Annotated in this window: 56 protein-coding genes (2 of these 56 only partly in view); 28 read left to right on the top strand and 28 right to left on the bottom strand. The window is 60.5% G+C overall.

Annotation, left to right across the window (positions count from 1 at the left end; genetic code table 11):
- The 5 genes from QCE79_RS26500 to QCE79_RS26480 all read right to left on the bottom strand — a co-directional run.
- On the bottom strand, positions 1 to 176 hold the start of the coding sequence (locus QCE79_RS26500; RefSeq protein ID WP_309848931.1) for an FAD-dependent oxidoreductase. The gene continues 1,465 nt to the left of window position 1, outside the view; 176 of the gene's 1,641 nt are visible here — the first part of the coding sequence; the start codon lies at positions 174 to 176; its stop codon lies beyond the left edge, outside the window.
- Positions 177 to 357: 181 nt separating this feature from the next.
- Positions 358 to 702, bottom strand: a complete 345-nt coding sequence (locus QCE79_RS26495; RefSeq protein ID WP_244829475.1) for a response regulator — start codon at positions 700 to 702, stop codon at positions 358 to 360.
- Between the two features lie 98 nt (positions 703 to 800).
- Positions 801 to 1,655: an oxidoreductase gene (locus tag QCE79_RS26490; protein ID WP_309848928.1), complete on the bottom strand. Its 855-nt coding sequence runs from the start codon at positions 1,653 to 1,655 to the stop codon at positions 801 to 803.
- Between the two features lie 59 nt (positions 1,656 to 1,714).
- Complete coding sequence (locus QCE79_RS26485; protein ID WP_244829473.1) at positions 1,715 to 1,969, bottom strand: hypothetical protein; 255 nt, start codon at positions 1,967 to 1,969, stop codon at positions 1,715 to 1,717.
- Positions 1,970 to 2,053: 84 nt separating this feature from the next.
- Entirely contained in the window at positions 2,054 to 2,566 is a 513-nt protein-coding gene (locus QCE79_RS26480) for a cupin domain-containing protein (RefSeq protein WP_309848923.1), read from the bottom strand.
- A gap of 100 nt (positions 2,567 to 2,666) precedes the next feature.
- Here QCE79_RS26480 and QCE79_RS26475 point away from each other — a divergent pair, with 100 nt between their 5' ends.
- Both QCE79_RS26475 and QCE79_RS26470 read left to right on the top strand, forming a co-directional pair.
- The gene (locus QCE79_RS26475) at positions 2,667 to 3,407 is read left to right on the top strand and encodes an ABC transporter substrate-binding protein (protein ID WP_309848920.1); all 741 of its coding nucleotides are present in this window, start codon (positions 2,667 to 2,669) and stop codon (positions 3,405 to 3,407) included.
- On the top strand, positions 3,407 to 3,838 hold the full coding sequence (locus QCE79_RS26470; protein WP_309848917.1) for a GNAT family N-acetyltransferase: 432 nt from the start codon (positions 3,407 to 3,409) through the stop codon (positions 3,836 to 3,838). Before QCE79_RS26475 ends, QCE79_RS26470 begins: the two co-directional genes overlap by 1 nt.
- 45 nt (positions 3,839 to 3,883) lie before the next feature.
- Here the strand turns inward: QCE79_RS26470 and QCE79_RS26465 are convergent, their stop codons facing one another.
- Entirely contained in the window at positions 3,884 to 4,573 is a 690-nt protein-coding gene (locus tag QCE79_RS26465; RefSeq protein ID WP_309848914.1) for a DJ-1/PfpI family protein, read from the bottom strand.
- Positions 4,574 to 4,688: 115 nt separating this feature from the next.
- Here QCE79_RS26465 and QCE79_RS26460 point away from each other — a divergent pair, with 115 nt between their 5' ends.
- Both QCE79_RS26460 and QCE79_RS26455 read left to right on the top strand, forming a co-directional pair.
- Complete coding sequence (locus QCE79_RS26460) at positions 4,689 to 5,678, top strand: GlxA family transcriptional regulator (protein WP_309848911.1); 990 nt, start codon at positions 4,689 to 4,691, stop codon at positions 5,676 to 5,678.
- Positions 5,679 to 5,850: 172 nt separating this feature from the next.
- Positions 5,851 to 8,766, top strand: coding sequence for an EAL domain-containing protein (locus QCE79_RS26455; protein WP_309848908.1), 2,916 nt, complete (start codon positions 5,851 to 5,853; stop codon positions 8,764 to 8,766).
- Between the two features lie 15 nt (positions 8,767 to 8,781).
- On the opposite strand, the gene QCE79_RS26450 is transcribed toward QCE79_RS26455, so the two are convergent.
- Positions 8,782 to 9,018, bottom strand: a complete 237-nt coding sequence (locus QCE79_RS26450; protein WP_309848905.1) for a hypothetical protein — start codon at positions 9,016 to 9,018, stop codon at positions 8,782 to 8,784.
- 503 nt (positions 9,019 to 9,521) lie between these two features.
- Between QCE79_RS26450 and pqqA the strand changes: the two genes are divergently transcribed.
- Entirely contained in the window at positions 9,522 to 9,596 is a 75-nt protein-coding gene (pqqA, locus tag QCE79_RS26445) for a pyrroloquinoline quinone precursor peptide PqqA (RefSeq protein WP_008353049.1), read from the top strand.
- 63 nt (positions 9,597 to 9,659) lie between these two features.
- Here the strand turns inward: pqqA and QCE79_RS26440 are convergent, their stop codons facing one another.
- From QCE79_RS26440 to QCE79_RS26400, 9 genes are all read right to left on the bottom strand, one after another.
- Entirely contained in the window at positions 9,660 to 9,956 is a 297-nt protein-coding gene (locus QCE79_RS26440; RefSeq protein ID WP_250467282.1) for a hypothetical protein, read from the bottom strand.
- Positions 9,957 to 10,021: 65 nt separating this feature from the next.
- Entirely contained in the window at positions 10,022 to 11,431 is a 1,410-nt protein-coding gene (locus QCE79_RS26435; RefSeq protein ID WP_309848902.1) for an aspartate aminotransferase family protein, read from the bottom strand.
- Positions 11,432 to 11,476: 45 nt separating this feature from the next.
- On the bottom strand, positions 11,477 to 12,955 hold the full coding sequence (locus tag QCE79_RS26430; RefSeq protein WP_309848899.1) for an NAD-dependent succinate-semialdehyde dehydrogenase: 1,479 nt from the start codon (positions 12,953 to 12,955) through the stop codon (positions 11,477 to 11,479).
- Positions 12,956 to 13,085: 130 nt separating this feature from the next.
- The gene (locus QCE79_RS26425; RefSeq protein WP_250467287.1) at positions 13,086 to 13,562 is read right to left on the bottom strand and encodes an Lrp/AsnC family transcriptional regulator; all 477 of its coding nucleotides are present in this window, start codon (positions 13,560 to 13,562) and stop codon (positions 13,086 to 13,088) included.
- A 1-nt stretch (position 13,563) separates the two neighbouring features.
- Complete coding sequence (doeB, locus tag QCE79_RS26420; protein ID WP_250510142.1) at positions 13,564 to 14,586, bottom strand: N(2)-acetyl-L-2,4-diaminobutanoate deacetylase DoeB; 1,023 nt, start codon at positions 14,584 to 14,586, stop codon at positions 13,564 to 13,566.
- A gap of 4 nt (positions 14,587 to 14,590) precedes the next feature.
- Positions 14,591 to 15,808 carry an ectoine hydrolase DoeA gene (gene doeA / locus QCE79_RS26415; protein ID WP_309848895.1) on the bottom strand — a complete coding sequence of 406 codons (1,218 nt, stop codon included), beginning with the start codon at positions 15,806 to 15,808 and terminating at the stop codon, positions 14,591 to 14,593.
- 11 nt (positions 15,809 to 15,819) lie between these two features.
- A complete protein-coding gene (locus tag QCE79_RS26410) occupies positions 15,820 to 16,833 on the bottom strand; it encodes a cyclodeaminase (protein WP_309848893.1) in 1,014 nt (337 codons plus the stop codon).
- A complete protein-coding gene (gene eutB, locus QCE79_RS26405; protein ID WP_309848890.1) occupies positions 16,833 to 17,801 on the bottom strand; it encodes a hydroxyectoine utilization dehydratase EutB in 969 nt (322 codons plus the stop codon). Before eutB ends, QCE79_RS26410 begins: the two co-directional genes overlap by 1 nt.
- A 93-nt stretch (positions 17,802 to 17,894) precedes the next feature.
- Positions 17,895 to 19,319, bottom strand: a complete 1,425-nt coding sequence (locus QCE79_RS26400) for a PLP-dependent aminotransferase family protein (RefSeq protein WP_250467292.1) — start codon at positions 19,317 to 19,319, stop codon at positions 17,895 to 17,897.
- Positions 19,320 to 19,534: 215 nt separating this feature from the next.
- Here QCE79_RS26400 and ehuB point away from each other — a divergent pair, with 215 nt between their 5' ends.
- The 9 genes from ehuB (at position 19,535) to QCE79_RS26355 (ending at position 26,996) form a co-directional block, all read left to right on the top strand.
- Positions 19,535 to 20,389, top strand: coding sequence for an ectoine/hydroxyectoine ABC transporter substrate-binding protein EhuB (gene ehuB, locus QCE79_RS26395; RefSeq protein WP_309848885.1), 855 nt, complete (start codon positions 19,535 to 19,537; stop codon positions 20,387 to 20,389).
- Positions 20,390 to 20,446: 57 nt separating this feature from the next.
- Complete coding sequence (gene ehuC / locus QCE79_RS26390) at positions 20,447 to 21,130, top strand: ectoine/hydroxyectoine ABC transporter permease subunit EhuC (RefSeq protein WP_309848882.1); 684 nt, start codon at positions 20,447 to 20,449, stop codon at positions 21,128 to 21,130.
- A complete protein-coding gene (gene ehuD / locus QCE79_RS26385; protein ID WP_309848880.1) occupies positions 21,127 to 21,795 on the top strand; it encodes an ectoine/hydroxyectoine ABC transporter permease subunit EhuD in 669 nt (222 codons plus the stop codon). Before ehuC ends, ehuD begins: the two co-directional genes overlap by 4 nt.
- Positions 21,796 to 21,862: 67 nt before the next feature.
- Positions 21,863 to 22,687 (top strand): ectoine/hydroxyectoine ABC transporter ATP-binding protein EhuA, encoded by an 825-nt coding sequence (ehuA, locus tag QCE79_RS26380; protein ID WP_284503357.1) that lies wholly within the window; start codon positions 21,863 to 21,865, stop codon positions 22,685 to 22,687.
- A gap of 69 nt (positions 22,688 to 22,756) precedes the next feature.
- Positions 22,757 to 24,313, top strand: a complete 1,557-nt coding sequence (locus tag QCE79_RS26375; protein WP_309848877.1) for an FAD-dependent oxidoreductase — start codon at positions 22,757 to 22,759, stop codon at positions 24,311 to 24,313.
- Positions 24,314 to 24,382: 69 nt separating this feature from the next.
- A complete protein-coding gene (locus QCE79_RS26370; protein ID WP_309848875.1) occupies positions 24,383 to 24,775 on the top strand; it encodes a DUF3175 domain-containing protein in 393 nt (130 codons plus the stop codon).
- Positions 24,776 to 24,964: 189 nt separating this feature from the next.
- Positions 24,965 to 25,132 (top strand): hypothetical protein, encoded by a 168-nt coding sequence (locus tag QCE79_RS26365; RefSeq protein WP_250467298.1) that lies wholly within the window; start codon positions 24,965 to 24,967, stop codon positions 25,130 to 25,132.
- 115 nt (positions 25,133 to 25,247) lie between these two features.
- Positions 25,248 to 26,498: a sorbosone dehydrogenase family protein gene (locus tag QCE79_RS26360; protein ID WP_309850598.1), complete on the top strand. Its 1,251-nt coding sequence runs from the start codon at positions 25,248 to 25,250 to the stop codon at positions 26,496 to 26,498.
- The gene (locus tag QCE79_RS26355; RefSeq protein ID WP_309848873.1) at positions 26,499 to 26,996 is read left to right on the top strand and encodes a hypothetical protein; all 498 of its coding nucleotides are present in this window, start codon (positions 26,499 to 26,501) and stop codon (positions 26,994 to 26,996) included.
- Between the two features lie 18 nt (positions 26,997 to 27,014).
- Here the strand turns inward: QCE79_RS26355 and QCE79_RS26350 are convergent, their stop codons facing one another.
- Entirely contained in the window at positions 27,015 to 29,237 is a 2,223-nt protein-coding gene (locus QCE79_RS26350) for an ATP-binding protein (protein ID WP_309848870.1), read from the bottom strand.
- 72 nt (positions 29,238 to 29,309) lie between these two features.
- The gene (nadE, locus tag QCE79_RS26345) at positions 29,310 to 30,179 is read right to left on the bottom strand and encodes an ammonia-dependent NAD(+) synthetase (RefSeq protein WP_309848869.1); all 870 of its coding nucleotides are present in this window, start codon (positions 30,177 to 30,179) and stop codon (positions 29,310 to 29,312) included.
- 167 nt (positions 30,180 to 30,346) lie between these two features.
- Between nadE and QCE79_RS26340 the strand changes: the two genes are divergently transcribed.
- On the top strand, positions 30,347 to 31,003 hold the full coding sequence (locus tag QCE79_RS26340) for a phosphoribosyltransferase family protein (RefSeq protein ID WP_309848867.1): 657 nt from the start codon (positions 30,347 to 30,349) through the stop codon (positions 31,001 to 31,003).
- Here the strand turns inward: QCE79_RS26340 and mdeB are convergent.
- Positions 30,995 to 33,712: an alpha-ketoglutarate dehydrogenase gene (mdeB, locus tag QCE79_RS26335; protein ID WP_309848864.1), complete on the bottom strand. Its 2,718-nt coding sequence runs from the start codon at positions 33,710 to 33,712 to the stop codon at positions 30,995 to 30,997. The two genes, QCE79_RS26340 and mdeB, sit on opposite strands and share 9 nt — an antisense overlap.
- Before the next feature lie 150 nt (positions 33,713 to 33,862).
- Here mdeB and QCE79_RS26330 point away from each other — a divergent pair, with 150 nt between their 5' ends.
- Positions 33,863 to 34,393: an Lrp/AsnC family transcriptional regulator gene (locus QCE79_RS26330; RefSeq protein WP_244829445.1), complete on the top strand. Its 531-nt coding sequence runs from the start codon at positions 33,863 to 33,865 to the stop codon at positions 34,391 to 34,393.
- 2 nt (positions 34,394 to 34,395) lie between these two features.
- On the opposite strand, the gene QCE79_RS26325 is transcribed toward QCE79_RS26330, so the two are convergent.
- Positions 34,396 to 35,160: a ParA family protein gene (locus QCE79_RS26325; protein WP_250526920.1), complete on the bottom strand. Its 765-nt coding sequence runs from the start codon at positions 35,158 to 35,160 to the stop codon at positions 34,396 to 34,398.
- A gap of 276 nt (positions 35,161 to 35,436) precedes the next feature.
- Between QCE79_RS26325 and QCE79_RS26320 the strand changes: the two genes are divergently transcribed.
- The 4 genes from QCE79_RS26320 to QCE79_RS26305 all read left to right on the top strand — a co-directional run bounded on the left by QCE79_RS26320 (position 35,437) and on the right by QCE79_RS26305 (position 39,995).
- Positions 35,437 to 36,732 (top strand): L-fuconate dehydratase, encoded by a 1,296-nt coding sequence (locus QCE79_RS26320; RefSeq protein ID WP_250467303.1) that lies wholly within the window; start codon positions 35,437 to 35,439, stop codon positions 36,730 to 36,732.
- Between the two features lie 785 nt (positions 36,733 to 37,517).
- Entirely contained in the window at positions 37,518 to 38,414 is an 897-nt protein-coding gene (locus QCE79_RS26315) for a DUF4922 domain-containing protein (RefSeq protein ID WP_309848858.1), read from the top strand.
- Between the two features lie 70 nt (positions 38,415 to 38,484).
- Positions 38,485 to 39,519: a S1C family serine protease gene (locus tag QCE79_RS26310; RefSeq protein WP_244829442.1), complete on the top strand. Its 1,035-nt coding sequence runs from the start codon at positions 38,485 to 38,487 to the stop codon at positions 39,517 to 39,519.
- Positions 39,520 to 39,827: 308 nt separating this feature from the next.
- Positions 39,828 to 39,995 (top strand): hypothetical protein, encoded by a 168-nt coding sequence (locus QCE79_RS26305; RefSeq protein WP_244829441.1) that lies wholly within the window; start codon positions 39,828 to 39,830, stop codon positions 39,993 to 39,995.
- A gap of 6 nt (positions 39,996 to 40,001) precedes the next feature.
- Here QCE79_RS26305 and QCE79_RS26300 read toward each other — a convergent pair whose 3' ends face one another.
- Positions 40,002 to 40,388, bottom strand: a complete 387-nt coding sequence (locus tag QCE79_RS26300) for a hypothetical protein (RefSeq protein ID WP_250526808.1) — start codon at positions 40,386 to 40,388, stop codon at positions 40,002 to 40,004.
- A 262-nt stretch (positions 40,389 to 40,650) separates the two neighbouring features.
- Between QCE79_RS26300 and QCE79_RS26295 the strand changes: the two genes are divergently transcribed.
- Positions 40,651 to 41,097, top strand: a complete 447-nt coding sequence (locus tag QCE79_RS26295; RefSeq protein ID WP_250526809.1) for a hypothetical protein — start codon at positions 40,651 to 40,653, stop codon at positions 41,095 to 41,097.
- A gap of 387 nt (positions 41,098 to 41,484) precedes the next feature.
- Here the strand turns inward: QCE79_RS26295 and QCE79_RS26290 are convergent, their stop codons facing one another.
- From QCE79_RS26290 to QCE79_RS26280, 3 genes are all read right to left on the bottom strand, one after another.
- Complete coding sequence (locus tag QCE79_RS26290) at positions 41,485 to 43,989, bottom strand: fimbria/pilus outer membrane usher protein (protein ID WP_309848852.1); 2,505 nt, start codon at positions 43,987 to 43,989, stop codon at positions 41,485 to 41,487.
- Between the two features lie 309 nt (positions 43,990 to 44,298).
- The gene (locus tag QCE79_RS26285) at positions 44,299 to 45,012 is read right to left on the bottom strand and encodes a molecular chaperone (protein ID WP_250467309.1); all 714 of its coding nucleotides are present in this window, start codon (positions 45,010 to 45,012) and stop codon (positions 44,299 to 44,301) included.
- A 118-nt stretch (positions 45,013 to 45,130) separates the two neighbouring features.
- A complete protein-coding gene (locus tag QCE79_RS26280; RefSeq protein ID WP_250493527.1) occupies positions 45,131 to 45,697 on the bottom strand; it encodes a fimbrial protein in 567 nt (188 codons plus the stop codon).
- Between the two features lie 581 nt (positions 45,698 to 46,278).
- Here QCE79_RS26280 and QCE79_RS26275 point away from each other — a divergent pair.
- Complete coding sequence (locus QCE79_RS26275; protein ID WP_309848850.1) at positions 46,279 to 47,217, top strand: DMT family transporter; 939 nt, start codon at positions 46,279 to 46,281, stop codon at positions 47,215 to 47,217.
- Between the two features lie 4 nt (positions 47,218 to 47,221).
- Here QCE79_RS26275 and QCE79_RS26270 read toward each other — a convergent pair whose 3' ends face one another.
- Complete coding sequence (locus QCE79_RS26270) at positions 47,222 to 47,515, bottom strand: helix-turn-helix domain-containing protein (RefSeq protein ID WP_250493529.1); 294 nt, start codon at positions 47,513 to 47,515, stop codon at positions 47,222 to 47,224.
- A 494-nt stretch (positions 47,516 to 48,009) separates the two neighbouring features.
- Between QCE79_RS26270 and QCE79_RS26265 the strand changes: the two genes are divergently transcribed.
- Positions 48,010 to 48,579, top strand: a complete 570-nt coding sequence (locus QCE79_RS26265) for a phasin family protein (protein ID WP_309848846.1) — start codon at positions 48,010 to 48,012, stop codon at positions 48,577 to 48,579.
- A gap of 48 nt (positions 48,580 to 48,627) precedes the next feature.
- Here the strand turns inward: QCE79_RS26265 and QCE79_RS26260 are convergent, their stop codons facing one another.
- On the bottom strand, positions 48,628 to 48,993 hold the full coding sequence (locus QCE79_RS26260) for a DOPA 4,5-dioxygenase family protein (protein WP_309850595.1): 366 nt from the start codon (positions 48,991 to 48,993) through the stop codon (positions 48,628 to 48,630).
- Positions 48,994 to 49,124: 131 nt separating this feature from the next.
- Between QCE79_RS26260 and QCE79_RS26255 the strand changes: the two genes are divergently transcribed.
- The 3 genes from QCE79_RS26255 to QCE79_RS26245 all read left to right on the top strand — a co-directional run bounded on the left by QCE79_RS26255 (position 49,125) and on the right by QCE79_RS26245 (position 53,084).
- The gene (locus QCE79_RS26255) at positions 49,125 to 51,533 is read left to right on the top strand and encodes an ATP-dependent DNA helicase (protein WP_309848844.1); all 2,409 of its coding nucleotides are present in this window, start codon (positions 49,125 to 49,127) and stop codon (positions 51,531 to 51,533) included.
- 248 nt (positions 51,534 to 51,781) lie between these two features.
- A complete protein-coding gene (locus QCE79_RS26250; RefSeq protein ID WP_250493533.1) occupies positions 51,782 to 52,279 on the top strand; it encodes a hemerythrin domain-containing protein in 498 nt (165 codons plus the stop codon).
- Positions 52,280 to 52,361: 82 nt separating this feature from the next.
- A complete protein-coding gene (locus QCE79_RS26245; protein WP_309848841.1) occupies positions 52,362 to 53,084 on the top strand; it encodes a 2OG-Fe(II) oxygenase in 723 nt (240 codons plus the stop codon).
- 16 nt (positions 53,085 to 53,100) lie between these two features.
- Here QCE79_RS26245 and ribA read toward each other — a convergent pair whose 3' ends face one another.
- Positions 53,101 to 53,769: a GTP cyclohydrolase II gene (gene ribA / locus QCE79_RS26240; RefSeq protein WP_244829427.1), complete on the bottom strand. Its 669-nt coding sequence runs from the start codon at positions 53,767 to 53,769 to the stop codon at positions 53,101 to 53,103.
- 125 nt (positions 53,770 to 53,894) lie between these two features.
- Positions 53,895 to 54,590, bottom strand: coding sequence for an NAD(P)-binding domain-containing protein (locus QCE79_RS26235; RefSeq protein ID WP_309848838.1), 696 nt, complete (start codon positions 54,588 to 54,590; stop codon positions 53,895 to 53,897).
- A 178-nt stretch (positions 54,591 to 54,768) separates the two neighbouring features.
- On the opposite strand from QCE79_RS26235, the gene ahpC reads away from it, so the two are divergent.
- Together ahpC and ahpF are read left to right on the top strand one after the other, a co-directional pair.
- Entirely contained in the window at positions 54,769 to 55,332 is a 564-nt protein-coding gene (gene ahpC / locus QCE79_RS26230) for an alkyl hydroperoxide reductase subunit C (RefSeq protein WP_309848834.1), read from the top strand.
- 164 nt (positions 55,333 to 55,496) lie between these two features.
- Positions 55,497 to 56,349 carry the 5' portion of an alkyl hydroperoxide reductase subunit F gene (ahpF, locus tag QCE79_RS26225; protein ID WP_250510166.1) on the top strand. Its footprint extends 722 nt past the window's final position, so 853 of the gene's 1,575 nt are visible here — the first part of the coding sequence; its start codon is at positions 55,497 to 55,499; the stop codon falls past the right edge of the window.

Here is a 56,349-nt window from a genome sequence, read left to right as displayed (position 1 = left end):
CGCGAACCGGCCGATACGGTGTCGTCGCTATCGACGAGCACGGTATAAACGCCGTGTTGCGCGAGATCGATTGCAGTCGCAAGACCGACCGGCCCCGCGCCGGTCACGACCACCGGATAGACCGGGGACTCGGCGGTGTCGTGTTCCGGTGCTCGCTTGTAAGCAAAGCGGACCATGTCGTTTTTGGGTTGTCTCCTGCTTTTGCCTCTTTGGGCAGATCTCAAATCTCCGTTAAGGGCATTGTACAAACGGACTTTTCTGTGCGGCTACGTTTTTTCCTGTATTTCCCTTAAGCACAAAATAAAAACGTCCGTTCTAAATGAACGGACGTTTTTATTGCGTCTTTAATTGCTTTCTTTAGCAAGCCGCTAAGACCGCCATAAAGCCTTCTTCAGTGAAGGGCTTGAGGTAGTAGCCGTCGAATTGTTCCTGTTCGCTGTCACGGTGCCGATCGTCACCCGTTACCGCGACGACGCAAGCAAGCTGGCTCGGCCCGGCAGCGCGCAACCGTCTGCAAAGATCGCGACCATCGAAATCCGGCAGACCTATGTCGATAAATATCGTGTCGTAGCGATTTTCCGACGCGAGTTCAAGCGCCCGGTGTCCATCGTATGCGACATCTGCGATATGCCCGGAGGCGCGGGCAAGCGCGCTGAAAGCGTCGCAAAGACCAACGTCATCTTCAACGAAAAGCACGCGCATGATGGATTTTTCCCGAAGCGTAAATAGCACAAGCGTCGAAGATCGAGCGCAATAACCAATAGCGCAATAAGCGGGCCTGAGGTTCGAAGCTGATGCTTTTAATCGAGCGGGTTGTCGCTCCAGGCGCTGCGTTCTTGCCAGGTATCGATATCCGCGTTAAGCGCTGCAAGCTTGGCCCGCACGGCTTGAAGCCCAATGTTGCCAAGCACGAGATGCGCGGGCGGATTTTTAGCTTCCACGGCTTCGATGATGACCTGCACCGCGCGCACCGGATCGCCCGCTTGTCTGCCGCTAAGCTCGGCAATCCCCGCGCGACGGCGACCGGCGACCGAATCGTAGTCGTCGATCGAACGCTGGGTCTGCTTAAGCGAGCGGCCCGCCCAATCTGTGCGAAAAGGTCCTGGTTCGACGGCCGTGACCTTGATGCCAAGGCCCTCGGTCTCGCGCGCGAGCGCTTCGCCGAGGCCTTCGAGCGCAAACTTGGTCGCAGCGTAATACCCGCTGCCCGGATTACCAACCAGGCCGCCCACGGATGTGATGTTGACCACGTGCCCCGCGCGACGCTCCCGCATGCCTGGCAGTACCGCGCGAATCATTGCAGCCGCGCCGAAGAAATTGGTTTCGAACATCGCGCGCACCTCGTCGTCCTCGCCTTCCTCGACTGCGGCCAAATAGCCGAAGCCGGCATTATTGACCAATACGTCGATCTGACCGAACGCATCGTGCGCCGCTTTTACCGAAGCGGTGATGTCGTCCGGGCGCGTGACGTCGAGCCGAACCGCAATGGCTCTATCGCCTGCAGGCTCGACGATGTCGGCGACGCGGGCGGGATCGCGAGCGGCGACGACAGCACGCCAGCCGCGCGCAAGCACAGCGGATGCGAGTTCACGGCCAAAGCCGGTGGAACAGCCGGTGATGAACCAGACAGGCGTGTCTTGCTTCGATGCTGACATTGCGGGTCTCCGTGGTTAGCGTTGCGCTAACCATTTTGACCGCAAAGGCCGACGCTTGCTTAACGCAGACGCGGCATGCGTAACGCGCGATGTTCGCGCGGCTCGAACAAAACAGTCGTCTCCAATTTTGCGGCCATGCGCTTCCAGCCGCAAAGGTCTTGCTCCAATGCCGCGAGGGTAACGGGGCAGTAAGTTCGTTCGGGGGTGGCGTTGCCGCCAAGAACTGCGTAGTCGCGCATCGGTTGTAGGGTTGCTTCTCGCTCGGCGATTTGCCTTGCAATCTTCGCCCGCAGGCGGATAAGGGAATCGTCCATGGCGCTTTCGTTTGCTCGTTTGCTAAGTTGCTTTTCATTTCTTAGCCGTTTCACAGCAAACCGCGCGCCTGACTTTCATTTGGCTCACAGACGCTTAGGCTCCAGCCGCTCGATCAACTGGCGATGCCGTGGATAACGCGCCCCGAGCGCGCCGGGCGCGGCCAATTCGAACTCGCTGAACTCGAACCCTGGCGCCACCGTGCAGCCGACGAGCGCGGCACCGCCTGGTTCATGGCATTCGGCGGCAAACCAGTCACCCGCGTTGACGACCGCCTGAAACGCCGCCTGCGGATCTTCAAGCGCATTGCCGAGTCGATGCGTCGTCAGTTCTCCGTTCGAATGGAGCACATGGACATCGATCGAGTCACCCGCATAGAAATGCCAGACTTCATCCGACCGAATACGGTGCCAGGCGGAGTAAGCGCCATCGCAAAGGAGGAAATAGATGGCTGTCGATGCCGAACGGAGATCGTCCTCGCCCTTGCGCGTGACTCCTGAATTCGCGCGATAGGTCTCACGAAAGTAGCCGCCCTCGGGATGCGGTTCGAGCTTGAGGCGATCGATCAACTCGCGACTGTCTATGCGGGGTATCTGCATGCGTTCTCCTTTGCCAGATGGTTGGCGCATCGCGTATTCTGCATCGGATCGGTTTGCATGCAGAACGCAAGATGCCAACGTCTCTCATCGAAGGAAGACCATGACGCTAACCGCGACCACGAAAAACGCTCTTGCTCCAACCGGCACGCTTCGCGCGGCGCTCAACCTTGGAAACCCCGTGCTCGTGCATCGCGATTCGGCGAGCAGCGAACCCAGCGGCGTCTCCGTGGATATTGCCCGCGAACTGGCCGCGCGGCTCGGCGTCGAGATTGCATTCAATTCCTTTCCCAACGCCGCGCAATCGGTGGAGACGGTGACGGCGGAACAGGCCGATGTCGGCTTCTTCGCGATCGATCCGCTGCGTGGCGCGGGCATCGCGTTCACTGCACCGTATGTGCTGATCGAAGGGTGTTATCTGGTGCGCAACGACTCGCCGCTTTCAAGCATCGAGGATGTGGATCGCGAGGGCAATCGCATCATGGTGGGCAGAGGGAGCGCATACGACCTCTTCCTGACGCGCGAGTTGCAGCATGCTCAACTTGTGCGCACTGGACTGTCGGAGGCGGTGGTCGACACTTTTCTGCGCGACGGGATCGAGGTCGCCGCGGGCGTGAAGCAGCAACTCGAGGCCGACGCCGCTCGCACGCCCGGGGTACGGCTGATCGACGGGCGCTTCATGGTGATCAGGCAGGCAATGGGCTTGCCGAAGACTCGCGGCGATGCGGCCACGCAGTATCTTCGCGACTTCATCGAGGACATCAAACGGTCGGGCTTTATTCAGGATGCGTTCGCGCGACACGACATTACCGGCGTCTCGCTTGCGCCGCCGGAGCAGCTTTGATGCAGGGCGAGCGTATCCAAGTGACGGTATCCGTGACCGACTGGATCGACGCATCGTTCGAGGCTGATGTGGCAGGCGGTCTCGCCGCGTTCAATACCGGTCAACTCGGACCAAGCGATCATCGCGACTTGGCCGTTTCGCTTTATCAAGGCGACGACTTTGTAGGCGGCCTCGCGGGCTATACCGCGTGGGAATGGCTTTTCGTCAAATGGCTCTGGGTTCGCGAAGATGCGCGCGGTCGCGGACTTGGCGCTCGCGCGCTCGACGCCGCCGAAGTCGAGGCACGCAAGCGCGGCTGCCGCGCCGCGTGGCTCGATACGCTCAATCCGACAGCCCGCGATCTCTATGCTCGCCACGGTTTCGAAGTCTTCGGCGAACTGGCGGATTTCCATGCAGGACGTGCGCGGTACTTCATGCAAAAGCGGTTCTGAATACAGGCATTTGGCATTCAAAATGCGGCATGCCGGCATTTTGCATCAAGCATTCAATCCGAGCCGATGCACCGCGCGCTTCGTGATTTCCCTGCGCTTTGCGAGCGAAGCCGCCGAGCGCTCCCGCACGTCCGCCACTACGGCGGCAGGCGCGTGATTCGGATCCCCGGCATCGAACGGCGGCGCGGGCGCGTACTCCATTTGCAGTTGAATGGCCTGCGCCTCGTGCTCGCCGACGAGTTCAGCCGCGAGCGTCAGCGCGAAGTCGATGCCCGCCGTGATTCCACCGCCCGTGAACAAGGCGCCGTCGCGCACCACGCGGGCGTGCACGGGCGTCGCATCGAATTCGCCCAGCAGTTCGTGAAAAGCCCAATGCGTCGTCGCACGCTTGCCGCGCAGCAAACCGGCCGCGCCGAGAACGAGTGAACCGGTGCATACCGAAGTGATGAAGCGAGCGCCCTTCGCCTGCTGGCGGATGAACGCAAGCGTTTCCTCGTCTTCCATCAGAGCGCCGACGCCTTCGCCTCCGGGAACACAGAGCACGTCGAGCGTGGGGCATTCCGCGAACGATGTGTCGGGTGCGAGTTGCATCCCTGTACTGGAAGGAACAGGCGCAAGCGTTTTGCATACAAGATGCACATTAGCGTCCGGCAGATGCGCAAAGACTTCGTACGGACCGGTGAGGTCGAGTTGTTGAACGCGCGGGAAAAGCAGCAAGCCGATTTGAAGGGTCATCGCTTTATCTCTCGTGGCAGGTTGAAGAATGAAGGTGGACGAATGCATCCTACGCCGCTACGCTATGGCGAGATGGTCGATCGCCCCACCTTTTACGCCAAGCGCCCTAGCTATCATGTCATCGCCGAAGCCACGCATCATCGACATACTCGCCTTTCCCGACGTCCAGTTGCTCGATGTCGCCGGTCCCATGCAGGTGTTCGCGTCCGCGAACGAACTGGCGCGCGAGGCCGGCATGCCACGCCCTTATCGCCCGAGAGTCGTCGCGCCGGGCGGCACGGTGACAGCATCGGCGGGACTTGGGCTGATCGGCGAAGCGCTGCCCGATGCGCGCGAGCCGTGCGACACGCTCGTCATCGCGGGCGGCTGGGGCGTGCATGAAGCGCTGCGCGACCGCACGCTGGTCGACTGGGTGCGCGCGCGGTCCGCTCATGCACGCCGCACGGCATCGGTGTGTACCGGCGCCTTTCTGCTTGCGGCGACCGGCCTGCTGGACGAACGCCGCGCCGTCACGCACTGGACGCGCTGCGCCGAACTGGCGAGCCGCTTTCCGGCGGTGCGGGTCGAGTCCGATCCCATCTTCATCCGCGACGGCGATCTCTGGACTTCCGCAGGCGTGACAGCGGGAATCGACCTGGCGCTTGCGCTCGTCGAAGATGATCTCGGACGCGCGCTCGCGCTCGATGTCGCGCGTCATCTCGTCGTGTTTCTGAAGCGCCCCGGCGGGCAGGCTCAGTTCAGCGCCGCGCTTTCGCTGCAGAAGGACTCGGGCGAACGCTTCGGCGAATTGCATGCATGGATCGCGGAGAATCTTGCATGCAATCTATCCATCGGAACGCTGGCGGCGCGCGTCGGCATGAGCGAGCGCAGCTTCGTGCGTCATTACCGGGCGCAGACCGGCGCAACGCCTGCTCGCGCCATCGAACAAATGCGGCTGGAAGCCGCGCGCCGTATGCTGGGCGACACGGACCTGCCAGTCAAGCGCATTGCGGCACGCTGCGGCTTCGGTTCGGAAGAAACCATGCGACGCGGCTTCGTGCGCGCACTCGGGGTTGCGCCTCAGACTTACCGCGAGCGCTTCGCCCGCGCGGCGGTATCGGCATAAAGTGCATGCAAAAGCCAATCCTGCCGCTTTTTTTGTCATCCATGCTCAAGGCTGTATGCTCGCTGCCGATACCAGAGTAAGAGCGATTGCATGAGGCGCTTCGGGCAACCGTGCGCGAGCCGCTTTGCTTAACCAACCGTCCGACGAGGCGGCCTGAGGGCCTGGAGCGCCGATGAGTGTGTTTTCCGCGTATAACGCGCCACTGCAGGCGGCTCAGGCCGCACAGGAAGACGTGACCGACGCTGCCGCGGCCGATGCCGCGCTGGCGAACATCGCACCGTCCATCGACGCCTTGCTGCGGGACACTGCCGCGTCCGCTTGCCCCAACACATGGGCTTGGTATCGCGCGGGGGAGCAATTGCATCTTGAACGCCAGGGCAATGGATTTTGCATACCAGCGTGGCCAAGCGACATCGCTGAGGACCGCCTCGCGAAAGCCTGCGCCGCGCACGGCTGGCATGCCTGGCCGACCGGCCGCGGCGAAAGCGTGCTCGGCTGGCTGCTCGCGCCTGTGGCATACAGCGACAATGCACATCTCGCTGAACTCGCGCGCGCACTTGGTGAACGCGTGCAAGCCGATGTCCTCGCGCGGGCGCAACTCACGCAACGCGTGTTGTATGAGATCGCGTATCTCGCCAGTTCGGTGCCCGAGCGCGCGGACTTTCTGCGTTGCGTGCACGAGCGTCTCGGCACGCTCATCGACGCCGAGAACTTCTACCTCGCGCTCTACGACCGCAAGACCGGCAAGATCACCTATCCGTATTACGTCGATGTGATCGACACGGACGTGGTCGCCGCCGAGAACTACGACATTCTCGATCCCAAGCGTCTTTCGATGACAGGGCAAGTGCTCACGAGCGAGCAGCCGCTCTTCGTGACCGCAGCCGACATCTGCGCCGCCGAACGCGCGGAGCGTTTCTATTGCATCGGCGATCGCCCCGAGTTCTGGATGGGCGCGCCGCTCAAGAATGCGTCCGACGAAGTCTTCGGCATGCTGGCCATGCAGGTCTATGACGTCTCGCGCATGTACACCGCCGAGGACCGCGCGCTGTTTTTAGTCGTGGCGCGTCACGTCGCGATGGCGCTCGACCGTATCCTGCATCGCGCGGATCTGGAAGAACAGGTCGCCCGCCGCACCTCCGAATTGTCGAAGCTCAACGCTGCTTTGCGACATGGCATTGCCGAGCGCGAGCGTTCCGAACATCTGCAAGCAGCGCTATATCAAATCGCGGAATTGTCGAGCCGGCCCGGCGACATGATGGAGTTCTTTCGCAGTCTGCATGGCATCGTCGGCGAGCTGCTCTATGCGCGCAATTTTTATGTGGCGCTCTTCGAAACCGAAACATGCGAAGTCTCGTTTCCCTATTACGTCGATGAGATCGTGCAGGAGCGGCCCGAGCCACGTCGCGGCCAGCGTGGGCTCACCGAGTACGTGATTCGCGAACGCCGCGCGCGTCTCATCGATCATCAGGAAGCGCTGCGTCTCATCGCGGAAGGGGCGTTCGAAACCGATCACGACGACGTGCGCCTGCGCTCGTGGCTCGGCATTCCGCTATTCGATGGCGATGTCGTGCGCGGCGTGCTCGCGGTGCAAAGTTACTCGCCGCTCGTGCGCTATTCGCAGCGCGATCAGGAGTTGCTGACCTTCGTATCGCGCCATATCGATACCGCCCTCTCGCGCCGTCGCGATGCCGAAGCATTGCATGCAGCCAACCTCGAGCTCGAAGCCCGTGTGCAGGCCCGTACGCGTGAACTCGACGATGTCAACGCGCGTCTGCTGTACGAGAATTCGCACGATGCATTGACCGGCCTGCCCAACCGCAGTCATCTGATGCATCGGCTGCGTGGTGCATGGCACGACTACCAGACACGCGGCGATGAGCTCTCGGTGATGTTCATCGACCTCGATCGCTTCAAGGTGGTGAACGACAGCCTGGGTCATCATTTCGGAGACATGTTGCTGGTGCAGGCCGCCGCGCGCCTGCGCGATTGTCTGCGCTCCACCGATCTGCTCGCTCGCTTGGGCGGCGACGAATTCGCAGTGCTGTCGCCCAAGGCGCCGGTACGCGACGCGGTGGCGATTGCCAAGCGCATCCTCGCGGCTTTCGATCTGCCGTTTCATATCGAAGAACATGTGGTGTTTTCTTCGTGCAGCATTGGCATCGTGAGCGCGGACACGCAGTTTCATACCGAGCCCGCCGATCTTTTGCGCGATGCCGATACCGCGATGTATCGCGTCAAGAACGCGGGCCGCGACAGCTTCGTCGTGTTCAATCAGGAGCTTCGCCGACAGGTCTCCGATCAGGTCGAACGCGAGGGCGCATTGCGTAACGCGATCAAGCGCGACGACGAGTTGCTGCCGTATTTTCAGCCTATCGTCGATGTAGGGAGTGGCCAAGTGGTCGCGCTCGAAGCGTTGATTCGCTGGCGCCAACCCGATGGACGTATCGTGGCACCCGGCGAATTTCTGCCTGCAGTGGAAGGGCTGCGTCTCATCGGTCGGCTCGACTTATACATGCTGGAACGCGTCGCCGCGATACTTTCCAATGCCAGCTTTGCGCACTGGCCGCCCGTGCATGTCAATTGTTCGAGCTATAGCATGACGCGCCCCGAGTTCGCCGACGATGTCCTTGCGCTGCTCAGGCGTTATCGCGTGTCGCCATCGCGTGTATGTCTCGAACTGACGGAAGGCGCGCTCGTAGCCGAGCCGGATCTTGCGCGCCGCACCATGCAAAGACTCGCGGATAACGGCATGTCCGTCGTACTGGATGACTTCGGCGCGGGCTTTTCGTCCCTGAGCTATGTGCATCAGTATCAGTTCAGCGGCCTCAAGATCGACAAGTCGTTTATTCTCGAACTGACCGAAAGCCCTCGTAGTCGCGCGATCGTGCGAGCTATCGTGCGAATGGCCGAGTCGCTCGATCTCACGCTTGTCGCCGAAGGCGTCGAGGACGCGGCCACGCTTGCAGTGCTACGCGACATGGGTGCAGCGCAGGCGCAAGGCTACTTCTTCGACAAGCCTTTGCCACTAGAGTCGCTGACGCGCAGCGCGCTTGCGCCACGCACTACTTCAAGCGCCATTCTCTGATTCTTGAGCATTGGATCAGGGCATGCCGCCAAGCGAGGGCGAGATGATACTACCCGGTTCACCTTCCGGCACGCCGGTGTCGGTCGTCACAGCGCGCATCGATACAGGCGCATGATTAGTGGTGCACGTCTGCAACGAGTCGTTGCCAAGGCACTGCATGAACGCGTCAGCGCGATCCTTCGTGTCGAACATGTACAACGTGTCTTCGACTTTCACTTCGAGATCGGAAATACGGTCCGCTTCGATTGACATGCTTCGCTCCTTCGAGTGGATAGACATATCAATCGGCTAGCATCAAGTGCGCCTGGCGCACGCTGGCCTTAGGTACAACGGTTGCTAGTTTATCGGCCTGGTTCATCGAATGACAAGGCGACTTAAGGAAACCGTAATGATATCCGCGCAAGCAAATAACGACCTGCATGAAGAGCCGCGTACACCCGGCGGCAATCGACTGAACGAAATCGAGCCGTCCGAGGCAGACAGGGTAATCCCTCGTCCCGGAGAAGCGCTGGAACAGAATCCCGTCACGGACCCTGACAAAGTAGGTACATCCCCTGACGATTCGGGAAACTGGCCAAGACCGCTATAAATAAATTAAATGATCTTGCGGGCAATTTCCAATGATGCAGACGCCTAAGACGCGTTAGGATTAAAGCGCGTCGAATTTTGGGCGCGGATTCGCACGGCGCTAAATCAAGCTTAGAACCGCGCATCGGTCTTGCAACCGCTTGGCCGCTTTAGCAAAAGGAGGCTTTATGAAATGGGAAACCCCTAGCTTTACCGATATGCGCTTTGGCTTTGAAATTACGATGTACATCGCCACGCGTTAATCGCCAAGCAGAAAACGGCCGCACAAAGCGGCCGCTTTCTTTTCAAGGCTTGAGCGACTCGTGCTACGTTGCACCGTCACCTTCGCTTTTTTGTGGGCCAAGTCCACCCTTTCCTGCCGGTTCAGGTCGGCTGCCTGAACCCAAAGGCACTTCCGCCGTTTGATGCGGATCTTCGTCAAGCCGCCTATTTTCAGGCTCGATCTCTCCCGCATTAGGCTGACGCACTCCTTGCTTCGGATCGCCTCCTGTCGCTGAACCGGGACCCGGCAGATTGCCGATAGAACCGCCGCCGCTTGCTCCGCTGCCAGCATCGCCAAGCGGCTTATCCGTGCTCTTCTGTTCGCTGTCGTTAATCGTCATTGCTTGCTCCCGTTAAAGGCTGTCGGTGCCAACAACATGAGCAACGCGCATTCCACTCCGGACCTTCAACTCGCAACGGTCGATCCGATCACGTCATTAGCCACCGCGTCGACCGCCTGCTTGACGATGCCGACTATCTCATCCACTTCGGCACGCGTCGTGACGAGCGGTGGCGCAAAGCCGAGAATATCGCCGTGCGGCATGGCTCGCGCAATCACACCGCGCTCCAGAGCCGCTGCCGATACCTTCGGCCCGACCTTGAGCGCCGCATCGAAAGGTTTGCGCGCGTCTTTATCGGCCATGAATTCGAGCGCGGCAAGCATACCCGCGCCACGTACTTCGCCCACTAACGGATGCGAATCGAATGCCGCGTGAAGCTGCGCATGCAGATAAGCACCCGTTTCCGCCGCATTCTGCGTGAGGTTTTCACGTTCGAGAATGTCGAGGTTGGCCAGCGCAGCAGCCGCGCAAATGGGATGACCCGAATAGGTCCAGCCGTGTCCCATCGGACCATGCTCTCGCGAGCCCTTGTCGATCACATCCCATACACGTTCGCCCACGATCACGCCCGACAGCGGCGCATAAGCGCTCGTGAGGCCCTTAGCCACGGTGATGAGATCCGGCTTGATGCCGTAATGCTGCGCGCCCATCTTCGAGCCGAGACGTCCGAAGCCGCACACGACTTCATCGGAGATCAAGAGGATGTCGTGCTTCCTGAGCACTTGCTGGATAGCATCCCAGTAACCTTCCGGCGGCGCGATGATGCCGCCCGTGCCCATGACCGGTTCGGCGATGAACGCAGCGATGGTATCCGCGCCTTCCTTCGCGATCAGCTTCTCGAGTTCTTCCACGCAGTATGCGGTGAACTGCGCTTCACTCATACCAGCCGGTGCCTTTCGATACCAATGCGGACAAACCGTATGCCTCACACGATCGATCGGCAAGTCGAAGTGCTGATGAAAGCTCGGCAAGCCAGTGAGGCTGCCCGTGACGATGCCCGAGCCATGATAGCCCCGTTCGCGCGAGATGATCTTCTTCTTGTTCGGGCGACCCAGTACGTTGTTGTAGTACCAGACGATCTTGACCTGCGTTTCGTTGGCATCGGACCCGGACATGCCGTAGTACACCTTCTTCATGCCTTCCGGTGACCACGCGACGATGCGCGACGACAACTCGATGATCGCATCGGTCGAGTGGCCGACATAAGTGTGATAGTAAGCGAGCTTCTTTGCCTGCTCATAAATGGCTTCGGCCACTTCGGTTCGACCGTAGCCGATGTTCACGCAATACAGTCCTGCGAATGCATCGATATAAGTCCGGCCCTGATGATCTTCGATACGAATGCCCTTGGCGCCCGTCACGATCTTGCCCGGCAACGCGCCGCTTGCATGATCGTGAGCGTGCGTGGACGGATGCATGAAATGCGCGCGATCTTCCGCGAACAAGTGTTCAAGCGATTGCTGTTGCTGGCTCATGTGCTTCTCCTTGAAGCGCTATGCGTGTACTTAACGTGCGTTGAATCAGGCTGCGCTCGAAAGCGGCAGACCCAGATTCCCTAAGCAAAAATATTTCGTTTCGACGAACGGTTCGAAGCCCTCCGCGCCACCTTCGCGGCCGAGACCCGATGCCTTCATGCCGCCAAAGGGAATGGGCGCGCCCGTGAACTTGACGCCGTTCACCGAGACCATTGCGAAGTCGAGCCGTCGCACCAACTGGAAGATCGTGTCGATGCGCGTGGCGCAGATATAGGCGGCAAGGCCGTATTCCGTATCGTTGGCGCGTGTCACGGCTTCGTCGAGCGTATCGAACGGAGAGATCGCGGAGATGGGCGCGAAGTTCTCTTCATCGTAGATACGCATGCCAGCTCTAGCATCCGCGACAACGGTCGGCTCATAGAACCATCCACCGAGCTCATGCGCGTTGCCGCCGACAGTGATGCGCGCGCCTTGCGCCTTTGCGTCTTCGATACGCGCAACGGTCGCATCGAAAGCGGCCTGATGCATGAGCGGACCGACATCGACATTCGCTTCGAACGCGCTGCCTACCTTCAGTGCCTTGACCGCTTCGGTATAACGTTGCACGAACGCTTCGTACAAGGGTCGCGCCACGAAGATGCGATTCGCGGCGCAACAATCCTGACCCGATGTCTGAAACTTTGCCCCAATCGCAACGCGCACCGAATGTTCGAGATCTGCGTCCTCGGTCACGATGAACGGCGCATTGCCGCCAAGCTCGAGTGCAAGCTTCTTGATGCCTGCCTGCGCCACGGCCTTTGCCACGAGACCTCCAACGCGCGTCGAACCGGTGAAGCTCACCGCACGCACGCGAGTGTCGCTCACGAGCGCTTCCATGGTCATCTGCGGCTCGCCGATCACGACGTTGAACACGCCTGCGGGAAAGCCCGCCTCTTCCGCGAGTTGTGCAAGCGCCATCGCTGAAAAAGGCGTTTCATGCGCAGGCTTGATGACAACCGTGCAGCCCGACGCGATAGCGGCCGCGGCTTTGCGCGTGATCATCGCCACGGGAAAATTCCATGGCGTGATGAGCGCCGCAACGCCGACTGGCTCCATGACCGTGCCGAGATGCGCGCCATCGATATGCGTTGGAATGGTGCGTCCTGCAAGGCGTTTTGCTTCGTCGGCGAACCATTCGATAAAGCTCGCGGCATATGCGATCTCGCCCTTCGCTTCGGCGAGCGGCTTGCCTTGCTCCAGCGACAAAATGCCGGCGAGGTCAGACTGATGACGCAAGATCAGTTCATGCCAGCGCATGAGAAACTCGCTGCGCTTCTGCTGGGGTGTCCAGCGCCACGCTTGAAACGCGCGGTCGGCGGCTCCGACGGCGCTGACGATCTGTTCGCGTTCGAGCATCGGCACATGCCCGATGACCTGCTGATCGGCGGGATTGACCACCGGGATCGACGCGGCATTGTTGCTATGTACCCAACGGCCGTCCACATAGCACAGCGACTTGAAGAGAACCGGATGTCCTAACAGCATGATGTTCGCTCCTATCGATTGATTCGCTCTTGACTCGGATTCGATGAAGTCACTTTAAGCTCATGCCGCCGCGGAATTTTTCGTTATCGCTTGCCACGCCTGATGTTTTTTCTGTTTCGATGTTCGCGACTCAAACTTGCGCCCACTCGGGCGGACCACCGCAATCGTCCTTGATGACCTTGGTCACGATATACGTGAAGTACTTTTCGATGCCGAGTTCCTCCACCAGCAACGAGTCGATGAAGCGCTGGTAGTGGTCTATGTCCCGCGCGACTACATGCAGCACGTAATCGACACCACCACCTGTCGCCACGCACTGCACGATCTCGGACGCTTGTTGCACGCGGTCTTCGAAGCGTCTCATGTCTGACGCGGTATGCCGCGAGAGCGTAACCTCCACGACGATACGGCTTCCCTTGAACGCCGACGTCCAGTCGATATTCGCCCGATATCCCTTTACTATCCCGCTTTCTTCGAGCCTCTTCACGCGCTCCCATGCAGGTGAGATCGACAGGTTCACCTTCTCCGCCAGACGCGACTTCGTAATGCGTCCGTCGCCCGCGAGGATGCGCAAGATAGCCAGATCGTATCGGTCGAGTTTGGTCAAGTCAGATCGTCACCGGTATGTTGCGTTCGATGATGTCGGCCACGACAGCCACCGTGTCCCCTGTTTGTACGAGGCCAGGAAAGTGCCTTGCCGCAAGCAGTCCCGCACGCTTTGCGCGATATTCGACCGGCGTCGCGCCAGAGCGCGTGATGTCATGAACACGCGCGAGCACGTCGCCCTCGGCCACCATGTCGCCAAGATCGCGGCACATCTCCAGCAAGCCCGCATGTTCGCTCGTCGTATAGCACGCGTCATCGGGCATATCGAGCAGCGTGGTCGTGCGCGCTTCGCCAATCACGCTTTCTTTGTCGATGATGCCCGCATGGGCGAGGAAGCCATACACGCCGCGTTCCGCGATGGCGACGCTAGCAGCAGTGGATGAACCGCCGCCACCGAGTTCGGTGGAGACGAACACCTTGCCCGCCTCTTCGGCTGCGCTGTCGTATAAACCGACGCTATCGAGTTCGAGCATGCGCATTGAATAAGGTGCGCCGAACGCGCGCATGGCGGCTTCGCAGCGAGCCTGTTGCCGTGCATCCGCCAACACGTGAGTCGCCGCGAACGGAAGAAAATCGAGCGTACGCCCGCCTGCATGAATGTCGAGAACGTAGTCCGCCAAGGGCAGCAAATGACGCTGAAAGTAATCGGCTATCTTCTGCGTCACCGTGCCATCGGGATGGCCCGGAAAGCTGCGATTGAGATTACCCGCGTCGATGGGCGACGTGCGCGTACCCGCGCGAAACGCCGGGTAATTCATGAACGGCACCACGATCACGCGGCCATTGATATCGCCGGCCTTCAACGTCGATGCGAGCTTCGACAACGCGATCGGCCCTTCATACTCGTCACCGTGATTGCCGCCCGTGAGCAACACGGTCGGTCCGTCGCCGCGCTTGATGACCGTGACCGGAATCATTACCGCACCCCACGCCGAATCGTTGCGCGAATACGGCAGCTTCAGGAAGCCGTGTTGTTCGCCGTCGGCTTCGAAGTCGACGGTCGGACTGATCGGTGACGCGCGCATCGTACTACTCCTTCACGAACAATTTGCGAGGCGTATTGCAGAAAGTCTCGACGCCGGTATCGGTAATCAGGATGCTTTCCGTGATCTCGAGACCCCAGTCATCGAGCCATAGTCCCGGCATGAAATGAAACGTCATGCCGGGTTCGAGGACCGTCTTGTCCCCCGGCCGCAAGCTCATGGTGCGCTCGCCCCAGTCGGGCGGATAACTCGCACCGATGGGATAACCGCAGCGGCTATCCTTCTCGATACCCGACTTGCGCAGCACCGCGAAGAACGCATCGGCGATGTCCTCGGTCTTGTTGCCCGGCTTCGCAGCGGCGAGTCCTGCTTCAATGCCTTCGACTACCGCCTTCTCGGCATCGATGAAATGCTGCGGCGGTTTGCCGAGATAAACCGTGCGCGATTGCGGACAGTGATAGCGCTTGAAACATCCGGCGATTTCGAAAAACGTCCCTGCATTTGCAGTGAACGCGGAGTCGTCCCATGTGAGATGCGGCGCCGCTGCATCCGAGCCAGTAGGCAAGAGCGGCACGATAGCCGGATAGTCGCCGCCATAGCCTTCGACGCCCGTGATGCCAGCGTCATAGATTTGCGCGACGAGGTCGCACTTCCTCATGCCAGGCTCGACCTTGTCGAGGATGCGCGCGTGCATCTTCTCGACGATGCGCGCCGCCACACGCATGTATTCGATCTCGCGCGGCGATTTCACCGCACGCTGCCAGTTGACGAGCGCGGTCGCATCCTTGAACTTCGCGTTGGGCAAGTGCTGAACGAGCGACGCATACGCCTTCGCACTGAAGTAGTAATTGTCCATCTCCACACCGATATGCTTCTTGTCCCATCCGCGCGCGACGATGACTTCAATCGAGAGATAGTCCATCGGATGACGAACCTGAGACTGCACGTAGTGATCCGGATATCCGACGATATTCTCGTGCGCCATGAACACCGTGCGCTTCGCGCCGTTCGCATCTTGCCCGCGACCGAACCATACCGGCTCGCCTTCCATGGCAAGCAGCACGCATTGATGCACATAGAATGACCAGCCGTCGTAACCGGTGAGCCATGCCATGTTGGTCGGATCCGTCACGATCATCAGGTCGATACCTGCCTTCTCCATTGCGCGTCGCGTCTTCGCCATGCGCGCGTCGTACTCGCCGCGATCGAACGGCAAGCGCACGACCGGCGCTTCGCCTCGCTTCTCTTGCTTGATTTCGGACATCGTCCCCTCTGTCAAAGCGTCACGTCGTTGTGAAAGATGCTTCCTGCACGCGTCGCGCGTGCTCTTGCAAGCGCAAGTGCTGCAATGGCCGTGTCCTGCGCGCCGGTGCCGGTGAGATCGCATACGGTGATGTCGTCATCGCTCATGCGGCCTTGCACTTGCTGCGCGATGATCTGTCCCAATTCGGCGAACGATGCATCGGCGGCGATAACCCCTGCGCTTATCGCGTGGTGCAGTTCGCCAAGTACGCGCGTTTGCTGCAAGCGGTCGCACACGTAGCGCGCCGCCTTGAACACGTCTGGCGCAATCTCGTTCTTGTGCTCGGCATCCGAACCCATCGCGGTGATATGCAAGCCCGCATGAAGATCGCGGGCGTGAATCAACGGCTCGCGGCTGGGTGTCGTGGTGATGGCGATATCCGCATGCCTGAGCGCGTGGCTCACGCTATCGGCGACAGCGCATTCAAGGCCCGCCGCTTCACAATCGCGCGCGTAGTGCAACGCGCGCTCGCCTTCGCGTGCCCACACGGTCACGTGATCGATGTCGCGTACCAGTCGCAACGCTTTGAGTTGAAGGCGCGCCTGTTCGCCCGCACCGATGATCGCCACGCGTTTGGCGCCATGTCTTGCGAGCCAGCGCGCGGCGACAGCACCCGCTGCCGCCGTGCGTACCGCCGTGAGATATCCGTTGTCGAGCAGCACGGCTTGCGTCAGTCCCGTGCGCGCCGAAAGCACGAGCATGAGACCGTTCAAGCTCGGCAAACCCAGGGAGGGATTGTTGAAGAAGCCAGGACTGACCTTGATCGCAAAACTCAGAAGACCCGGCAAATAAGCGGTTTTTACGTCGACTTCGCCAGCGTGTTCGGGAATGTCGAGGCGAAGAATCGGCGGCATCGCCACCGCTTCTGTCGCAAGCGAACGGAAGGCAGCTTCAATCTGTGCGATCGCATCGAGGTCGAGCGGCACGAGTTCGCGCAGCTCCGCTTCGCCTAGCAAAATGGTGGAACGATCGATTGAAGACGTCATCAAAGCGCTCCAATCAGGCGGCGGTGCGTATCGATATCGATGTTGCAACCGCTCACGACGATAACCACTGGCCCACCTTCTCGCGGCCTGATGGCACCATCCAGCACAGCTGCGATGCCAACGGCCGCTGCGCCCTCCACTACGAGCCGCTCTTCGCTATACGCATGTGCAATGCCGCGAGCAATCGAACGCTCATCGAGGAGCACCATGCGATCGATCAATTCACGTGTCATCGCGAACGTATGCTGGTTGTCGAGACCAATGCCGCCGCCGAGCGAATCCGCCAGCGTTTCGAGTTCATCGACGAGAACGGGTTTGCCCGCCTCGAGGCTCGCATGCATGGCGGCGCCGCGTTGCATGGATACGCCGATCATTTCGATGCCTGGCCTCATGCCTTTTGCCGCGAATGCCACGCCGCTGAAAAGACCGCCGCCCGACAGGGGCACGACGATAGCGGATGCGTCGGGAAGCGCTTCGATAATCTCCAGACCGATGGTGCCCTGCCCTGCAATGACGCGCGCATCGTCGAAAGGCGGTACGAACGCATAGTCTTCTTCGCGCACCAGGCGTTGCGCTTCGACTTGTGCATCGTCCTGGCTCTTGCCTGCAATCACGACGCGCGCGCCGAGCGCCGCGACCGCATCCACCTTGTTCGCTGGCACAAGCGATGACATGCACACTGCGGCCTCGATTCCCAGCGCGCGCGCCGCATGCGCGACCGCACGGCCATGATTACCCGTCGATGCCGTCACGACACGCTTGCACCCTGCTTCCGCGAGTTGCGCCAATGCGTTGGTCGCGCCGCGCAACTTGAAGCTGCCGGTAGGCTGAAGCGTTTCGAGTTTGAGGTAGACAGGTGCGTCTACAACGCGCGAGAGTGTCGCCGACTGCACGAGCGGCGTGACGAGCACACGCCCTTCGATGCGTTGGCGTGCGCGATAAACATCGTCGAGCGTGAGTGCGGACATGGCGCGATTGCATTGAGCAAGTGTCGGTGCAACCGAGTCTAATGTCCTAAAAAATCGTTTTGAATGTCCTAGTTCATTTCCGCGCATGCGAGGTTAGTTGAAGTCGTGCACGTGCGGAAATTGCTCGAAGACTTCGCGAATGGTCTCTATGGCCGTGCGAAAGCTCGCCTCGCCCACTTCCGCGCCCACGCATAGACGCACCGCATTGGGCCGCTCAGCGCCGCGCACGAGAAACGGATCGGGCGATGTCACCGCGATATTGCGGTTGCGCAGTTCGCGCGTGATACGTTCCGCTTCCCATTCATCCGGCACGCGCAGCCACGCAGAGAGCGCGTTCGGATGGCTGCCGAGCACATATTCTCCGAGCACTTCACGCACGACACTCTGACGCATCGAAAGCCGCTCGCGTTGTATCTGCACGAGACGTTGCGCCGTGCCGTCCATGATCCAGCGCGCGGTGACTTCGGCTATCGGCGAGGTCGCCATCCAGCTCGATACGCGCAACACGCTTTCCGCGCGCAAGGCAAGACGCCGTGGCACGGTCATGAAGCCCGTGCGCAAGCCGCTTAACACTGACTTCGTCATGCTCGTGCAATAGAACGCCAGTTCGGGGATCAGGCTTGCTATCGGCGTCTGCGCCTTGGCGGGCAACGCGCCGTAGACATCGTCTTCGATGACATACACGCCGTATCGCTCTGCAATGCGCGCAATGGCGCGCCGGCGCGAGTCGGTCAAGATGGCGACCGTGGGATTATTGAGCGTCGGTGTGCAGACCAGTGCGCTTACGCGCTCGCTGTCGCACATTTCCTCGAAATGTTCGGGACGTATGCCATGTTCGTCGATTTCCAGTCCCTTGAGCGTGAAGCCGAGCACGTTCGCGGAGCCTATGACGCCGTGATCGGTGAGGCTCTCGCAGAGCACGGTATCGCCCGGTCCGACAATGGAAGCAAGCGCCAGAAAGATGCCGTGCGCAGCACCATTCGTGACTAGGAGCGTCTCAGCGGTCGCAGGCATGTTGAGCGATTCGAGCCAAGCAACACCCGCTTGCCGATGATGCTCGAAACCCGCAATCGGACGAAACGCGCGTATCCAGGGCTGATCCTCGATGGTTGCAAGCGTCGCGCAGACCTTGCGCCACATTGCATCGTGTTCGGGCGTATGGACGATACGCGCAATCGAAAAGTCGACCACGGAGCGCTCGGCCGTATCGAGCATGTAGTTGGACATGGTCTCCGTCACGCGCGCCGCGACGAAGCTGCCGCGCCCGACTTCACAGCGAATCAGCCCCTGGCGCTCGAGTTCTTTATAGGCATTGGTGACCGTCTGCACGCTGATTTCCAGGTCCGCCGCGACCTCGCGTTGCGGCGGCAAGCGTGCGCCTGAAGCCAGTGTGCCGTTCTCGATATCCAGCGCCATCGCCTTGACGAGCCGCTTGTATTTCGACTGTACGCCTTGCACGGTGCGTACGGCCTCGCGCCATCGCTGATTCAATTTCCACTCCTCGTGCGCTTGACTCATGCGCAATAGTGGCGCAAAAGCTCCTTGAAAAATAATTGTCCTAGAGCAATCGGAACAAATATATGGCTTTGTATTCTGCATCGGTGGCTGCGCGGTAAAGCCTGTGAAGACCGCTTCCTATAAGGGTTTTCTCCATGACCGATCTAGCCGCAGCCTTCAAGGAACGCGCGCAATCGACCATACGAACGCTACCAACGCTATAAACGGAAAACGCTATGAAGACCAAACGACTGTCTGGAATGCTGGTGGCCGCATGCGTCGCCGCGGCGAGCTTGAGTGCCTTCAGCGCGGGCGCTGCCGCGGAAACCACCTTGCAACGAATTCAACGCACCGGCGAGGTGCGCATCGGCTATGCGAACGAAACGCCCTTCGCCTATACGACGGCCGACGGCACCGTGACGGGCGAATCGCCGGAAATCGCCAAGAAAGTATTCGCCAAACTGGGCGTCAAGAAAGTCGATGCGGTGCTGACCGAATGGGGCGCGCTCATTCCGGGCCTCAAGGCAGGCCGTTTCGATGTGATTGCAGCGGGCATGTACATTACGCCCGAGCGCTGCAAGCAGGTTGCTTTCGCGGATCCGCAATATCAGATTCCCGACACGTTGCTGACGCTCAAGGGCAACCCCAAAAACCTTCACAGTTACGCCGATGTCGCCAAGCAAGGCGACACGAAACTCGCAGTAATGGCCGGCACGGCGGAACTCGGTTATGCACGCGAGGCGGGCATCAAGGACGATCAGATTCTTCAGGTGCCCGATACCACCGCGCAATTGCAGGCCGTGCGCGCACGCCGCGCCGATGCAGCCGTTGGCACCTCGCTCACCATGAAGGGGCTTGCGACGAAGGGCGGCCCGCTAGTCGAAGCAACGAGCCAGTTCAACGACGACCCGAAGCATACGGGCTATGGCGCACTCGCCTTTCGCCTCGAAGATACCGATCTGCGCGATGCGGTCAACAAGGAACTCCATGCCTGGCTCGGCACGGACGATCATCTGAAAACGGTGGGACCGTTCGGCTTTGACAAGACGAATCTGACCACGAAGAAAGCGCCTGAACTTTGCGGCGGTTGAGCAGAGATACATTCAGTACAGGCGCGCGTCGCGTCGTTCATTTAGCGAGGAACCATCATGAGTGATCTCAATGAGCTATTGCCGCTGATGTGGAAAGGCACGCTCGTCACGATCCAGATCGCCGTGCTCAGCATCATGCTTGCGATCGTCATGGCGGGCATCGCAACGACGCTGCGCGAAGCGCCTTATCGTGCCCTGCGCTGGCTTGGCAATGTCTATGTCGAAGTCTTTCGCGGCACGTCCTTGCTGGTGCAATTGTTCTGGCTGTTCTTCGTGCTGCCCTTGCCGCCCTTCAGTATTCAGTTGACGCCCTTTACCGTGGCCATCGTTGGTTTGGGTTTGCATTACGGCGCTTATGGCTCCGAGATTCTGCGCGGCGCATTGCACTCGGTGGGAGGCGGACAATACGAAGCAGCACTGGCACTCAACATGCCGGCATGGGTCAGGCTGCGCCGCGTCGTGTTGCCTCAAGCCATGATCAACGCACTGCCGCCAGCCACGAACCTCATGATCGAATTACTCAAAGGGACTTCGCTCGTGTCGCTGATCACGCTTTCGGACCTGACGTTCCGCGCGCGACAACTCGATGAAGCGACCTTCAAGACAGCGGAAATCTTCGGGCTGACGCTGCTGATCTACTTCGTACTGGCGCAGATCATCGTCACGGTAATGCGTCACTTCGAGCGCCGTGTAAGCAGTCACGTCGCCGTTCGTCGCGTCGTGCCGAGGGCCGCATCATGACGACATTCGGTCAACTCTTCGATGTGAAATACGCGCTACATATCCTGCCGGAACTGCTGCACGCCGCGATATACACCATCGGCATCACGCTCGTGGGGTTTGCCATCGCGCTGGTGCTGGGCCTCATGCTCGCAATACTGCGACGTAGCGAGATCGTTTTCGTCTCGAAGGCGACGGCTTTCTTCATCGAGTTCATTCGCAGCACGCCGCTTTTGATTCAGGTGTATGTGCTCTTCTACGTCGCGCCGCTTTATGGACTCACCATGTCGGCGTTGATGGCGGGCACCATCGGCATTGCCGTGCACTATGCGTGTTACGTGTCGGAGGTTTATCGCGCAGGACTCAACGGCGTCGCGCGTGGACAATGGGAAGCGGCCTGTGCGCTGTCGTTGTCGCCCTGGCGCACGTATGGCGGCGTGATTCTGCCACAGGCCATTCGTCCCGTGATTCCCGCGCTCGGCAATTACCTCGTCGCCATGTTCAAGGACACGCCCGTGTTGTCAGCCATTACCGTGGTCGAATTGATGCAGCAGGCGAAGAACATCGGCTCGGAAACCTTCCGCTATCTCGAACCGATAACCATGACGGGCGTCTTCTTTCTGATCATCAGCGTGACCTTCGCTTCGGGCGTGCGTCACCTCGAACGGCGGGTCAGGTTGCCATGATTTCGCGCGGAGACACGATGGCTAACCCGGCGGATGGCGCACGGTAATGGAAATCAAGGAGCAACCGATGAAACGAGACCTCGACCCGTCGTTAGGCGAAGCCGCCGACGCGCAAGCCAATACGCCGATGGTGCGCTTTCGCAACGTGACGAAGCGATACGGCGCGCTTACCGTACTCGATGGACTCGATCTGGATATCGCGCGTAACGAGAAGGTCGCGATCATCGGGCCGAGCGGCTCGGGGAAATCCACGCTGCTGCGGGTGTTGATGACGCTCGATCCCTTGACCGACGGCGTGATCGAAGTCGATGGCGAGTCTCTCACGCATGAGATGCGCGGCGGCAAGCTCGTACCCGCGTCGCAACGACATGTGCGGCAAGTGCGCAGCAAGATCGGCATGGTGTTTCAGAGCTTCAACCTGTTCCCGCACATGACCGCGCTCACGAACGTCATTGAAGCGCCTACGAGCGTGCTAGGTCTTTCGAAGAAGGAAGCAATCGAACGTGGACGCGAGTTGCTATCCATGGTCGGTTTGTCGGAAAAATGCGGTCACTATCCTTCGCAATTGTCGGGTGGACAGCAGCAGCGCGTAGCCATCGCGCGGGCGCTTGCCATGCGCCCTAAAATCATGCTCTTCGACGAAGTGACCTCCGCGCTCGATCCCGAACTCTGCGGTGAGGTCCTCAATGTCATTCGGCGCTTAGGCTCCGAACATAACCTCACCATGTTGATGGTCACACATCAGATGGGCTTTGCAAAAGACTTCGCGGATCGCGTCTGCTTCTTCTCAGAAGGAAAGATCATCGAGCAGGCCGCGCCGCAGCAGTTCTTCACCGCGCCGCAACATGAACGCACCAAGCAGTTTTTGCGCGCGGTCACGGAGGCGCTCTAATCCAAGCATTCAGCTGGCAAGCGGTCCGGGAATTGCTTCCTGCTCCGGGGATAGACACCGGAGAGTGCAATGTCCCCTTCCCAGCATAAGGCCGCTCGCGTGGACGACTTGCCCACCGGGCACGGCACGCGTGTGTGCATCAAGCACGATGCGAGCGAAACACCGATTCTTCTCGTGCGCGACGGTCAGGCCGTGCACGCCTTTTCACCCGACTGTCCGCATGCAGGCGCGCCGCTCGAAGAAGGCGCGATCTGCAACGGCCGCATCGTTTGCCCGTGGCACAAGGGCACGTTTGAAATCAGTGATGGCAGTCTCGTCGAGCCGCCGGCGCTCAAAGGTCTGACGCGTTATCCGGTCACCGTGTCGAATGGCGATGTATTTGTCTCGCTCGGTGCCGAAGCGCCGAAAACGCAAGACGAGCATGGCGCGAATAAAACCATGCTCATCGTCGGCGCGGGCGCCGCAGGCGCCGCAGCATGCGCGGCGCTTCGCGAAGCCGGTTTCAGCGGGCGTATCGTGCTCGCTGGCGACGATGCACGCGAGCCTTACGATCGCACTTCGCTAAGCAAGTTCGTGCTGTCCGGCGACATGCCGCCCGACGATGTTCCACCCCTTCTCGACGACGATTTCTTCGACGCTCATAAGATCGAACGCGAATTGACACGCGCCGTGCGACTCGACGCGAGCAACAAGCAAGCCGAATTCGCCAGCGGTCAGACAGTCGATTACGACGCCGCGCTCGTTTGCACGGGCGGCACGCCCAAGCCGCTCAAGGCGCCGGGCTCGAATCTGAAGCATATCCATCTGCTGCGCAATCGCGAACATGCAAAAGAGATTCTTGCATCGCTCGATGCAGTGCAATCACCTGTGCGCGTCGTGATCGTCGGGGCGAGTTTCATCGGTCTGGAAGTGGCTTCGTGTCTTCGTAAGCGCAAAATTGAAGTCACTGTCGTCGCGCCCGGCAAGGTGCCATTCGCAAAGCAGTTCGGTACGCGCATCGGCGAGATGTTCAAGCGCATGCATGAACAAAACGGCGTGACGTTCCATATGGATACGCATGTCAGCGCGTTCGAAGGCGACGACGCCGTGCGCGAAGTGCTGCTCGAATCCGGCGAACGGCTACAGGCCAATGTCGTGATTGCGGGAACGGGCGTGACGCCGGCTACGGACTTCATCACTGGCGTCACGATGGGCGACGACGAAGGCATGGAAGTCGATGCGTCGATGCTTGCCGCGCCGAGTCTCTACGCAGCGGGCGACATCGCGCGCTTTCCGTTGCCGCGTGCCGGTGCAATGGGTCGCATCGAACATTGGCGCGTCGCCCAGCAACATGCGCGCGTGGCGGCGTACAACATGGCGGGCATCGCACGCGAATACATCGGCGTGCCATTTTTCTGGACCTTTCATTACGACAAGAACTTCGAGTATCTCGGCCACGTCAGCGAACCCGAACACGTCGAAATAGATGGCGATCTCGATCAGCAGCAGTTCATCGCTTACCTGCTGAAAGACGGCGAGGTTCGCGCGGTGGTCGGATGCGGGCATGAAGCCGCCATAGGCCGGCTTGCCGAAGCCATGCGCGAGCCGATCACGCTCGAAGCCGCACAGCGGGTTGCGAGTAGCTAAACGGTCGAAGGCGCGCCGCCCCATTGCTCGACACAACGCAGAAATTATTTGGCTTAAGAGGAATAGGCTATGGCAACTCGAAAGACCACGACGAGAACGAGCAAGGCGAAGCCTCGCGGCAAATCGAACAGCACGCGTCAGCGACACGGCCTCGCTACCACCCGTAAAAAGTCGACAGCGAAACCCTCGCCCAAACGCTGGTCGCATCATGTGATGGAGACGAGCGACGCAATGGATATCGAGGGAAGTATCTTCAAGACCGGCAACGCGGACGAGATCGCGGATTCGTTGAAGCGCTCGTCCACCAGAAGCAAGCGTCGCAAGGGCTCGCCGTTTCAATCGGCCATGGCGATGCTAAATTTTTATATCAACCGCGCCGGGCGCAATTTGCCGAAGTCACGCCGCAGCACGCTGGAGCGCGCCAAGAAGCGGTTGCGCGAAGCATTCGGACGCAAGCCTTGAAACACGGTCTAGCGCAATGCGAGCCACTGCAACACGATCGATCAAGGCTGACTTTGTCCGCCGTTATATCAACGGCTGGTGCTGCGTATTCGTCTGAGCATCAGGGCACACCTGAGCGGGAGGCCGTCTTGTCGAGGGAACGACTCTTGCTCGCTCATGGATTACCTACGGAAGAAGACAGGAGACACCATGACTGAAGACCCACCGCTCAGCCCCGGCGACGAAGCCGAGCCCGGCGTACCCGGAACCGGCGAAGACCTGTGTCCGGCTTGCAACGGATCAGGCAAGCTCGACGGCGAGAAGTGCGACACATGCGGCGGCACGGGCAAGGTGACGCAAGGTATTGGCGGCGGCTGAGACGACTCTCAGCGTTGCAGTCCCTGCCAATCTCCTGGAGACCAGCTTGAACCTGCACCCTCTCACGCGTACCGCTGCGCTGCTCGTGGCGCTTGCGGCCACGAATACTGCTGCAATGGCCGACGACTACGCGCCTGGCTTCGGCCCGGACCCGTCCCTGCCCGCGCCGCATAAGTCGATGTTGCCAACCGTGAACATCGCGCCTGCCAAGCCCTGGCAGCAAGGACAAATGCCCATTGCGGCCGCAGGGTTCAACGTTACGCCTTATGCAACCGGTCTAGATCATCCGCGCTGGCTCGCCACGCTTCCCAACGGCGATGTGCTCGTCGCGGAAAGCAATGCGCCCGCGCAGCACGATACAAACGCGGGCATCAAAGGCCTCGTGATGAAGAAGGTGATGAAGCGCGCGGGCGCGGCGGTGCCGAGTCCCGACCGCATCGTCCTCTTGCGTGACTCGGACGGGGACGGCATAGCGGAAACGCGCACGGTGTTCATCGACAAGCTGCATTCTCCGTTCGGCATGGCGCTAGTCGGTGACGATCTCTACGTCGCCGACACGGACGCCGTCATGCGCTATAAGTACGAACCGGGCGCCACGCAGATCTCGACACCGGGAGAGAAGTTCATCGACTTGCCTGCTGGCCCAATCAACCATCACTGGACCAAGAACATCATCGCGAGTCAGGACGGCAAGCGGCTTTACGTGACGGTCGGCTCGAACAGCAACGCCGCGGAAAACGGTATCGATGCCGAAAGCGGCCGCGCGGCGATCATGGAAGTCGATATCGAATCGAAGCAGACCCGCCTCTTCGCCACGGGCTTGCGCAACCCGAACGGCATGTCGTGGCAACCGCAAAGCGGCGCGCTATGGACCGTGGTCAACGAGCGCGACGAACTCGGCGACGACCTCGTGCCCGACTATATGACCTCGGTCAAAGACGGCGCCTTCTACGGCTGGCCGTACAGCTATTACGGCCAGCATGTGGATGACCGCGTGAAGCCGCAGCGCGATGAGCTCGTGCTGTCGGCAGTCCCGCCGGACTATGCACTCGGTGCGCATACGGCATCGCTCGGACTCACGTTTTACGATGCCAAAGCGTTCCCGCAGCATTACTGGAGCGGCGCGTTCATCGGTCAGCATGGTTCGTGGAATCGCAAGCCGAGGAGCGGCTATAAGGTCGTGTTCGTTCCGTTCGATGACGGCAAGCCATCCGGTCCGCCCGAAGACATACTGACAGGCTTTCTCTCCACCGATGGCCACGCGCTCGGCCGTCCCGTCGGCGTCGCGGTGGACCACAGCGGCGCGTTGCTCGTCGCGGATGATGTCGGCAATAGCGTATGGCGCGTTGCGCCGGCTGCGAAGTAAATGGCCGCGCGCAAGCCCAAGGCGAAGGCCGTCACATCGAGCTTGTTCGCGCTCGCCGAACGGCAGATCGTCGGCCTTTACGACGCCGGCGTGCTTTCGCCTGCCGTGTTGCATCACGTGATCGCGGCTTACGCGAACAGCGCGATCGACTGGAGCGAAGCCGCTTCCCTGCGTACCGTCGACGATCGCTCGGTGCACGAAGCCGTGGTGCTCACCATGATGCCGGGCCGCCCGCTGCGATCGGCGCAAAAAGACTTCATGTCGGTGGTGGAACATCTCGCGGCGGGCGCCGGCGCGAGCGCCAAGGCTGCGGCGTCATCCGACGAAGCGCCCGAAGACGACGAAGCGCTGCTCGATCAGCTCGGTGGCAAAAGCAAAAGCTCGAGCGGGACGGCATCGCGTTCATCGAAGGCAAGCGATGAACCAAGCCAACGCAAGTCCGCAGGCTTCAATCCGCTCGTCGGCGCGCGCGGGTTCTCCACTCACGACAAGGGCTAAGATACCAGCCCGGCATCTTCAGTGCGGCACGCCCGGTGCGACCACATCGACGAGATCGTCCATGTCGAAAGGTTTCGCGAGAATCGGCACATTGAGATGCCTCGCACGGTCCAGTTCGTCCGCATAGCCTGTCATGAGAATGAGCTTCTGCGCGGGCAGTCGCTGCGTGATCTGCTCGGCCAGATCGACGCCGTTCATGCGACCGGGCATTTGCACATCGGAGAGAATCAGGTCGAAGCTGTAGCCTTCGCCGAGCAGCGCAAAAGCGGCATCCGCGCTCTCTTCGTGATGAACGACACAGCCCAGCACTTCGAGCACGGCCATCACGCCGGCGGCGACATCGACGTTGTCTTCGACAACGAGCACGGTCAAGCCACGCAGCGGATGCTCTTCGTCGTTGAACGATGGCGCCGGGCGCGGCGCTTCGGCCTTCGGCACGGGCGCCACGTTCACAGGCGGAACGTGAACCGGAACGGGCACCGCCACCGATGCCGCTGCATGATGACGCGGCAGATAAAGCCGCACGGTCGTGCCCGAGCCTGGCACGCTCGTGATACGCGCGGTGCCCCCCGCCTGCTCGCAAGCCGCGAGCACCTGTGTCAAGCCGAGGCCCGTGCCCGCGCCGCGCTCTTTCGTCGTGAAAAGCGGCTCGAAGGCGCGACGCAATACCTCTTCGTTCATTCCTTCGCCGTTATCGGTCACGGAAATGAGCACGTATTCGCCTTCGGGCAAGTCGCTTTCGCCGTTGCGCACGCGCGCGTTCTGGCAACGGATGACGAGACGCCCGCTATGCAACATGGCCTCGCTTGCATTGACGGCGATGTTGACCAGCGCCAGCTCCAGTTCGACCGGATCGGCCCTTACCCGCCACAAGTCCGGCGACAATTCCACCTTCACCGAAACGGACGGCGGCACCGCGCTCTTGACGAGATCGAGCGTGGTCTTGAGCCAGTTGGATGGATCGAGCAGCTCCTGCTTTTGCGGATGCTTGCGCGCCACGCTCATCAGGCGGCGCGCAAGCGATTCCGCGCCCGCCGTCGCACGCTCCACCGCAATGACTTCGCTTTCCACGCCGTTGAAGTGCTTGCGCCGCGCGAGTTCCATGTTCGAGCCGACGACCATCAGCAAGTTATTGAAGTCGTGCGCGACGTTGGCGACGAGATTGCCGAGCGCGCCCATGCGCTGCAATTGCCTGCTCGACGCCTCTATCGACAGCCGCGAAGCGACTTCCGACTGCCATTGCTCCCACGCCACCTGTTCGGCGTTCAGACGGCGAATGGAGAACGCAATCAAGAGCCATACGACGATGCAAGGCAGCGCCGCGATGGCGGCCACGAGCCCGAGGTGCTGACGCCAGCGCATTTGCAAGGCGGAAGCCGCGTAACCCGTCGCCACGTAGAGCGGAAAGTCGCCGACGCGCCGGTAGGCAATGAGCCGCTCGACGTTATCGACCGTCGAACTCATGCGCGCTTGTCCATAGACTTCGTTATTGCGAAAGGCGTTGGTGAAGGGCGTGTTGTTGGCGGGCTGCGCGTCGACGTCGCTCAAGGGATAACGCGCGAGAATGCCGCCATCGCGCCGGTACAAGCCGATGACGAGCGCGCTGTCGCTCGCCGCGAGTTCGCGATAGAAGTCGACGAAATAAGCGCGTTTCAGGGCGATCGACACGACGCCGAGAAAGCGTCCGTCGCGACTGATGCGGCCCATGGTCGTGGTGAAGACATCGGACTTCGCGACCTTGCCGCGCAGCGGCAGCGAGAAATACGCGACGGGCGCGACTTCGCGGGCGGACAGAAAGTCGTCACGATCTGCAATCGATACGGCGGGCGCGGGATAGAAGCGGCTGCTGACCAGCAGAACGCCATTCGCGCCGAACACGGAGATGGCGGCCACTTGGGCGAGCGTCCCGCTCATGCTGTCGAGCGTGCGATGCAGCGCTTCCTGACGGCCCTGGATATTGGCGTCGTCGCTGTCGCCCAGTAAATCGACGATGCGCGTTTCCAGTTGCTGGTTGAGATCGACCACCTTAATGGCATGTTCGTTCGCAACGCGCGAGAGGCGCTCGGTAAGTTCTTCGGCGTCCGAAAAGCGGCGCTCGTAGTCGTAGTAGCCATAAATACTGAGGCAGACTAACGGAATGACGACCGAGCCGGCCAGCACGAGCATCAGCACCCGGCGCGTCAGGGCGAAGTTACGCGTGGGTAGCGGCAGATCGAATGTCGCGGTCTCTGTTGAGTTCAAGCGTTTCGCCCTGCGATGAAATCGACGGGTATATCGTAACCGGTGCGCGCCCGCCGTCCAAGCGGACGCGGTTCAGGCGTGGCGAAGCGCGCCCTTGCGCCAGTCGTCCTGAGGTGTTATTGGCAGTACGCGTTTGTGATGCGTCGCGTCGTGAAAGCGATAGATGGTCTTGTAGACTTCGTCGGATACGCGCTTGCCTTCGAGGAAGTCGTCGATGTCTTCGTAAGAGATGCCGTAGCTGTCTTCGTCGGGCTTTTGCGGCGTGAGCGTTTCGAGATCGGCGGTCGGCACCTTCATGGCGATTTCATCGCTTGCGCTAAGCGATCTGGCAAGCGCGCGCACGCGGCGTTTATCGAGGCCGTAAAGCGGCAGGACATCCGCGCCGCCATCGCCGTATTTGGTAAAGAAGCCCATCACGGACTCCGCCGCGTGATCCGTGCCGATCACCACGCCCATGCGCGCGCTCGCAACCGCGTATTGCGCGATCATCCGCTGGCGCGCCTTGATGTTGCCGAGCACGAAGTCCTCGTGCTTCTCGTCCATGTAGCGCGCGCCCGAGAGGTTGAGCGAAGCGAGCATGGCGTCGGCTGCGGGCTTTACGTTGACCACGAGCGTCTCGTCGGGCCGGATGAACGCAAGTGCGCGCTGGGCGTCGGCTTCGTCGCGCTGCTCACCGTAAGGAAGGCGCATGGCGATGAAACGCGCATCGGCGCCGCGCGCGCGCAATCGTTCGACCGCGAGTTGCGCAAGACGCCCCGCCGTCGACGAATCCACGCCGCCGCTGATGCCGAGCACATAGGTCTTGAGCTTCTGCGCTTCCAGATAGTCGGCGAGAAACGCGATGCGGAATTCGGTTTCGGCGGCTTCATCGAACGACGGCGAAACCTTGAGTTCCTCGATGATCGATTGCTGTCGCGCGGCGTAATCGGAATCGTTGGTCATATTCGCGGCCCGGAAAGTTTGCTGTCCTGCTGTCCCTTTGGAACACGCGCTCATGCGCCCGGCTCCGCCTTGAGTTTTATCACATCGGCACGCGTTTGACGGGCTACGCAGGCGGTTTTAACGACTATGCTAGAACGACAAGTAAGCAGCCCGCAGCACCCATTGCCATGGATTCCGTCTTCAAAAGCCGTCGCGACGCAGGCCGTGTACTGGCCGCGTATCTTCGCGACTATGCCGACCGCGACGATGTCACCGTGCTCGCGCTGCCTCGCGGCGGCGTGCCGGTCGCCTTCGAAGTCGCGGATGCCTTGCGCGCCGCACTCGACGTGCTGGTCGTGCGCAAGCTCGGCGTGCCCGTGCAGCCCGAACTCGCGATGGGCGCCATCGCGTCCGGCAATGCCGTCTATCTGGACGAACGCATAGTCGCCGCCGCCGGCGTCACCGAAGACGCGCTCGACGGCGTGATCGCCCGGGAGCGCGCCGAACTCGAGCGGCGTGAGACGCTTTATCGCGGCGAACGGCCGCCGCTCGATATGAATGGACGCGTGGCGATCATCGTCGATGACGGCCTTGCCACCGGCGCGACCATGAAGGCGGCGGCGCTGTCGTTACGTCATGCGGGCGCCGCACGGCCCGCGCGCATCGTGGCGGCGTTGCCCGTCGCGCCACTGAGATCGGAAGCGCGTTTCGAGGAAGCCGTCGACGACTTCGTGTGTGTGCTGCGTCCGCCGCACTTTTTAGGCGTCGGCCAGTTCTACGCCGATTTCGATCAAACCAGCGACGACGAAGTGCGCGCCCTGCTCGCCGCCGCGCGCTCAACGTAACCAGGGCGCATCGCTCACTTCCGCACTGAGTTCGTACTTCGCACGCGCCTGTGCAAGCACGGAGCGGTCGACGGTTCCGTCATCGGCAAGCGCCTTGAGCGCCGCGACCACGATAGCCACGCGGTCCACTTCGAAAAACGCGCGCAACGCCTGGCGCGTATCGCTGCGGCCGAAGCCGTCCGTGCCGAGCGTCACGTAACGGCGCGGCACGTAAGCACGGATGAGTTCCGGCACGGCGCGCACGTAATCGGTGGCCGCGATCACGGGTCCATTGGATGCCGCGAGCGCGCGCGTGACGTAGGGCTCGAGCGCGTTGTCCTCGACATCGGAAAGGCGTGCAATACGTTCGGCCGACGCGCCATCGCGGTGCAACTCGGTATAGCTCGTCACGCTCCACACGGCGGCTTCTATGTTCCAGTCGTCCTTGAGCATGGTGCGCGCGGCGATGGCTTCGTTGAGGATCGCGCCGGAGCCCAGCAACTGGACCTGCGCCGCGCTTTCTTTACCGCCGATGCAATACATGCCGCGCAGGATGCCGGCTCGCGTCGCGTCGTCGAGCGCGTCGTTGGGCGCGGACGGTTGCGCGTAGTTTTCGTTCGTCACGGTGACGTAGTAGAAGACGTCGTTTTGCCGGCCCATCATTTCCTGCATGCCTTCATCGACGATCGCGGCGACTTCGTAGGCGAACGCGGGATCGTAGGCGCGGCAGTTCGGAATGGTCGATGCGCTCAGATGGCTCGTACCGTCCTGATGCTGCAAGCCTTCGCCGCCGAGCGTCGTGCGCCCCGCCGTCGCGCCGATGAGAAAGCCGCGCGAACGCTGATCCGCCGCGGCGAAGATGATGTCGCCAATGCGCTGAAAACCGAACATCGAGTAGTAGATGTAGAACGGCAGCATCGGCAGGTCGTGCACGCTGTAGGACGTCGCCGCCGCGATCCATGACGAGATCGCGCCCGCCTCCGAAATGCCTTCCTCGAGAATCTGCCCGCGCGTGTCTTCGCGGTAATAAAGCATCGAGCCCATGTCTTCCGGCTCGTACAACTGCCCGAGCGGCGAATAGATGCCAACCTGCCTAAAAAGGTTCGCCATGCCGAACGTGCGCGCTTCGTCGGCGACCACCGGAACCACGCGCGGGCCGATCGCGGCGTCTTTCATGAGGCTTCCGAGCATGCGCACGAAGGCCATTGTCGTGGACATTTCCTTGCCCTTGGCATCGACCGCGAACTGCGCCCAGGTGTTCAACGCGGGTGGCGTGAGCGCCTGCGTCGCGCGTGCGCGCCGGCGCGGCAAGTAACCGCCGAGCGCTTTACGGCGTTCGTGGAGATAGCGCATTTCCGGCGCATCGTCGGCGGGCTTGTAGAACTTGACGTGCTCGACGTCGGCATCGGACAAAGGCAGCCGAAAGCGGTCGCGAAACGCCTTCAACTCCTCGAGATCGAGCTTCTTCTGCTGATGCGTCGTCATGCGGCCCTGACCGACCGTTCCCATGCCAAAGCCCTTCATCGTCTTGGCGAGAATCACGGTCGGCTGACCTTTGTGCGCGAGCGCTTTGGCGTAGGCCGCGTGGAGCTTGCGGACATCGTGACCGCCGCGCCGCAAGCGGTCGATGTCCTCGTCCGACATATGCGCGACGAGTGACGCGAGTTCCGGGTTCTGCCCGAAGAAGCGTTCGCGGTTGTAACGGCCGTCGTTGGCGGAGAAAGTCTGGAACTGGCCGTCGACGGTATGGGCGAAGGCGCGCAGCAAGGCGTCGGTGCGGTCGCGTTCGAAGAGCGCGTCCCAGTCCGATCCCCACAGCACCTTGATGACGTTCCAGCCCGCGCCCGTGAACTGCGCTTCGAGTTCATCGACGATACGGCCGTTACTGCGGACCGGTCCATCGAGCCGCTGCAGATTGCAATTGATGACGAAGACGAGGTTGTCGAGCTGCTCGCGCGCCGCGAGCGACAGCGCGCCGATCGACTCGGGCTCGTCCATTTCGCCATCGCCGAAAAAGCCCCACACCTTGCGGCCTTCCGTTTGCAGCAGATTGCGGTTCTGCAGGTAGCGCATGAAACGCGCTTGGTAGATCGAGTTGATCGGACCGATGCCCATGGAGCCCGTGGGAAATTGCCAGAAGTCGGGCATCAGCCACGGATGCGGATACGAGCACAAGCCCGGCCCCGCGATCTCTTGCCGGTAATGGCGCAAATGGTCTTCGCTGAGAAAGCCTTCGAGATAGGCGCGCGCATAAACGCCCGGCGACGAATGCGGCTGAAAATAAACGAGATCGCCGCCGTTTTGCGCATCCGCCGCGCGGAAAAAATGATTGAAGCCGACTTCGAACAGATCCGCCGCCGACGCATAACTCGCGATATGCCCGCCAAGTTCGCCATAAGCGCGGTTGGCGCGAACCACCATGGCGAGCGCGTTCCAGCGCAGCACGGCGGCAAGGCGTTCCTCGACATCCAGGTTCCCGGGATACTGCGGCTGCTGCGCGAGCGCAATGGTATTGCGATACGGCGTGGCCCGCGCCCGCGCCGACTCCACGCCGACCGACCGCGCATGTTCGGCGAGCCGGTCGAAGAGATACTGCGCCCGCTCCTTTCCCACGTGCTTGACGACGGCATCGAGCGCGTCCAGCCATTCGGCGGTTTCGTCGGGGTCCGTGTCTTCACGGCCCTTGGCAAGAGAAAGAAGCTGGTTGGTTCCGCTCGATAAATCGGTCATGGCGCGACTCCAGGGTCGTTGCGTGCGCAAAGAGAGGTTTTACACAGCATATCCAGTGCTTCGCAAAATGTGCGTCTCATTTGGCTAGCTTCGCGCTTTCCTGTAGTGTAGATATTCTTCAAAAGCGCTCAATAACGGAATATTTCGACCATGAGTTCGCAGACACGGCAGCGGCTGGATCGTATCGATATCGGCATATTGAATCAGTTGCAGCAAAACGCGCGCATCACGAACGCGGAATTGGCGCGCGCGGTGAATCTTTCGGCCACGCCGTGCTTCAACCGCGTCCGCGCGCTGGAAAAGGCCGGGCTGTTTCGCCAGCACGTCACGTTGTTGAGCCCGGAAGCGCTCGGCCTCAGCATCAACGTGTTCATTCAGGTGAGTCTGGAAAAGCAGATAAAGGACGCGCTCGCGCGCTTCGAGCAAGCGATCAGCGAGCGGCCGGAGGTGATGGAGTGCTATCTGATGACGGGCGACGCCGACTATCTCTTGCGCGTCGTCTTGCCCGACGTGGCCGCGCTGGAACGCTTCATTCTCGAACGCCTGACGAAGATGCCGGGCGTGGCCAACATCCGTTCGAGCTTCGCGCTCAAGCAGGTGCGCTACAAGACGGCGTTGCCGTTGCCGGCATCGGGACTGACGCTGCCTCAATCCGGCGACGACGAAGCCGAGTGGACATGAGCCTACCCGCTTAACTCCGTATGCAACGCCAGATACTCCTGCGCGAGCTTGTGACGCGGTTCGAGATAGATCATGGGCCGCGCGTGCTGGTGGCTCTCGCGAATCTTCACCGACAGCGACAAGTGCGAATCCAGCACCGGCAGATTTTCGCCGCGCAATTCGTCCACGAGTTGTTGCGGCAGGCTGGCGCGCGGCTGAAACTGATTGATCACGATGCCTTCCACCATCAGTTCCGGATTGTGGTCGTGCTTGATCTCCTGCACGTTTTCGAGCACGGAATACAGCGCGCGGCGCGAGAAGTCGTCGCAATCGAAGGGAATGAGGCAGCGGTCCACGGCGATCAGCGCCGAGCGCGTGAAGAAGTTCAGCGCGGGTGGCGTGTCGATATAAACGGCGTCGTAGTTTTCGAGCCCTTTGAGCGCATCGCGCAACTTATAAATCTTGTAGCGCGACTCGAGCTTGCTCTGAAGCGCGTCCAGGTTCGGATGCGACGGCACGATGTCGAGATTTTCGAACGGCGTCGAGTGGACGAACGAGTCGAAGGTCGGCTCGCGAAAACTGTAACTGAGCGCGGATTCGAAGAACGTCGCCAGATTCGGGCTGGCATCCTTGGCGTCGGCGCCAAGCAAGTATTGGCTCGCGTTGCCTTGCGGATCGAGGTCGATCACGAGCGTGCGCAGACCGCGCGATGCGCTGATGGCTGCCAGATTGCAGACGATGGTGGACTTGCCTACGCCACCTTTCTGATTGAAGACGACACGGCGCAGCATCAGGGATTTTTCCTCGGGATTGTGAACGGTCGTTTGCTTTCGCCGGGCGGCGGAGTTTGCGGATGAAGCCTAGGCGTTGATCTTAGCGCATCGGGATTTTTGAACTCGCGCACGCGCCGCCCGAGACCGATTCGTCCTTTGCGGTAACGCGGCCTTCCGACGTCGCGCGCGATTTGCCTCTAACATGCTAGCGGACCGGGTGGCTTCGGCATACGCCTAGCTTCCCGCGCGAACGCTCCGTTGGCCGTCACAACCACTTTTGAGGAGACACGCATGACCACGATCAAGAATCTCACGGTACGAGACATTCGCTTTCCCACCTCGCGCTCGCTCGACGGCTCCGACGCGATGAACGCCGCGCCCGACTATTCGGCCGCCTATGTGATCCTCGAAACCGATACGCCGGACTTAGCCGGTCATGGCCTCACCTTCACCATCGGACGCGGCACGGAAATCGTCGTCGCGGCGGTGCATGCGCTGGCCCCGCTCGTCGTCGGCAAGCGGCTCGAAGACATTGCCGCGGACATGGGCGGCTTCTGGCGAACCTTCACGGGCGATAGCCAACTTCGCTGGATCGGTCCGGACAAGGGCGCTATTCATCTCGCGACCGCGGCGGTGGTCAATGCCGTCTGGGACTTGTGGGCCAAGTCGGAAAAGAAGCCGGTGTGGAAGCTGCTCGCGGACATGAGCCCGGAAGAACTCGTGCGATGCCTCGACTTCCGCTATGTCACCGACGCGATCACGCCTTCCGAAGCGCTCGCCTTGCTCAAGCGCAATCAAGAAACGCGAGGCCAACGCGAACAGGAAATGCTCGCGCAGGGATTTCCGGCGTACACCACGTCCGCAGGATGGCTCGGTTACGACGACGACAAGATTCGCCGTTTGGCACGCGAAGGCGTTGCCGAAGGTTGGACTCACTTCAAGCAGAAAGTGGGTGGCAGTATTGACGAAGACATTCGACGCGCGCGCATTCTCCGTGAGGAGATTGGTCCGCACCGCAAACTGATGATGGATGCCAATCAGGTCTGGGAAGTGGATGAAGCCATTGCGAACATGCGCCGGCTCGCGGAGTTCGACCCGTGGTGGATCGAAGAACCGACCAGCCCCGACGACGTGCTCGGTCACGCCGCCATTCGTCGCCGTGTCGCGCCGATTGGCGTTGCAACCGGCGAACATTGTCAGAACCGCGTGATCTTCAAGCAGTTGTTGCAAGCGCAGGCTATCGACTTCTGCCAGATCGACAGTTGCCGGCTAGGCGGCCTGAACGAAGTGCTCGTGGTGCTGCTGATGGCCGCGAAGGCCGGGGTGCCGGTTTGTCCGCATGCAGGTGGTGTCGGCCTCTGCGAATACGTGCAGCATATTTCGATCTTCGATTACATCTGCGTGTCGGCTTCGCTTTCTAACCGGGTGCTCGAATATGTCGATCATTTGCATGAGCATTTTCTTGATCCTGTCGTAATCAAAAACGGCCGATATATGCCGCCTCAAAAGCCGGGGTACAGCATTGAAATGCACGCGGCTACGCTTGAACGATTTGAATTCGGCAAGGGTGAGGCGTGGCGCGAGTAGTATCGCGCAGGTGGTAACCGTGAAGTTGAATCATTACAGCAAGGGCGCGCTCACAGCGCAGCCCTTGCTGCGTCACAATCAGAAGCAGTAAGCGTGAACGCTTATGCCGTGATCGTGATGTTGACCGTCGAGGTCGAGCTGGACGAAGTCGAACCCTTAGCGTCGCCGCCGGCGATGTTGGAGTACACGAGTGCTGCGCGATCGATCTTTTGCATAATAATTCCTTGATACAGGATGAATAAAACTGACTTACGAGATGATTGAAGCCGACTTGATCAATGTGCAGATTGTCCCGCTGTTGCTACAATTTGCGGCATTGGTCTCGCCAGACTCAGTACTTATTGGCCGGCGCTAATGTTGATAGTCACCGAGGTGCTCGACGACGAATCAGCCCCACCCTTAGCGGTACCGCCAGCGATGTTGGCCTGAACGAGCATGGCGCGATCGATCTTTTGCATTTTTATACCTCTTCAAAACACAAGATTTAAATTAATCACCCACTAGAAAATTACGGAGCACCAAAGTAATCCGATATCTTCTGAATAGATGAACCCCTACTTGCCCTCACATTCAACTTGAGTTGTGAAGTCAGTTCGAATGTCGGTGAACAAGGTAAGGAAATTTTATAGATTCAAACAGCAAAAATACACGCCGAATAATCCTAACAATTCGAGTTTTTTTATTTTAATTGCCTTCAAGAATGTTTAACTGCCTATTTGCATCAAGCGTTCCATTCAACTGCTAACAGGCAATTAGAAAATCATTGAAGCGAGTTCCAAGTGCCAATGAAAACTCTCTTTCCTTCGAATGCGCCTTCTTGGCAAACCGTCGTGGCGCGCACTACTCAAGCACTGTCATGCGGCGCGTTGCGTTCCTTCGATACCGTGCAGCACGTCATTGAAGACGGCGGCGTGCGTTTTCTCGTCCGGCAAGTCGCGAATCTCGCCCGGAAGGAAGAACACTCGAAGCTCGCCGCCAAATCCATCGCCGATGCCGCGAGCCCGTGGCGCGATCCCTTTTCGCCGTGCGAGGAAGCGCTCTTCGTCGGCGATATAGGCGAGCGGCACTTTCTCTTGCTCAATAAATTCAACGTGCTCGCGCATCATCTGCTCGTCGTGACGAGCGCGTTCGAACCTCAGGAAGCGCTGCTTTGCGCCGACGACTTCGCCGCGCTCTTTGCATGCCTTGCGCAGTTCGATGGCCTGGGTTTCTATAACGGCGGCTCGGTCGCGGGATCGAGTCAGCCGCATAAGCATCTGCAGATGGTGCCGCTGCCGCTCGATGGTCACGCGTTGCCAATCGAAGCACTCATCGAAGCGGCGCGCGGCGAAGGCGTCTTTCGTGCGCCCGGTCTTGGTTTCGCGCATGCCGCCGCGTGGCTCGACCTCGGTGTTCAAACCGGGCCGGCACGCATCCACGAAATCTATCTCGAACTACTCGATGCCATCGGCGTGAAAGCGCTCGATGTCGCCGGCAGCACGCATCAATCGGCGCCTTACAACCTGCTCGTCACGCGGCGCTGGATGCTCGTCGTGCCGCGCGGCGTGTCGCACGTCGAAGGCGTCGCGGTGAACGCGCTCGGCTTCGCGGGCTCGCTATTCGTGCGCGACGACGCACAGCGCCTGATCGTCGAATCGCTCGGCCCGATGGCCTTGCTTGCACGAGCCACGCGCGCGCCCTGAGCAACGCCATCTTGAAAAGCGCGGGCTTGCCCCGCATGTCCGCTTCCAGACGTTCATCTGGAGTCCAGCAATGGGAAGCCGACCTCAATTCATCGACGATCTTGCGCGCGGTGCGCAGGACGCCACACCTTCGCCGAACGCCCTGACGCTCGACGATACCGCTCTGCTCGATGCCTATTCGCGCACCGTGATCGGCGCGCTCGAACGCGTGCAACAGGCGGTGGTTTTCATCTCGGTCGAGCGCGATATCGACCATAACGGCGCGCGGCGCGTGGCCGGCGGCACCGGTTCGGGCTTCATCTTCACGCCGGATGGCTATTTACTGACCAATAGCCACGTCGTGCATGGCGCGACGCGGATCACCGTCACGCTCGCCGATGGCGGCCGCTTTCACGCCGATCTCGTCGGCGACGATCCGGGCAGCGATCTCGCAGTGCTGCGTATCGGTTCGCCGGAGCCGCTGCCGCACGTCGAACTCGGCGATTCGGGCAGCTTGCGCGTCGGGCAGATCGCCATCGCGGTCGGCAATCCGCTTGGGCTTGCGCAGACCGTCACCACGGGCGTGGTGTCCGCGCTCGGGCGTTCGTTGCGCTCCACGTCAGGCCGCATGATCTACGACGTCATTCAGACGGACGCGGCGCTCAATCCCGGCAATTCGGGCGGACCACTCATCAATTCGGCGGGACAGGTGATCGGCGTCAACACGGCGATCATTTCCGGCGCGCAAGCCATTTCCTTTGCCACGGCAATCGATACGGCCAAGTGGGCGATCATGCAGATTTTCGCGCATGGCCGCGTGCGGCGCGCTTATATTGGCGTGGCGGGCACGACGACGCCCATCTCGCGGCGCGTGCAACGCTTCTTCGCGCTGACGGTGACGAGCGGCGTGCATGTGATGGAGATCGTCAAGGGCAGCCCGGCTGCGCTCGGCGGTTTGCAGGTGGGCGACCGGATCGTCGCGGTGGACGATGTCGGCGTCGATAGCGTCGATGGACTTCAACGCACGCTCGATGCTTCGCGTATCGACAAAGCGGTCAAGGTATCGGTACTGCGCAACACGCAGAAACTCGAACTCGATGTGACGCCCGTCGAGCAACACGGCTAAACGAAGGTCCGCGGGCGGCGAACCGGCGCCGCTCGCCATGTTGCAGCTTACGGCAAGGCAAGTCTCTCTTCCCTTCAGCGCGCTTTCTCTGTGCGCAAACCCATCCAGCGTAACTGCTCGGGCCCACCGTTTGCGCTAGACACAACGACCATCGATGACTATGTGCGCCAACAGGCGGTGGTCCAGGCGGCGCTGCGGCTAAATACGCGTAGCGACCAAAGAGCAGGCGCACCCACGGTTAAACCGTCGGACGACCTGCCCCTGTCGGGGGAAGGTCCAGGTTCAAGAAACCAGGAAAGAGGATTGCCATGACCACGAACAATAAGACGTATTGCGCGCCGCGCCGCCAAGCATTTCGATGCACCGGCCAGCAACTCGATGCCATCGTGCGCTTCGCCGAAGAACGCAAGCTCGACAACCTGCCGTTGCAGTTCGTCGTCGCCGAATATTCGCGCTGCCTCGCAAAAGCCGCTTGAGGCGCTTCACTCGCCGTTGGTTATCACGCGTTCCTTCAGCACCCAGATGGCGGTCGGCACCGCATAATAGGCGCTCACATTGCCGGTGACGAGCTTGCCGGTTAGACGGATGCGTGCATTCTCAGTCGGTATGGCGTCGATGACCTGCACCGTCGATACATTCGACTGTTGTGGCGCGGCTTGTCCCGAAGCCTGGCTCAGCACGCATATGGGGCGCGCGAGCGTAAGCACCCATGCTGGCTTGGCGTCGGCTTCGGCTTGTCGTGGCGCCTGGCGTGCGGCCGTGCCTTCGAGTGTCACGACGTCGCCATCGCTATAACAAGACGCCGCGCAAACCGGGCCAGCAGCAATCGCGCACAGCAGAAGCATGCATACGCGGGCATTCGCCATCATCAAACCTCGTCAAGGGCGCGTCGCGTGACGCATGAGTACCGCTTTCCAAGCCCACACACTTTATGCGATGACGCTTAGGGTCGCAACCCGGACGGTCCCGAGTATGACCGCCCGTGAGGCTTTCGATTTGTCATGCGGGAACGCCCATTGCTGCCTTCATATGAAGAATAAGTCTCGTGCATGCCGCCAAATCGAATTCGAATCAAACGCGGCATTGCGTGTCCAACAATCAGTTGCTTGAGGCTTGCTCAATCGCATGCCTTTGGAGGAAGCGACGATGAATCAAGTCATAGTTGGTGTGTTCGCTTGTTATCGTGATGGGCACGAAGCACTGCGCGCCTTGCAACTTGCGGGGTTGAGCCGCGACGATACGCACTTATATCGTTCGGGCCACGACGACGTCGAAATCGGTGCCTTCCCGCTTCCTGCCCACAGTGAAGACGACGCGGAATACGTCGCGCACGGTGAACATCAGGGTGTAGTCGGCGCGCACAACCGCTTCGTGCCGAACGAGCCTGCGGCGAGAAAAATAGATGATGTGCCGCAATTGCCGGAAATGCGCGAGCGCACGTTACTCGTAATTCGCATCTCGGATGACATCAAACCTGCTTCGGTCAGCGAAGTTCTGCACGAACATGGGGCCGTCGCGGTGAAAGACCCGGCGGGCCATTGGCGCTTTTCGCCCTATCGAAACGCGGCGCGCGTCTGAATCAAATCAATGTATTCGCCGATGGAGTTTCGAGGAATCCGGCGCGACCGCATTGCGCTCTTTGTCTTCGGCCTCCTTGGCTTCTTTATCGGCTTCTTCCCGACCTTGAGCTTCGTGCGCGGCCGCCGCGCGTAACGCCCTGCAGTGCGCGGCATGCCGGAGCGTCGCCAGCAAGCGCACCATTTGCCTTGGTCCGGTTCTCATGCCCACCTCCCAGAGAGTTGAGAATCTACTTTAACTCTAGGCGGTAAATGCCCGCGTGCAAAGGTGCGAATTGAAATTAAGACGGGTTCGGGTTGGCAACTTCAAACGGCTCGGGCTTTCAGGCGCGCCGGATTCTCGGAGGCCCGGTCGCCGTTGCAAGCTCCTCCAACTTGCACGTTCACGTCAGAACGCATTTGCCGCCATCACCGTGCGCGGCAAGCAATGCGCTTCGATCGATGCATACCCCGCGTCCGCCTTGCCGCTCTTCGCAGGCAACGAATAATCGACGCTGCATTGTTCGCCCACGTGATCGCCCCACTTCACTACGAGCGTGCCTTTCTCGTCAATACCGCGCGCGAAAATGCGGCTGTCCTGCGCGACGACGCCCGCCACGCGGCCTTCGCCATCCACGACTTCCGCGCCGAATGGCAACGCTTCGCCATTCAGACGCGGCGCGCGAATCAGCGCTGCGCGTCCCGTCACCGTCTTGTATTTCAACATGACGATGGAACCGAGATGCGGCGCCGACTTCTCGGACGTCGATGCAAACTCGACATCGGTCGACGTGCCCTTCGGATCGATATCGACGCTGTTCATGTCGTATGGCGTGAGATACGGCACGACCGCGTAGCCATGCGAATCGACCTTCACGCCACTCGCGCTCGACACGCTCGCGCCTTCCGCGCCCTTTGCCTCGACGATTCCGAAAGTGTCGCCGACCGTCTGCGAGAACGTCACGCCGCCGGGGTGCGCGACGATCGAACCGCTCACGCCCGCCGACACCTGCGAAGAATTGGCTCCCGCACTCGCGGATGCCGTGACCTGTCCATGCGCGCCGTGATACGCGCCGCTCGCGCCAGCGTTCATGTTCGCCGATGAACTCGCGCTCTGACCGCCTGAGCCGTAGACGTTGTATGAATACTGATTCTCGGCGCCCGCGTTGCCGCTCAGACTCGTCTGCACGCTAGCCGAGCCGTTGCTCGCGCTCAGATTCGTCGTCAGTTGTGGCGAGTGTTGCGAATGACCGAGCGGGATCGTCGTGCTGACCATGATCTGGTTCGAAGGCGTGCCGTCCGCGTCGGTCGAGCGGCCCGCCGTAATGCTGTAAGTGCCGTACTTGAAACTGTTCGAGTAACCCGCCTGATAGAACACGTCGCGCCCCGGCCGATTCCAGTAGCTTTGCGCCGATGTCGTCAGAAACACCGAACCGTGATCCTTCAACGGCTGATTGATGCTCACCTGCAGGCGGCCGCGGTTCCGATCGGTGGGCGTGCCGCCGAACATGGCTTCGTCGCGAACGCGGGCGGCATCGCTCAGATTGAGATAGCCCGCGTCCGAGTAGCGATACGCGCCAAAAGTGAAGTTGGTGCCGGTCGGATCGATAAACTTGTTGTAGCCCACGTGCAGACTGCGCCCTTTCTGCATGGAAGCGCCCGGGACTTGCGTGCGCGCGGAGGTGATGTCGGTCGCGAAAGCGCCGAACTTCGTGTTGAGCGCGGCGCCGAAATTAGCCGCGACATAGCCTTCCGATGCAATCGCGCCGCCGTACAGCGTGACCTGATTGGTCAGCCCGCGTTGCAACGTGAATTGCGCAAAGCCCGGTTTCGTGTGCAACGACTCATCGCGCAACTGGCCGGCCGTGACGGCGAAGCGCGTCGTGCCCGCGCGCAGCGACTGTGCCACCGATGCGTACGGCACTTCGAAATGTTTCGCGCGGCCATCGGCTTCGGTAACGGTGACGTCCAGATTGCCGCCGTAACCGGTGGCGTACAGATCGCGAATCTCGAACGGTCCCGGCGACACGCTCGTCTCATAGATCACCTGGCCGTTCTGACGCACCGTCACGCGCGCATTCGATTCCGCCGTGCCGCGCACCACAGGCGCATAGCCGCGCAGCGATTCAGGCAACATGCGGTCGTCGGTGGCGATCTGCGCGCCGCGAAACGCAATGCTGTCGAACACCTCGCCGGTGGTCTGCGCGTCGCCGAGCGTCGCTTGCGCCTTGAACTTCGGCACGTCGTGCTGGACATAGGTCGCGATGTCGTCGAACTGGGTCGCCTGGCCTGTGCCGGACGTGATCGACGATTGATGCCGAAAGTGCCATCCGCCGATGTTCACGCCCGCGTTGAGGCCGAGGTATTCCTGCGTGGCGTGCATGCCGCCGCTGTCGCTGCGGTACGCATTGGCGTTGTAGCTGAGAAAGCCGGCGTTCACGCCGTTGTCCCACAATTCGGGCGACACATAGCCGCGAGCCGCATTGCGCAGATACTTTTGCGGGATCGACAACGTTAGCGTCTGCTCGGCGAAGTCGAAGCTGACGGAGGCATCGGGTACGAGCGAGGTCAGCTCGACGCATGCATTCGCATCGGCCGATGCAGTGTCGGCGGCATGATCGGCTGCGAGCTTCGTGAAGTCCAGACCATAGACTTCGAGCATCTTGCGCGTGAGGCAGGGCGTCGCGTTTTCTCCAACATGCGAGGCATTGAAGCGCACGTCCTCGCGCGCGACACGGTTGCCGTTGACCACGATGTCGACTGCATACGCGCCCGGAGATACCACGTTACCGCGCGAGAAACGCGCGACGTCGACGCCGCTTGTCGAATCCATTTGCAGGAACGTCGTATCGAATTCGGCTGCCTTCTTCGGTTCGTTCGCGAGCGCGCTTACCGGATGCATCCAGGCAGCCATGCCAAAGGCGCATAACACGATCGCCGCAACCGGTCGCAGCACGAACGAAGATGCTGTAAAGCCGTTGGAAATCCGCTGCTGACATGATTGCGACGATTGCATGGAGATAGCCTGGTGCATGAGGCGCGAGACATTTGCCGATCCACCGATGCTACGAATTAACGAGATGAAAGTAGCTAGGACGAGTTCTATTTTTGAGACGCGAAACACCATGTAAACAAAAGAAAAGCGCGCATCGAACAAGATGCGCGCTGTTAATTTCGAGACGTTGCGATAGGTCGCTGGAGGTCTGCCCGAATGGGCTTCCGATCAAGGCGCGAGTTCGGCATCGCCTTCGATGGCGCCGCCGTAATCGCTGATGGCGATGTAATGGATCTTGCCGCCATGCACGTCGCTCATCTTCGGCACGGGGATGACTGCATCGCCACGCGGCGGAACCATGCCGCCGGTTTCGTTCTTGAAGGTGCGCCCGTTCGATGTCACGCCGATCTCGCTGAACGAAACGTGATACGCGCTCGGATTCGTAATGGAGAGCGCGTCGCCACCGCCTTGCCGCGCGGGCACGACTTTCCACTTGAGCATGCGCGGTGAATCCTCGGGCTTGCCGGACAGCTTCGCCGGGCGCACGAACATCTTGATGCGCGTGCGATACGCCAGTTGCAGCGTGTTGACATCGGCTTTCACCTCCGCCTTGGGCGGCACGTCGAGCACGTTGAGCCAGAACACCGACTCGCGATCCTGCGGCAACGCTTCGCCGCCATACATGACGCGCAATGTCTGCGACTTGCCCGCATCCATCCGAAAGATGGGTGGCGTGATCACGAAGGGCGTCTTGCTGTCGGCGGGCTTGGTGTCGGCGTTGCCGCTATCCATCCAGACCTGCACGAGCGCCGGGTGCGAGCTGTCGTTGTTCAGCTTCACGGTGACTTCACGCTGATCCAGCGGATACACCACGCGCGTCGCGCCGATTGTCACACTGGCGTGCGCGGAGCCCGCGACCATCGCGGCAAGGAGACCTGCCATGGCGAGCGATCGTTTCATCGATTTCATTGCGGCCATCACTCGACGGTTGATGTCATTCACTGCAACCGGACGCTTGCCGAATCAAAACGTGGCGCGCCCGGACCCTGCATCGATGGCTTTACTGATACTGAATGGAGTACTGGACCATCGTGTTGACCGCGCCCGGCTGAGCCTGACCCGTCGCGTAGTACTGCGCGAAGTAGTTGAGATTGCCCGCGCCGGCCGAGATCGATGCGCCGTTGACCGCGACATCGTTATTGGCGTTGGTGAGGATATTGATCGGCTGCATTTGCGAGTTCAAGAGACGCACTTGCACGTTGGTCGCCGGCTGCGTCAGCGCCTGATTGATCAGATTGCCGCTGCTTTGGTCAACGGTGGAACCGTTCTCGAAGTGCGCCACTGCCTTGGTGGCCGAGCCCGTGCAGCCGGTCAATTGCAACTGGATGTCGCCGAGCTTGGAAACGCCCGCCGTGGCGCCAGCCGACGCAAGCGCGCTTGCGGAAACGGTCGGCAACGTAGCCGTCACGTTTGCCGACGAACCGGCAGCCGTGCCATTGATCGAGCAGGTCGTATCCGACACCGCGCCGTTGATGGTGATCGTGCCGTCGGCGGCGTTGGCGTTCATCGACGCAAGTGCGACCATCATCGAGAAGAGTGCGGCGCTGAGGGAAATAGCTTTCTGCATGAAGAAACTCCGGGAAACGAATAATGAATGTCTGACGCTTGACGCGGCCATCGACAAGTTGCTGCTTGCGTCGTTCAAGGTGCGTGGCGTTGAGAGAATAATAAGCAGGCAGAGCTAGGATTGATCTAATCTAATTCTCAAAAACGCCATCCATTTTTTTCGGAGCTAACTCAATAAAGCTTCACCCTCAGAATAAGAGACGCGGCGACCGGACAATTCGAGATTGCCGAAATTCAGCGGTTCGCTTTCTTGAACTCTGCTGGATGGGTTTATAGACGGACCAGATTCGATTTCGAGACATATCGGCGAGACTTTTGAGAAACGATGGCCACGCGCACCGAGCGCCTTCGCGTCCCGAAAAAGTGCGCGCGTGCTTTGTTCGAACCGTCTAGTTCATTTGTCGACGCGCCGTGACCTGAGCACAACACGACGGAAAAGAAGATTACTGTCGGCTTGCCACGAGCGGTCGACGTCCGCAAAATGGAAGCAACGGCTTAAAACGCCGTCATCCATAAGAGACCGCCCGACGGAGCGCAGCCTTTTTCGAGGCGCGCCTGCGATCAGGCGAACAACGGACACCCATGGCAACCATTGAGGGCAAAGCGCGTTTCCGCATTGATACCGATAACACGGTAGCCGGCATCGCGATCATGGTCTTGACGACCGCTACCTTCGCCGCGAGCGATTCCACCGTCAAGGTCATCGGCACGGCGGTTCCCATACTGGCGCTTCTTTGGGTGCGCTATCTATTCCAGATGATCGTGCTCGGCGTGTGGCAAGCGCGGCTCGGCACGCTCAAGCTCTTTCGCACCGACAGCCTGAAGCTGCAGATCGTTCGCGCTTTACTGCTGCTCACCAACTCGGCGTGTACTTTCGCTGGCTTGCGACATCTGCCGCTTCCCGTGACGACATCCCTTGCGATGCTCGCGCCGCTCATCTCCACCCTGCTCGCCGCACTCGTGCTCAAGGACCATGTCCCGCGCAGCAAATGGGCGATGGTCGTGCTCGGGTTCATCGGCATGTTGCTGGTGGTGCGGCCGGGTGGCAGCCAATTCACGTGGACGGTTGTCTTTCCGATCGGTGCGGCCACGACGTTTGCGTGCTTTCAGGTGGTATCGAGCCATCTGTCGCGCGTCGATGACGCCGTCACCACCAACTTTCTGACGGCGCTCGTCGCAACCATCGTGCTGTGCACGTTGATGTGGATGGATCAGTCGCAAATGCTGCCCGAACTGGCGCTCGTGGAATGGAAAAGCTGGCTGCTCGTCGCGCTCATGGCAACGATGGCGACCATCGGCCAGCTTTTGATGTTGCAGGCGCTCAGGCGCGCGGCACTGTCGGTGCTGACGCCCTTTTCCTATTCCCAACTTGCTTTCGCGGCCTTTTTCAGCTGGATATTATTCGGTCAGGTGCCTGACCGATGGATGGCTATCGGCATGTGCGTGATCGCCGCAAGCGGTATTGGAACCGTGCTCATGCATGGGCGCAAACCGGCAGTGTTGCCGGATTCGACGCCCTAAACGCTTAGCCCGCGACTTGCGCTTGCTGTATTTGCTGCGCCTGGCCTGTGCAAAGCCAGTGCACGTCGATGTCCAGTTGCCTGGCAATACGGTTGAACGCATGCAGCGGCGGCACCGTGATGCCGCGCCGCCAGAAATGCACGTCGTGCTCGGTTACGTCGAGCCAGTCCGCGGCCTTGGCGGAACTGACGTTGGCTTTCTGCATCGCCCGATCGAGCCGCGCGGCAATGGCGCGGCGCAGCGCGTTATCTTCGTGACTACGTTCAAGGTGTCCGATGGTTTGGGAATGTCGCCCCATTTTCTGTCCGTTCTCTCGATTTATAACTACTGCCGTTCAGCGCCGGCTCTTTAGCGCAAGTTCGCATGCTAGATAATCACGGTGACGCGACGGTGACAGGAAAAAGTCCTTTCGATGTTCACGCGCGGACGCCGTTTGTTGCAGTGCGAGATTTTTTCAAGATAGCCTCAGAGCGTCAAGTAGGGGAAACAACGTTATGCGCGGGTTGTTACTCGTGGTTTACCTTGAGCAGGCATACGGGAGATATCTTAAGCACGCCCGTTCGTTCTTGTTTTCCCGCGATTAAGTGGTCCGTTCGTATTATCCGCCTAGTTCAAAATCGGCGAGATAATCAGACGCGATTGAAACTTGACTTTCTTCGGATACGAATTTAAATCGCCATCGGTTAATAAAAAAAGTCAATTGACACGCCTCGCGCTATCCCTACAATAGAGCGTTCGCTGCACCGCACAAATCGATCGTCTTTCAAAACGCAATGTCCAATGGAGTCCAGCATGAGCAGTCTTGCGCCTGAAAACCTCATCGCGTCACAGAAAGCAGGGTTCGACGCTAGCTTCGGTCTCGCTACACGAGCCGTGGAAGGTTTCGAAAAACTAATCGACCTGAACACGCGCACGTTCAAGACGGCGCTGGATGAACATCAGAACTTCGTTGCTCGTGTGTTTTCCGTACGCGATCCGAAAGAGTTCTTTGCTTTGCAAAGCCAGCAATCGCAGGCCAGCGCTCAACGCGTCGCGGCTTACTGGCAGAGCTTCCACGAAATCGCGGCAGGCGTGCGCGGCGTTTATGTGGAAGCGGCACAGGGCCAGTTGGAGAAGTCGCAGCGCAACGCGCAGGCGCTTGTCAGCACGCTTGCGAGCAGCGCGCCAGCCGGCAGCGAAGCGGTGGTGAATGCGTGGAAGTCGGCTATCGACGCCGCAACGGAATCTGCAAATTCGGCTTACGAAGCGGCGAGAAAGTCCGCGCGTCAGGTGGTGGAAGCGGCAGAAACCGATGCGAGCGTCGCGACGCAGGGCGCAGTGCGGGTTGTGTCGTCGAAGGGAACGAGCGTCAAAAAAGCTTGAGCGTTTTCAAGCAACGAGAAAGGGCGGACCACTCCGCCCTTTTTTCATTTATTTCCAGCCTTCCAGCCGCAATTGATGCGATCGGCCAATCCACACCGCGGAATCGCGATGATCGCGCAATTCGTCCTCGGTATTCGGATGCATGAAAACATCGAGCGCGCCGTGATTCAAGGTGAGCCATTCGAAAATCGGCACGAGATCTTCGCGACCGAAGCCGAGTTGAAACGACCACATCGGGTGCGGTCCAACCGGACGTTCATGAAAGCGTCCCAACATAAGCTTGCCGGTTTCAAGTTCCGCCGCAAAGTGCGTCGAGATGACCTCCCGAATTGCCCAGGCCGCGTCGCGGCTCGCGGCATCGAAATAAATATGCGCGTGCCAGCCTTTGATTGCGGATGTGTCGATTGCATGCATTGTTTCGGTCGCGCGCGGCAATATTGAGATGTCGTTCATTCTAGCGAAACGCCAATCGCCACGACATTTCATGCCTTAAAGGCAGCAACGCATTTGTTGCGGCGAATGACGGAAATGCTAGACTACTGTACATGCATACAGCCTCTGACTCGGCCGCCAATCTGGCGTGCGGCGATCCTGCTTACACCGTCGCTGTGCGCGCGCTTTGCGAATTCACGTCGAAACAGGGCGATCTCGATTTGCGCTTCACGCCAGCGCCAAGCGCGCAGGAAGGCATTGCCGGACATGTGACGGTCGCAAGCCGGCGGCCAGCTGGTTATCTCAAGGAAATTTCCCTCGCCGAAGACTTCGGTCCGTTGCGCGTGCGCGGCCGCGTGGATGGTTTCGATCCGGTGCGCAATCGGCTGGAAGAAGTCAAAACGTATCGCGGCAAGCTGGAATCGATGCCGCAGAATCATCGACATCTGCATTGGGCACAGGCGCGCGTGTATGCGCATCTCATGTGCAAGAAGCTCGGTCTCGATGAGATCGAAGTCGCGCTCGTTTATTTCGATATCGTCGAACAGACTGAAAGCGTGCTCGTGGAGACGCAAACCGCGCTGGCGCTAAAGGCGCATTTCGAGGATCAATGCACGCGGTTCATCGCGTGGGCCGAACAGGAGATGCGGCACCGTGCGGCGCGCGATGCGGCGCTTACCGCGCTGGTGTTTCCGCACACGGAGTTTCGGCCTGGGCAGCGGGCCCTTGCCGAAGCGGTTTATCGCGCGGCCGCATCGAGCCGATGTTTGCTTGCACAGGCGCCGACGGGTATTGGCAAGACGGTCGGCACGTTGTTCCCGCTGCTCAAGGCTTGGCCGAAGCAGCAGTTGGACAAGATCTACTTTCTCACGGCGAAAAGCGCGGGGCGGCAGCTTGCGCTCGATGCGCTCGGAACGATTGTCGGGGCGGCGGGAAGAACAGCGGCGCCAGCGGACGCGGCAACGGCAAAAGCCAAAGCAATCGCCGCGCCCTTTCCCTTACGCGTAATCGAACTCGTCGCCCGCGACAAAGCCTGCGAATATCCCGACCGCGCGTGTCACGGCGATTCGTGCCCGCTCGCGCGCGGCTTCTACGACCGCCTTCCCGCCGCGCGCGCCGATGCCCTCGCGCGTGCACACCCGGACCGCGCGTCGACAGCCGAAGTCGCGCGACACCACGAAGTCTGTCCGTACTATCTGAGCCAGGAGCTCTCGCGCTGGGCCGATGTCATCGTCGGCGACTACAACTATTACTTCGACACCAGCGCAATGCTTTTCGCCCTAGCTGAAACGAACCGCTGGCGCGTGTCGGTACTCGTCGATGAAGCGCACAACCTGATTGATCGGGCGCGCGGCATGTATTCCGCATCGCTCGATCGCGCCTCGTTCGATGCAATGCGCCGCGCCGCGCCGCCGCTTCTAAAAAAAACGCTTGCGCGCGTCGCCCGAACCTTCGGCGACACGAGCCGCGAACAGGAAACCGCGGGCATCGACTACGCACCGCTCGCCGAACCGCCCGCCCAGTTGCTGACCGCGCTCGGCCAGGCGGTTTCGCTGATGACGGAAATGCTCGGCGAGCAAGCCGACCTCTTCTCGCCCGGCACCATGCGCTTTTATTTCGATGCCGTGCACTTAACGCGCATCGCGGAGCGCTTCGGTTCGCATTCGATCTTCGATATCTCCCTTGCTGGCCACGCGTCGGCGAAGAAGCGCAATGTCGTGCTGTGCCTGCGCAACGTGATTCCCGCGCCGCATCTCGCCGGGCGTTTCGCGAGCGCCCACAGCGTCGCGTTGTTTTCCGCGACGCTCACGCCCACGCACTTCTACGCCGATACGCTCGGCTTGCCGGAAACGAGCGCGTTCATCGACGTGGAGTCGCCGTTCTCAGCGGATCAACTCGATGTACGCGCCATCGCCGATGTCTCGACGCGCTATCGCGACCGCCTGCAATCCGTTGCGCGCATCGCCGACATGATCGCGGCGCAGTACGGTCGCGCGGAAGGCAACTATCTGAGCTTTTTCAGCAGCTTCGAATATCTGGCGCAAGTCGCGGCGGAATTCGCGGTACGTCATCCCGGAATTCCGAGTTGGCAGCAGTCACGCGCGATGAGCGAAGCCGCGCAGCACGACTTTCTCGCGCGCTTCATTCCGGATGGACGCGGCGTCGGTTTCGCGGTGCTGGGCGGCGCATTTGGCGAGGCGATCGATCTGCCGGGCACGCGGCTCATTGGCGCCTTCGTCGCGACGCTCGGCCTGCCGCAACTCAATCCTGTCAATGAGCAGATGAAAGTGCGGATGCAGGACGCTTTCGGCGCCGGCTATGACTACGCTTATCTTTTTCCGGGCTTGCAGAAGGTCGTGCAGGCGGCCGGACGCGTAATTCGCGGGCCGCAAGACCGTGGCGTGCTCTACCTTATCGACGACCGCTTTGCGCGCTCGGAAGTGCGGCGTCTGTTGCCGGCGTGGTGGCGGGTCAACGTCATGCTTGAGCGGGACCTGCCGGCGCTTTCGTCGTCGACATGATGCGGCGTTGAGGCGGACGTTCATTCATGTCGCTCCGTGCTCCGGTTTTGTTCGCGCAGCACGCGAGCCGGCATGACGCGCTCATATCCGCTTAAAGCCATGCCAATCTTATCTTTGCCTGCTCCGAGCGCGGGCACTGGGTTTGCTCCAGACAACCTGCCCAGAGGCAACTAAAAGCGACCCGAAGGCACCCCCAAGGCGCAACAGACGCCCCAAAGGTTTCGCCCCGTCCCCACAGGAGAAACGATATGACCGCCGCGCAAGCACAGCATCCGCAAGACGCACTTGCCATTCTCGAAGCCGACCATCGCGCTGTCGAGCAGCTATTCGACGCCTTCGAACGCGCCGAAAAAGACGATCTCGAACGCAAGACCACACTGGTTCAGCGCGCGTGCGAGTTGTTGTCGATCCATTCGATCGTCGAGGAAGAGTTGCTTTATCCCGCCGCCCGCACCGCACTCGGCACGGACGAGAAAATCGATGTCGACGAAGCCTACGTCGAACACTTTCTAGTCAAGACGCTGATCGAAAAGTTTTCGCAGATCAAGGCCGGCGACGAAGGTTTCGACGCGACCTTCAAGGTACTGTCGGAGAACGTCAAGCATCACGTGGAAGAAGAAGAAACCGAGCTGTTTCCGGAAATCCGCAAGACGAAGAGTGTCGATCTCATCGCGCTCGGCAAGAAGATCGAAGCGCGTAAGGAAGCCTTGCAGAACCGCATCACCGAAGTCGCGACCGCGCATTGAATTGCGCAGCAATTCCCGGAGTGCGTGAGCGCGGTTCAGGACGCACACTGTGCGGCAATCACGCCAATCCGGAGAACTGCAGATGAAAGTGCTTGAGAGAGACATCGGCGCGCGCGTCGATGCACTCGACTGGACGGATATCGAGAATCAACTCGATTCCCAAGGCTCGGCCATTGCGCCGGGCCTTTTTTCGCGTGAAGAGTGCGCGACGCTCGCCGCGCTGTACGACGACGACGCAATCTTTCGCAGCCGTATCGTAATGGAACGTTATTCGTTCGGGCGCGGCGAATACAAATACTTCGCGTATCCGTTGCCCGAGACGCTGCAAACGGTGCGCAGCACGGTGTATCCGCATCTCGCGCCCATTGCGAATAAATGGCACGAGGTAATGGGGATCGAAACGCGCTTTCCACCGGTGCATGGAGAATTCATCGAGCGTTGTCATTACGCCGGACAGACGCGGCCGACGCCGCTTCTCCTACGCTACGTTCCCGGCGACTACAACTGTCTGCATCAGGATCTGTACGGCGAACACGTTTTTCCGATCCAGATGGCAGTTCTACTTTCTGCGCCCGAACAAGACTTCACCGGCGGCGAATTCGTGATGACGGAACAGCGTCCGCGCATGCAATCGCGCGCCGAAGTCGTACCGCTCGCGCAAGGCGACGCGGCGTTCTTCGCTGTACACCAGCGGCCGGTGCAGGGATCGCGCGGGCCGTATCGCGTGAACATGCGGCATGGCGTGAGCCGCCTACGCTCCGGGCGGCGCCACATGCTAGGCGTGATCTTCCACGACGCAAGCTAGATCGCGGAAGACGCGCTTATTCGTTCTCGTCGAAGTAATGTCCGAAGCGCGCCTGCTTCGTCTTGATGTAGCGTTCGTTTTCTTCGCGCATGGGGATGGCGAGCGCGACGCGTTCCTTCACGGGGATGTCGTGCCTGAGCAGCGTGTCGAACTTCGACGGATTGTTGCTCATCAGGCGCACCGATTTGACGTCCATCGAGCGCAGGATGGCGGCGGCGGAATCGTACTCGCGGGCGTCGTCGGGCAGGCCGAGATGCAGGTTGGCATCGACCGTATCGAGACCCTGCTCCTGCAACGCGTAAGCGCGGATCTTGTTGGCGAGCCCAATGCCGCGTCCCTCGTGCCCGCGCAAGTACAGCAGAATTCCGCGATTCTCGGCGGCGATATAGCGCAGCGCGAGATCGAGCTGCTCGCCGCAATCGCACCGGTACGAGCCGAAGACGTCGCCCGTCACGCATTCGGAATGCAGCCGCGTGAGCACGGATTCGCCGTTGCTCACGTCGCCCATGACGAAAGCGATGTGCTCGACATCCGTTTCCTTCACGCGATACACATACGACGCGAACGTGCCGTAGCGTGTCGGAATGGTGGCCGTGGCGGCCAGTTCGACGTCGTCGCATTCGGGGCATTCGCCAAAGCCGGGGCGAGGTTTCAACTGGTCAAACGCGGGAGATGCGGTTTTCATAGGGCAATCTGCAAGTCTTGATGCGGGCGTTCGCGCTGTCGGAGTCGAGCGCGGGAGCCCGGCACGTCATGTTAAAGCGCATCGTGAAAGTTTGCAGATTGTCGCATGGCGCGCGTATTCGGCCGTTAGCGTGGATTGTCGAAGTCTCCCGGGCTTTCATCTGTCGCGCGCCACTCGGGTTTGCGCAGCGGGCTGGCCTCGTGCAGCGCGTGGCGAACGCCCGCCGCGTCGAGGTCCGCCGTGTAGACGGGCGTGGCGGGTTGCTGACGCCAGGAATCGTCGATTTCGCCGGCATCGACGGGATCGAAGCCGATTTCATCGACCAGTTGCATGACGACTTCCTTCGCCTTGTGGTCGTCGCCCGCCACGGGCAGCGCAATGCGCCCCGCCGTTCCCGCCGGCTTGCCGTGGTTGCGAAGATGCGCCGCGTAGATATTGTTGAACGCCTTGATGACCGGCCGGCCGATCTTCTCTTCCACCCAGCGGCTTTCCGGCAGACCGTTTTCGATTCCGTCGATTCGACCGTCGCGCTGCCGCGGATAGTAATTGCCGGTATCTATCACGATGAGACTCGCCGGTACTCCCGCGAACAAATCCTTCGGAAGAAGCGGCACCTTCGACTCTGGAATGGTCACGACGACGAGATCCGCGCCCTGCACGGCCTCGCGCGCCTCGACGGCTTGCGCGCCAGTCGCGCGTTCGACTTCGCCGAGCGTGTCCGGCCCGCGCGAATTGGCGATGCGCACCTCGTGGCCGCGTTCGCCGAAGCGCAACGCCAGAACTTGCCCGATATTTCCCGCCCCAATGATGCCGATTTTCATGGTGCCTCCTGGGTTCGTGATCGATCTTGGCGGCATCGCAAACCCCGCACCCGATGCGACGAATCGACGTCATAGTCCAGATCAATTACAATGATAAAATCAATCCACTTCCAAGGTTTGATAGTTTTAGTTCATACTTCGTTCACTTCTTCAACACACACTTAAAGGGAACCGATCAATGCCGATCATCAACACCCAAGTCAAGCCGTTCAAAGCAACCGCCTATCACAAGGGTGATTTCGTCACCGTTACCGAAGAAAGCCTGAAGGGCAAGTGGTCCGTGTTCGTGTTCTACCCGGCCGACTTCACCTTTGTGTGCCCGACGGAACTCGGCGATCTGGCTGACCGCTACGAAGAATTCAAGAAGCTGGGCGTTGAAATCTACAGCGTTTCGACCGACACGCACTTCACGCACAAGGCATGGCACGACACGTCGGACACGATCCAAAAGATCAAGTATCCGATGATTGCCGATCCGACGCTCGCCATCTCGCGCAACTTCGACGTGCTGATCGAAGAAGAAGGCCTGGCGCTGCGTGGCACGTTCGTGCTCAACCCGGAAGGCGAGATCAAGCTGTGCGAAGTGCACGACAACGGCATCGGCCGTGACGCGGGCGAACTGCTGCGCAAGGTGCAAGCCGCGCAATACGTCGCATCGCATCCGGGCGAAGTTTGCCCCGCCAAGTGGACGCCGGGCGCTGAAACGCTGAGCCCGTCGCTCGACCTCATCGGCAAGATCTGAGTCTCGGGTTCTCCAGAGACTGACGAGGCGCGCGGCAGGCCCGCTGCGCGCCTTGCACCCCCAGTTTGTACCCACGCATTCCGTTTCGGCGCCGCTTTATGGCGGCGCTTGGACGGAGTGCGTCCAAAGATTCCAAAAACTCTCGTCAGGGAACGACACACGCCATGCTGGACGCCAATCTCAAGACTCAGTTGAAAGCCTATCTGGAAAAAGTCACGCGGCCCATCGAGCTCGTCGCCTTTCTCGACGACAGCGACAAATCGCGTGAGCTGAAAGGCCTGCTCGACGAAATCGCTACGCTGTCCCCGCGGATCAGCGTCGTCGAGAAAGAGGACGTTGCGGCACGCCGTCCGTCGTTCACCATCGGCGAGCCGGGCAAGGCGGCGGGCATTCACTTCGCCGGCATCCCGATGGGTCACGAATTCACGTCGCTCGTGCTGGCGCTGCTGCAAACCGGCGGCCATCCGATCAAACTCGACGACGAAACCATCGAGCAGATTCGCGCGCTCGACGGTGATTACCGGTTTGAAACGTATTTCTCGCTGTCGTGCCAGAACTGCCCGGAAGTCGTGCAGGCGCTGAATGTAATGGCGATCATCAATCCGCGTATCAAGCACGTGGCGATCGACGGCGCGCTGTTCCAGAAGGAAGTCGAAGACCGCCAGATCATGGCCGTGCCGACGATGTTCCTGAACGGCGACAGCTTCGGCCAGGGCCGCAGCAGCGTGAAGGAAATTCTCGCCAAGCTGGATACGGGCTCAGCCGCGCGTGCCGCGAAGCAACTGGAAACGAAGCCGGTATTCGACGTGCTGATCGTCGGCGGCGGTCCTGCAGGCGCGGCAGCGGCGATCTACGCGGCGCGCAAGGGCATTGCGACCGGCGTCGTCGCCGAGCGCTTCGGCGGCCAGGTGCTGGACACGATGGCTATCGAAAACTTCATCTCCGTGCAGGAAACGGAAGGACCGAAGTTCGCGACGGCGCTCGAACAGCACGTCAAGAGCTACGAAGTCGACGTGA

The organism is Caballeronia sp. LZ003 (assembly GCF_031451465.1).
Taxonomy (GTDB): Bacteria; Pseudomonadota; Gammaproteobacteria; order Burkholderiales; family Burkholderiaceae; genus Caballeronia.
This window is presented reverse-complemented; position numbering and strand designations above follow the sequence as displayed.

Bases quoted from the DNA above. Each gene is read 5' to 3' on its own strand.
- ahpC (WP_309848834.1), top strand. From the start codon at position 54,769: ATGCCGATCATCAACACCCAAGTCAAGCCGTTCAAAGCAACCGCCTAT.
- QCE79_RS26365 (WP_250467298.1), top strand. From the start codon at position 24,965: ATGACTGAAGACCCACCGCTCAGCCCCGGCGACGAAGCCGAGCCCGGC.
- QCE79_RS26440 (WP_250467282.1), bottom strand. From the start codon at position 9,956: ATGACGATTAACGACAGCGAACAGAAGAGCACGGATAAGCCGCTTGGC.
- QCE79_RS26485 (WP_244829473.1), bottom strand. From the start codon at position 1,969: ATGGACGATTCCCTTATCCGCCTGCGGGCGAAGATTGCAAGGCAAATC.
- QCE79_RS26275 (WP_309848850.1), top strand. From the start codon at position 46,279: ATGGCAACCATTGAGGGCAAAGCGCGTTTCCGCATTGATACCGATAAC.
- QCE79_RS26450 (WP_309848905.1), bottom strand. From the start codon at position 9,018: ATGTCAATCGAAGCGGACCGTATTTCCGATCTCGAAGTGAAAGTCGAA.
- QCE79_RS26265 (WP_309848846.1), top strand. From the start codon at position 48,010: ATGAGCAGTCTTGCGCCTGAAAACCTCATCGCGTCACAGAAAGCAGGG.
- QCE79_RS26235 (WP_309848838.1), bottom strand. From the start codon at position 54,590: ATGAAAATCGGCATCATTGGGGCGGGAAATATCGGGCAAGTTCTGGCG.
- QCE79_RS26245 (WP_309848841.1), top strand. From the start codon at position 52,362: ATGAAAGTGCTTGAGAGAGACATCGGCGCGCGCGTCGATGCACTCGAC.
- QCE79_RS26280 (WP_250493527.1), bottom strand. From the start codon at position 45,697: ATGCAGAAAGCTATTTCCCTCAGCGCCGCACTCTTCTCGATGATGGTC.
- QCE79_RS26490 (WP_309848928.1), bottom strand. From the start codon at position 1,655: ATGTCAGCATCGAAGCAAGACACGCCTGTCTGGTTCATCACCGGCTGT.
- QCE79_RS26270 (WP_250493529.1), bottom strand. From the start codon at position 47,515: ATGGGGCGACATTCCCAAACCATCGGACACCTTGAACGTAGTCACGAA.
- QCE79_RS26435 (WP_309848902.1), bottom strand. From the start codon at position 11,431: ATGAGCCAGCAACAGCAATCGCTTGAACACTTGTTCGCGGAAGATCGC.
- QCE79_RS26495 (WP_244829475.1), bottom strand. From the start codon at position 702: ATGCGCGTGCTTTTCGTTGAAGATGACGTTGGTCTTTGCGACGCTTTC.
- QCE79_RS26355 (WP_309848873.1), top strand. From the start codon at position 26,499: ATGGCCGCGCGCAAGCCCAAGGCGAAGGCCGTCACATCGAGCTTGTTC.
- QCE79_RS26255 (WP_309848844.1), top strand. From the start codon at position 49,125: ATGCATACAGCCTCTGACTCGGCCGCCAATCTGGCGTGCGGCGATCCT.
- QCE79_RS26370 (WP_309848875.1), top strand. From the start codon at position 24,383: ATGGCAACTCGAAAGACCACGACGAGAACGAGCAAGGCGAAGCCTCGC.
- QCE79_RS26375 (WP_309848877.1), top strand. From the start codon at position 22,757: ATGTCCCCTTCCCAGCATAAGGCCGCTCGCGTGGACGACTTGCCCACC.
- ehuC (WP_309848882.1), top strand. From the start codon at position 20,447: ATGAGTGATCTCAATGAGCTATTGCCGCTGATGTGGAAAGGCACGCTC.
- ehuB (WP_309848885.1), top strand. From the start codon at position 19,535: ATGAAGACCAAACGACTGTCTGGAATGCTGGTGGCCGCATGCGTCGCC.
- QCE79_RS26460 (WP_309848911.1), top strand. From the start codon at position 4,689: ATGTCATCGCCGAAGCCACGCATCATCGACATACTCGCCTTTCCCGAC.
- QCE79_RS26480 (WP_309848923.1), bottom strand. From the start codon at position 2,566: ATGCAGATACCCCGCATAGACAGTCGCGAGTTGATCGATCGCCTCAAG.
- QCE79_RS26465 (WP_309848914.1), bottom strand. From the start codon at position 4,573: ATGACCCTTCAAATCGGCTTGCTGCTTTTCCCGCGCGTTCAACAACTC.
- QCE79_RS26300 (WP_250526808.1), bottom strand. From the start codon at position 40,388: ATGATGGCGAATGCCCGCGTATGCATGCTTCTGCTGTGCGCGATTGCT.
- QCE79_RS26285 (WP_250467309.1), bottom strand. From the start codon at position 45,012: ATGGCAGGTCTCCTTGCCGCGATGGTCGCGGGCTCCGCGCACGCCAGT.
- QCE79_RS26310 (WP_244829442.1), top strand. From the start codon at position 38,485: ATGGGAAGCCGACCTCAATTCATCGACGATCTTGCGCGCGGTGCGCAG.
- QCE79_RS26455 (WP_309848908.1), top strand. From the start codon at position 5,851: ATGAGTGTGTTTTCCGCGTATAACGCGCCACTGCAGGCGGCTCAGGCC.
- ehuD (WP_309848880.1), top strand. From the start codon at position 21,127: ATGACGACATTCGGTCAACTCTTCGATGTGAAATACGCGCTACATATC.
- mdeB (WP_309848864.1), bottom strand. From the start codon at position 33,712: ATGACCGATTTATCGAGCGGAACCAACCAGCTTCTTTCTCTTGCCAAG.
- QCE79_RS26340 (WP_309848867.1), top strand. From the start codon at position 30,347: ATGGATTCCGTCTTCAAAAGCCGTCGCGACGCAGGCCGTGTACTGGCC.
- QCE79_RS26410 (WP_309848893.1), bottom strand. From the start codon at position 16,833: ATGACGTCTTCAATCGATCGTTCCACCATTTTGCTAGGCGAAGCGGAG.
- nadE (WP_309848869.1), bottom strand. From the start codon at position 30,179: ATGACCAACGATTCCGATTACGCCGCGCGACAGCAATCGATCATCGAG.
- doeA (WP_309848895.1), bottom strand. From the start codon at position 15,808: ATGTCCGAAATCAAGCAAGAGAAGCGAGGCGAAGCGCCGGTCGTGCGC.
- eutB (WP_309848890.1), bottom strand. From the start codon at position 17,801: ATGTCCGCACTCACGCTCGACGATGTTTATCGCGCACGCCAACGCATC.
- QCE79_RS26305 (WP_244829441.1), top strand. From the start codon at position 39,828: ATGACCACGAACAATAAGACGTATTGCGCGCCGCGCCGCCAAGCATTT.
- ehuA (WP_284503357.1), top strand. From the start codon at position 21,863: ATGAAACGAGACCTCGACCCGTCGTTAGGCGAAGCCGCCGACGCGCAA.
- QCE79_RS26475 (WP_309848920.1), top strand. From the start codon at position 2,667: ATGACGCTAACCGCGACCACGAAAAACGCTCTTGCTCCAACCGGCACG.
- ribA (WP_244829427.1), bottom strand. From the start codon at position 53,769: ATGAAAACCGCATCTCCCGCGTTTGACCAGTTGAAACCTCGCCCCGGC.
- QCE79_RS26360 (WP_309850598.1), top strand. From the start codon at position 25,248: ATGGCCGACGACTACGCGCCTGGCTTCGGCCCGGACCCGTCCCTGCCC.
- QCE79_RS26320 (WP_250467303.1), top strand. From the start codon at position 35,437: ATGACCACGATCAAGAATCTCACGGTACGAGACATTCGCTTTCCCACC.
- QCE79_RS26250 (WP_250493533.1), top strand. From the start codon at position 51,782: ATGACCGCCGCGCAAGCACAGCATCCGCAAGACGCACTTGCCATTCTC.
- QCE79_RS26315 (WP_309848858.1), top strand. From the start codon at position 37,518: ATGAAAACTCTCTTTCCTTCGAATGCGCCTTCTTGGCAAACCGTCGTG.
- doeB (WP_250510142.1), bottom strand. From the start codon at position 14,586: ATGCGCGCGTCACCGATCAGTCCGACCGTCGACTTCGAAGCCGACGGC.
- QCE79_RS26470 (WP_309848917.1), top strand. From the start codon at position 3,407: ATGCAGGGCGAGCGTATCCAAGTGACGGTATCCGTGACCGACTGGATC.
- QCE79_RS26400 (WP_250467292.1), bottom strand. From the start codon at position 19,319: ATGAGTCAAGCGCACGAGGAGTGGAAATTGAATCAGCGATGGCGCGAG.
- QCE79_RS26260 (WP_309850595.1), bottom strand. From the start codon at position 48,993: ATGCATGCAATCGACACATCCGCAATCAAAGGCTGGCACGCGCATATT.
- QCE79_RS26290 (WP_309848852.1), bottom strand. From the start codon at position 43,989: ATGGCTGCCTGGATGCATCCGGTAAGCGCGCTCGCGAACGAACCGAAG.
- QCE79_RS26430 (WP_309848899.1), bottom strand. From the start codon at position 12,955: ATGCTGTTAGGACATCCGGTTCTCTTCAAGTCGCTGTGCTATGTGGAC.
- QCE79_RS26330 (WP_244829445.1), top strand. From the start codon at position 33,863: ATGAGTTCGCAGACACGGCAGCGGCTGGATCGTATCGATATCGGCATA.